This window comes from Nocardia sp. NPDC059177 (assembly GCF_042755165.1).
Taxonomy (GTDB): Bacteria; Actinomycetota; Actinomycetes; order Mycobacteriales; family Mycobacteriaceae; genus Nocardia.
Genome location: NZ_JBHZBX010000013.1, coordinates 112,260 through 169,930 on the forward strand (window position 1 = coordinate 112,260; position 57,671 = coordinate 169,930).

Below are 57,671 nucleotides of genomic sequence, written 5' to 3' on the forward strand. Positions count from 1 at the left end.
CGAAGGCCAGCCGCGAGGGCACATTGGTCTTGATCAGGCCGGTGACCACGTCCACCGACGGGCGCTGGGTGGCCAGCACCAGGTGGATGCCCGCGGCGCGGGCCTTCTGGGTGATCCGCACGATGGCGTCCTCGACGTCACGCGGGGCGGTCATCATGAGGTCGGCGAGCTCGTCGACGATGGCCAGGATGTACGGGTAGGGCCGGTAGACGCGCTCGCTGCCCAGCGGCGCGGTGATCTGGCCCGACTTCACCTTCTTGTTGAAGTCGTCGATGTGGCGCACCTTGTTGGCCTGCATGTCCTGATAGCGCTGTTCCATCTCCTCCACCAGCCAGGCCAGCGCGGCGGCGGCCTTCTTGGGCTGGGTGATGATGGGCGTGATCAGGTGCGGAATGCCTTCGTAGGGGGTGAGTTCCACCATCTTCGGGTCGATCAGGATCATCCTGACCTCTTCCGGGGTGGCCCGGTGCAGCAGCGAGACCAGCATCGAGTTCACGAAGCTCGACTTACCCGAGCCGGTGGAGCCCGCCACCAGCAGGTGCGGCATCTTGGCCAGATTCGCCGAGACGAACTCGCCCTCGATGTTCTTGCCGAGGCCGATCACCAGCGGATGGTGGTCGTTGCGGGTGTGCGGCGACTTGAGCACGTCGGCCAGGCGCACCAGTTCACGGTCGGCGTTGGGCACCTCGATGCCGACGGCGGACTTGCCGGGGATCGGGGCGAGCAGGCGCACGTTCTCGGTCGCGACCGCGTAGGCCAGGTTGCGGGCCAGCGCGGTGATCTTCTCGACCTTGACGCCGGGGCCCAGCTCCACCTCGTAGCGGGTGACCGTCGGTCCGCGCACGAAACCGGTGACCGCGGCGTCGATCTTGAACTGCACCAGGACCTCGGTGATCGCCTCGATCATCGATTCGTTGGCGGCCGAACGCTTCTTGGGCGGATCACCGTCGAGCAGCAGGGTCAGCGGGGGCAGCGTGTAGTCGCCGTCGACCACCCGGTCGGTGACGAACTCCGGTTCCGGTGGGGCGGGCGGGGTCTGGTCGACGGCCTTGGCGGGCGGGCGTTTCCGGGCCGGCTTGGGCGCCGGAGCCGGGGCGGGCGGCTCGTCGGCAATGGGTTTGGCATCGCGCAGCGGCGGTTCGCCCAGTGCCTCGGTGATCGCGTCGGAGCCGCCGAACTCGTCGGGCGGGTAGTTGTCCTGCGGGTTCTTGCCGCGGCGGCGGGTGCGCGGGCGGTGCAGCGGGAAACCGTCGGCGTCGTAGTCGGCCGGGTCGTAACGGTCGGTGTCGTCGGCGAATTCGCCGAGGCCGAAGTATTCGCGCAACCGCTCGGGCGCCTCGCGCACGGTGGTGCCGGTGAGCAGCAGGACACCGAACATCATGGCCAGCAACAGGATCGGAAGTGCCAGCCACGGGGTCAGGCCCTGGCCGAGCGGGCCGCCGACGGCGTAGCCGAGAATGCCTGCCGCGGTGGCGCGTCCGCGCGCGTCGGTCGGCGAACCGGCCGCCAGATGCCAGATGCCCAGTGCGGGCCCGATGACCAGCATTCCGCCCAGGACCAGCCGGGGCCGGATCTCCGGATGCGGTTCGGTGCGCATGAGAATCACCGCCAGGCCGACCAGCAGGATCGGGGCCAGCACGGCGGCCGAGCCGGCGATAGCGCGCACGATGTCTTCGAGGAAGCGGCCGACCGGCCCGCCCGCCGAGAGCCACATGGCGGCGGCGATGATCACGCTCAGCGCGATGAGCGCCAGGCCGATGCCGTCGCGGCGGTGCCCGTGTTCCAGATCGCCCGCCCGGCTCAGCGTGCGGGTGGTGGCGCCGACCCCGCGGGCGAGCATGGTCCAGCCGTTGCGGATGCCACGCCCGATCACCGCGGGCGGTGCGGTGCTGGACGCGCGTTTGACCGGCCTGCGGGCGGCGGTGGTGCGCCCGCGCGCGGCCGACGACGCTCGCGGGGTCGCCGAACGAGAACGCGCCGGCGACGTCTGCCCCCGAGGCGATCCCGCCCGCGCGCGAGAGGTCGCGGTGCTGCGGGACTTACCTGCCATGACCATCAGGCTAGCCGCTCCGGCCCCGTCCGGACCATCCGCAACACTGGTCACACCCCGCTCCACCGAGGTATTCGCAGGTCGCGGGCCCCCGGTCAGGGCGGGGAAACGCCCCTCGCGACCGCGTTTCGCCGCTGCCCGCTTACGGAATCCTTACCGATCACCGATGATTCCGGCCTTTCGGCCCGCGACGGCTGGCGCGGGCACCGACCGGCTGGGTACCTTGACTGCGCTCCATCGGGCCGAGTCGGCCCGTGCTTACGAAGGGGAAGCATCACAGTGAAGAGAATGCTCACCAGTGCCGCCGTGCTGGCCACGACCACCGCGGCGCTGTTCGCCGGGCATATCGCTCCGGCGCAGGCGCAGTCGGGGAACTACTACGGCGCCATCGCCGCCAATGTGCGCGCGGGCGTCTACGGCTACGCCCAGGACTACGGCAGCTACGGTGACGCGCGTCAGGGCGCGATGAACGCGTGCCGGCGCGGCGGTGGCGGCGGCGGCTGCGAGGTGAAGGTGTCCTACCGCAACGGCTGTGGGGCGATCTCGATCTCGCGCGGCTGGTGGGGATTCGGTGCCGCGTCGACGGTCGGTGGCGCCAAGCGGGAGGCGCTCAACGCCAACCCGGGCAATGCTTACATCAAGCACTGGAACTGCACCAGCAACCACTCGATCTGACCGACGACGACCTGCCGGGCACTGGCCCGGTGCCGAGAGACTTAGGGAAATTCGTGCGTAACCGTTCCATCAAGACCGCAGTAGCCATGCTCGCCGCCGTCACCGCGCTCGGCTTCACCGCCTGCAGCTCGCAGGACGACACCAGCACCGGTGCCGCGGCCACGACCACCGCCGCCGGTGACGCCTTCGAGACCGGCGACACCGCGCCCGGCAAGGAGGAAGGCGTCGAGCCGACCACCACCACCCCGCCCAACCTGCCCAAGCCCACCGTCGAGGAGCTCAACGCCCGCCTGGACAAGGCGCTGGCCGGTCAGCTGACCAAGGACGAGAAGAAGACCTACATCGAGGATGCCGACCAGGATCCGATGCTGGTCGACAAGTTCGTGGACGCGGCGAAGAAGAACAACGTCACCGTCGTCATCACCGCCGTGGGCGACCCGGTCGACGGCAAGCTCAAGGCCGACGCCGATGTGACCATCGACGGCAACAAGGTGCAGGACGCCTTCGTCGAGTTCGTCGCCGAGGGCGACTCGTGGAAGGTCTCGCACACCTTCGCCTGCAACGTCGTCAAGTCGGCCGAGCTCGACACGGCGGCATGCCAGGCCTGATCGGCCACGCGAACGACAACCGCCGGGTGACATAGTCACCCGGCGGTTTCGTCGTGCTCGCTGCGGTCAGACCCCGATGACCGTCGGCACGATCATCGGACGACGGCGGTAGGTGTCGGCGACCCAGCGCCCGACCACCCGGCGCACGCCCTGGGCGATGCGATGGGTGTCGGTGATGCCCTCGCCGGCCAGGCGCAGCAGTTCGGCCTCGACCAGTTCGACGGCACCCTGGAGCGCGGCCGGGTCGTCGGAGAAGCCGCGGCCGTTGAGCTCGGTGCTGACCGCCTTGCCGGTGGTCGAGTCGATGACGACGGTGATCGAGATGAAACCGCCCTCGCCGAGCACCAGGCGATCCGACAGGGTCGACTCGCCGACGTCGCCGACCGAGAGCCCGTCGACGTAGACGTGCCCGACCGGTACCCGGCCGACGATGGAGGCGATGCCGTCGACCAGGTCGACCACCACGCCGTCCTCGGCCAGCACGACCCGCTCCTCGGGCACACCGGTCGCCACGGCCAGCGCGGCATTGGCCCGCAGATGCCGCCATTCGCCGTGCACCGGCATGGCATTGGTCGGGCGCACCGCGTTGTAGAGGTAGAGCAGCTCGCCTGCGGAGGCGTGCCCGGAGACGTGCACCTTCGCGTTCTGCTGGGTGATGACCGTGGCGCCGAGCCGGGCCAGGCCGTTGACCACCGCGAACACCGAGTTCTCGTTGCCGGGGATCAGCGAGGAGGCCAGCACGATCAGGTCGTCGGCGCGGATGTTGATCTGCCGGTGGTCGCCGCGGGCCATCCGCGCCAGTGCCGAGAGCGGCTCGCCCTGGGAGCCGGTGGAGATGAGCACCAGCCGGTCGCCGGGCAGCGTGGCGGCCTGGTCGAGTTCGACGACGACATTGTCGGGCACCGTCAGATAGCCCAGGTCCTGGGCGATCTGCATATTGCGCACCATCGAGCGGCCGACGAAGCAGACCTTGCGGTTGTACTTCTGCGCCACGTCGACGACCTGCTGGATGCGGTGCACGTGGCTGGCGAAGGAGGCGACGATGACGCGGTTGCGCGCCTTGCCGATCACATTGTCGAGCACGCCGCCGATCTCGCGCTCGGGGGTGACGAACCCGGGGACCTCGGCATTGGTGGAGTCGACCAGGAACAGGTCGACGCCCTCGTCGCCGAGGCGGGAGAAGCCGGCCAGGTCGGTGAGGCGGCCGTCGAGCGGCAGCTGATCGAGCTTGATGTCACCGGTGTGCAGCACCACGCCCGCACCGGTGCGGATGGCCACGGCCAGCGCGTCCGGGATCGAGTGGTTGACCGCGAAGTACTCGAGCTCGAAGGGCCCGTGCACGGTGGTCTCGCCCTCGGCGACCTCGCGCAGCTTGGGCTGCAACCGGTGCTCGCGCGCCTTGGCCGCGATCAGGGCGAGGGTGAACTTGGCGCCGATCACCGGGATGTCGGAACGCAGGCGCAGCAGGAACGGCACCGCGCCGATGTGGTCCTCGTGGCCGTGGGTGAGCACGATGGCCTCGATGTCGGCCATCCGGTCCTCGATCGGACCGAAGTCCGGCAGGATCAGGTCGACGCCGGGCTGCTGGTCCTCGGGGAACAGCACACCGCAGTCCACGATCAGCAGCTTGCCCTGGTACTCGAAAACCGTCATGTTACGGCCGATTTCGCCGATACCGCCGAGCGCGAACAGGCGCAGGCCGTTCTTCGGCAGCTTCGGCGGGGCGCCGAGCCGGTCCTGGGGTGCGGTGGTGCGCGGCTCGGCGGGGGCGTCACCGCGGCCGCGGCCGCCCTGCCTGCCACGGCCACCGCCGCCGCCGCGGCGGTTCTGGCCCTGCTGCTGCGGGGCGGCCTGTTCGGCGGGCTTGGCCTTGGCCCGGCGGGTGGACTTCTTGGCGGGCGGGCGGCCCTCGGCGACGCCGAGCGTGCCGACCTCGGCCGCACCGGCCAGGTCAGCGGTGGCGGCGATCTCGGCGACCGGCTCGGCGATGGCGGGCTGGGCCGCCGGTGCCTGCTCGACCGGCGGGGTCTGCACGGGGGTGGGTTCGGGTGCGCCCGCGGCGCGGGTGGCCGAACGGCGGCGGGGCTTGCGCCCGGTGGGCTCGGTCATGCCGTCACCCCCGCGGCCTGCAGGTCCATGGCCAGCTCGTCGAGCTGAGCCGGGGTCGGCATCAACTGCGGCAACCGGGGTTCACCCACATCGACACCGAGCAATCGGAGAGCTCCCTTGCACATCGCCACACCTCCCAGGCGGGTCATGGCCGCAAACAGCGGCAGCAGTGTCGCGTTGATCTCCCTGGCGGTGGCGACGTCACCGATGGCGTAGGCAGAATGGATGGCGCGCAGCTTCTCGGGCACGAGATGGCCGATGACGCTGATGAATCCGGTCGCGCCGACCGAGAGCCAGGGCAGGTTGAGCCCGTCGTCACCGGAATAGAAGGCCAGTCCGGTGGTGGCGATCAGGTCCGCGCCGGAGACGAGATCGCCCTTGGCGTCCTTGACCGCGACGATATTGGGGTGCTCGGCCAGGCGCCGGATGGTGTCGATGGCGATCGGCACGATCGAGCGGGGTGGAATGTCGTAGAGCGTGACCGGCAGCGAGGTGGCGTCGGCGACCGCGGTGAAGTGCGCGATCAGGCCTTCCTGCGTCGGGCGCGAGTAGTAGGGGGTCACCACGAGCAGGCCGTGCGCGCCGGCGTTCTCGGCCGAGCGGGCCAGTTCGATCGAGTGCGCGGTGTCGTAGGTGCCCGCGCCGGCGACCACGGTGGCGCGATCGCCGACGGCGTCGACCACGGCGCGCAGCAGGTCGGCTTTCTCGGTTTCGGCGGTGGTCGGCGATTCGCCGGTGGTCCCCGAGATGATCAGCAGGTCGACGCCGCGATCGACCAGGCGCGCCGCCAGCCCCACACCGGCATCGACGTCGAGCTTGCCCGCAGCGCTGAAGGGGGTCACCATCGCGACACCGACCGTGCCGGACGCGCGCAGCTCCGTTGGCGTCGATTCACCGTTCGTCATGGTCAGAAAGGCTACCCGGTCGCGAAGCGGCCCCGACACCCTAGCGCCCTCCGCAGCTACCGGTGAGCATTTCGTGACATCAGCTCGACCCTTGCATGATGTCAACTATGACGCCACACTGATGTCATGGATCTGAACGCGCACACCGCGCGGCTGCGCGAGGAACTGATCGCCGCCGCCGCCCTCGGCGACGAGAAAACGCAGGCCACCGCCGCCGCACTGGCGGCAGCGGTGGAGAGCTCGAGCCGCCTCGTGCTGCTGTCGGCGCTGTCGGAGCTGGCCGCCGAGATCAGCACCGAGCTCGGCGACCGCACCGTGCACGTGCGGCTCGACGGCACCGACGCGGTCGCCGACGTGCGCAAGAACACGCCGTCGGACCCGGCGGAACCGCCGACCATCGAGGAGATGACCGGGGACATCAGCCGGGTCACCCTGCGCCTGGTCGAGCAGCTCAAGTCGCGCGCCGAGGAGGCGGCCCAGCAGAACGGCCAGTCGCTGAATTCGTGGCTGTCCGGCGCGGTCACCGGCGCGTTGCGCGATCAGATGCGGGGGCAGGGCCCGAAGGGCTGGTGAGCCGCGCTCACAGCAGCGGCGCCAGCTCGCCGCGCTCGCCGATCACCACCTCGTCGAGCTCGAGCCAGTCGGCCATCTCCCGCAGCGCCGCCCGCAATGCGTGGGCGGTCCCGGGCGTGGCGTGGCCGGGCTCGGCGAAGGCGCCCGGCACCAGCAGCCGGCCGGATCCGCGCTCGGCGCGCAGGTCGACACGTGCGACGAGCTGACCGTCGAGCAGGAACGGGAAGACGTAATAGCCGTGTACCCGTTGCGGTTCCGGGGTGTAGATCTCGATCCGGTAGTGGAAGCCGAAGATCCGCTGGGTGCGCGGACGGAAGAAGATCAACGGGTCGAACGGGCACAGCAGCGCGGCGCCGGTGACGCGGCGCGGGGTGCTCGCCTCCGGGTGCAGGTAGGCGGGCGCGTCCCAGCCATCGACCTCGACCGGGATCAGTTCGCCCGCGTCGACGAGATCGGCGACCGCCGGGGCGCTGCGGCGCTTGTGCAGGCGGTAGTAGTCGCGCAGATCGGCCTCGGTGGCGATGCCCAGCGCCCGGCTCGCCCGGCGGACCAGCTCGCGCACGGCGTCGTCCTCGCCGACCTCGCGGGCCAGGATGTCGGCGGGCACGACCCGTTCGGTGAGGTCGTACTGGCGGGTGAAGCCGGCGCGGGTGGCGATGGACAGTTCTCCGGCGGCGAAGAGCTGCTCGCAGACGAGTTTGGTGTCGCTGAGGTTCCACCAGGTGCCCTTGGGCCGTGGTCTGTCCAGCTCCAGATGCTTTTCGATCTCCCCGGCACCGGCCGCGCCGACCTCGGTGACGACATCGAGGATGTCTTTGCCGAGGGTCGGATTGCGTTCGGCGGCCTTGCGCATGCCCGACCAGCGCCCGTGCCGGTATTCGGCCATCCGCCAGCGCAGCAGCGGCCAGTCGGCCACCGGGATCAGCGCGGCCTCGTGCGCCCAGTATTCGACCAGCCCGCGCCGGGCGCGCGGGCTGTCGCTCCACGCCGCGCGTTCGAGCAGGGTGCGGTCGTAGGGGCCGAGCCGGCTGAACACCGGCGCGTAGTGCGCGCGCACCACCGCCGACACCGAATCCAGTTGCAGCAGGCGGGTTCTGGCCACCACATCGAGCACAGCGCGCCGGTTCGGATTCGCTGGTCGCCGCTTACCGAAACCCTGTGCGGCCAGCGCCGTCCGCCGGGCCGTGGCCGCATTCATCCGCTGCATCCCCTCAGCCTGGCAGAGGGGTACGACAACTTTCCGGCTCAGGTGGAGACCCGGACCTCGCCCGCGGTGTCGATCTCGATGCGCCGGTCCCCGTCCGGCGCGGCGGCCAGCACGGTGGCCACCCAGCGCCGCCCGACCGGCAGCACCCGCACCGTGACAGTGCCCGCGGCGGCGGCGGCGAGTTCGTCGACGGCCGCGTCGATCACATTGCCGCGCACCCATTCCGGGACACCGCGGAACCCACCGTCGTCGAGCAAGGTCACCTCCACACCGCGGCCACGGGCGCCGCGGGCGGCGGCGCTGAGCCGTTCGGTCACCAGCTCGGGGGCACGCAGGCCGTCGCGCAGGTCGGCTTCCAGCAGCCGGCACTGTTCGCGTTCGGCGGCGGTGAGCTGGGCGCCCTCGGCGATGCGCGCGAGCATCGGCCGCGCCGCCTGGTCGAGGCGGGTCAGCTGCCGGTCACGTTCGGCGGTGGCCGCGGCCAGTGCCGCCTCGGTGGCGGCGCGACGGTTGGCCTGGCCGCGCAATTCGCGCAGTGAGCGCTGGGAGGGACGCACGATGGCCATGAACACCGTCACCGTGGCGACCGTGGCGACGGGGGTGAGCGCGCGCACCACCGTCTCCGGATGCCAGGTGGTGAACACACCGAAGGTCACCAGCACGGTGGCAGCCGCCGCCACACCCAGCCAGGCCGAGCCGATCCGCCCGCGCAGCACCAGCATGGCCAGCAGATACGAGGTCGGGTAGGCCGTCCACAGCTGGTGCGAGAAACCGGTCGGGTTCTCGATCCACGGCACGGTCACCGCCATCGCGACCGGCCCGGCGCAGGCCACGTAGGCGGTGGCGGGCCAGGGCAGCGGGTCGACCGGGAACACCAGCACGACCAGGGCGGCGACGGCCATCAGCAGCAGGGCGATCGCGGCCGGGATCGGCGGCGCGATATCGAAGTTCACCCGCAGGTACATGACGATGGTGGCTTCGAAGATGACCACGAACAGCCACGCGGTGCCGTCGCTGAGGCCGAACAGGTCACGCATGCCGAACGGCAGGTCACGGTCGATCATCGTGCCCCCACACCAGTGTCACCACAGTGCCCGCGCCGGGCGCCGATTCCACGAAAGCCGTTCCGCCGCCGAGGGTGTGCATACGGCCCAGGATGCTGCCCGCGATCCCCATCCGGTCGGCGGGGACCCGGGCGGGGTCGAATCCGGCGCCGTCGTCGGACAGCACCACCCGGATGCCGCCGGTCGCGACGGTGATCGACACACCACGGCGCACCCGCCTGCCCGGGATATCGGCGTGGCGCAGGCTGTTGCGCACCGCTTCGGTGAGGGCGGCGCCGAGTACCTGGGCGGCCTCCATCGGCAGGCGCAGCACGGCGGCGCGCCGGGTGGTCACCTGGATGGGGATGTCGGGGTCGGCATCGCGGACGGCATCGCGCAGGAACACGACCGCGGCGTCGGCGTCGAGGTGCGCGGCCTCGGGTGCGCCACGGGCCTGCTCGAGCTGTTCGAGGGTCTTGGCGGCCTGGCTGCGCAGCACCGGCGAGGACTGCTCGGTCCGGGAGGCTTCCAGCAGGGTCGACAGCACGGCGTCGTGGATGAGCGCGGCGAAGCGGGCGCTCTCGCGTTCGCGGGCCGCGGTCGCGGCGACCGTCGCGGCCCTGGTGCGCTGGCGGACGGCTTCCTGGTCGACGCGTTCGGCGGCCGCGCGCGCGTAGACCACGCACCACAGGAACAGCGCCGCCACCCCGAGTGCCCGGGTGATGTCACCCATCAGCGCCCACAGCGAACTCCCCGGCACCACGAACACGTTCGACACACTGGTCGCGACGGCGAGCAGCCCGGCGAAACCGGCGGCGACCCGCACCGGCCAGGCCAGGCCGGCGGCCATCACACCCAGCACGAGCCCGCGGTAGGGCCAGGAGGCGAACGACCCGATGTGGATCACCGAGTACACGAACGGCGTCGCCACGGTGGCCGCGAAGTAGCACACCGCGGCGGCCCCGGCGACGCGCTCGAGCGCGGTGGCAGCGCCGCGGGCGGACACGATCGCCAACGGCGGGAACAGCGCGTACGCGGCCACCAGATGCACTTCCGGCCAGATCGACTGGTTGACCGGCTGCACCAGCACCGCGGGCAGTTCGAGCACCATCACCAGCGTCGCGCCGATGCCGACCACCAGGCCGAGCCTGCGCCGGATCTGCTCGGTCGCGGCCCGCTCGAGCTCGAGCTCGGCGACCGGCGCGGGCACCGGCTGGACCGCGGTGGTCACGTGCGCTGCTGCCGTTCCGGCACCGGTAGCCAGCCGTCTTCGACGGCGCGTTTGTACAGGTCGGTCTTGGTCGGCGCGGGACGGCCCGCGTCGGCGTACTTCTGCCGGATCCGGCCGAGGTAGTCGTTGACGGTCTGTTCGGACAGCCCGGTCAGCCGGGCCACCCGCGACGCCTTCTCCCCCGAGGCGTAGAGCATCAGCACTTCTTCCTGGCGGGGACTGAGCCCCACATCGGACAGCTGCGGGTCGCCGTCGATCGCGGCGGCCCAGTCGGTGGTGACGACCTGCTCCCCCGAGGCCGCCCGGCGCACCGCTTCGACCACGGTCGCGACGCTCTCGGATTTGCGCAGCACCCCGAGCACACCCGCCTTGGCGGCCGAGCGGACCAGGAAGGCGTTGTCGGCGCCGGTGAACACCAGCACCTCGATGCCGCGTTCGCGCAGCGCGGTCACATTGTCCTCGGGCGTGGAGCCGTCGGGCAGCCGCAGATCCAGCACCACCAGGTCCAGGTCGCCGTCGACGGCGAGCAGTCCGGTCACCGTCTGCGCGGTCGCCACCAGTTCCAGGTCGGGTTCGGGCCCGAGCATGGCCGCGAGCCCGATGGCCACCGATTCGTGGTCCTCCACCAGCCCGATCCGCCGCACTGCCCCGGACTGCGCATTCTCGCTCACCGACCACTCCCCATCCTCGAACACCCACCGCGGACAGCGGCGCGACACGTCGGTGTCGAGTAATACCGCATCCACCACCTCCCTGTCAGCCCACCAGAATTCGGGGCCGCCCCGGCGGTGGGGTCAGTCCATCAGGCTCGCGGCGAGGGTGGCGCCGAGTTCCCAGCAGCGTTCCAGGTCGGCCTTGATGGGTGGGCCCGAGACCACGACGGGCGCGGCGGCGCGCTGCCAGCCGAGCCCGGTGGTGATCCGGTCGACGGCCCCCTCAGCGCCTTCGGTCCCCTCGTTGCCGTGCAGATACAGCGCGTAGGGCCGGCCGCGCGTGGAGTCCAGGCAGGGGTAGTAGATGGTGTCGAAGGCGTGTTTGAGGGCGCCGCTCATATAGCCGAGGTTGGCGGGGGTGCCGAGCAGGTAGCCGTCGGCATCGAGGACGTCGACGGCGGTGACGGCGAGTGCGGCCCGGCGGATCACCTCGACGCCCTCGATCTCCGGGTCGCTCGCACCGGCGAGGACCGCTTCGAACATCGCCTGGGTGTGCGGCGACGGGGTGTGGTGGATGATCAGCAACCGGGCCATGGCTCGCTATTCTCCGCTGTCGCGTTCCAGCTTTTCCAGGGCGACCGCGTGGCGCATGGTCGCGCGGGCGCGGCCGCGGTCACCGGCGTAGTCGTAGGCGCGGGCCAGCCGGTAATAGGAGCGCCAGTTGTCCGGGTCGGCTTCGCATTCGGTCTTGATCTGGGCGAACAGCGCGTCGGCCGCGTCGCGTTCGATCCGCCCGGAGGGGCGCCGGGGCAGCTGCGAGGTGTCGACCTCGAGCCCTTCTTCGTCGATGCGCCGGGCCAGACGCTGATGCGCGAAGGCCGCCTGCAGGGTGGCCCACAGAATCCACGCACCGACGACGGGCAGCAGCAGCATGCCGATCCCCAACACGATTCCGGCGAAGCCCTCGCCGAGATAGGTGATGGCCAGCCCGCCGAGCCGCACGAAGTAGAAGATCAGCGCCACGACCAGGAAGGCCACCACCGCGAGGATCTTCACGACCTGCCGGTCGGGCCCCGTACCGGCGGATTCGGCGCTCACAGATCCAGGAACGGGTCGAGCCCGACGGTCAGTCCGGGGCGGCCGGCGATCTCGCGGACCCCGAGCAGCACGCCGGGCGCGAAGGAGTTGCGGTCGATGGAGTCGTGGCGGATGGTCAGCGTCTCGCCCTGGGTGCCGAAGAGCACCTCCTGGTGCGCGACCAGCCCGGCCAGCCGCACCGAGTGCACCCGCACCCCGTCGACGTCGGCGCCGCGGGCACCCTCGAGTTCGGTGGTGGTGGCGTCCGGGCTCGCGCCGACCCCGGCCTCCGCGCGCGCCGCGGCGATCAGCGCGGCGGTGCGGTAGGCGGTGCCCGACGGCGCGTCGGCCTTGTTCGGGTGGTGCAGCTCGATGACCTCGACCGAATCGAAGAAGCGCGCCGCCTGCTCGGCGAAGCGCATCGACAGCACGGCGCCGATGGCGAAGTTCGGCGCGATCAGCACGCCGACCTCGGGCCGCTGGTCGAGCCACGACCGCACCTCGGCCAGGCGGGCCTGGTCGAAGCCGGTGGTGCCGACGACCGCGTGGATACCGTTCTCGACCAGGAACTTCAGATTGCCCATCACCACATCGGGGTGGGTGAAGTCGACCACGACCTGGGTACCCGACTCGGTGAAGGCGGTGAGCGCGTCGTCCTTGTCGACCCGCGCGACCAGCTCCAGATCGTCCGCCGCTTCCACGGCGGCGCAGATCGCCTGCCCGACCTTGCCGTGTGCACCGAGCACTCCGACCCGAATGGTCACCGGTTTCTCCTCGTCGTCTCGCGTCCGCTTGGCTGTCAGCCTATCGAGCAGCGGCGGGCGCGCGGGCGCCGAGGTCAGTCGAACACGATCACCTGGCGCAGCGCGGCGCCTGCGGCGAGGTCGTCCATGGCCGCGTTCACCTGGTCGAGGCCGATGCGCGCGGAGACGAGCCGTTCCAGCGGCAGGGTGCCCGCGCGCCAGCGCCGGACGTACTCGGGGATGTCGCGGGCCGGGACGGCGGAGCCGAGGTAGCTGCCGATGATGGTGCGGCCCTGCGCGACCAGGCTCAGCGGCGAGATCGTCGCGGTGGCATCCGGGGCGGGCAGCCCGACTGTCACGGTGACGCCACCGGGAGCTGTTGCGGCGACCGCGGTTTCGAAGGCGCGGACATTGCCCGCCGCCTCCACCACCACCTCCGCGGTCTCCCCCTTGGCCGCGATCTCGGCGGGCGTGAAGGCTGCGGTCGCGCCGAATTCCCGCGCCAGCGCGAGCTTTTCGGGCACCGTATCGACGGCGATCACCTCGCCACCGAGGCCGAGCGAGACCGCGACGAGCACCGCCGCCATCCCGACACCGCCGAGCCCGACCACCATGATCCGGTCGCCCGCACCGGGTTTCGCGGCATTGAGCAGGGCACCGCCGCCGGTCAGCACCGCGCAGCCGAGGACCGCGGCGACCTCGGGCGGCACGTCGGCGTCGACCGGGACCACCGAGCGCCGGTCGACCACGGCATGGGTCGCGAATCCGGAAACCCCCAGGTGGTGGTGGACGTCCGCGCCGTCGCGGCGCAACCGGCGGCCACCGCCGAGCAGTTCCCCCGCGTTGTTGGCGACGCTGCCCGGCCCGCACGGGGTGCGGCCGTTGCTAGCACAGCCGGCGCAGTCGCCGCAGCGCGGCAGGAAGGTCATGACGACGCGCTGCCCGACAGTCACGTCGTCGACGCCCGCGCCGACGGATTCGACGATGCCGGCCGCCTCGTGACCGAGCAGCATCGGCACCGGCCGCACCCGGTTCCCGTCGACCACCGACAGATCCGAATGGCACAGTCCCGCCGCCTCGATCCGTACCAGCAGCTCACCGGGACCGGGTTCGGCCAGTTCCAGCTCGCAGACGGTGATCGGCCGCGAATCGGCGAACGGCGCCGGATCGGCGATGCGTTCCAGGACGGCTCCACGAATCCTCATGGCGCGAACCTACCGCGAAACGGCCGTTGCACGGTCCGGGATCGGCGGCTAATCTCGGTCGCGGTGATGGTGCTCCTGTCGGCCGCCTCGTACCGTGCCCAGGGTCGGCGCCATCACGAACCAAGGAGAAATCCCCTGTCAGTACAGTTCAATCACACCATTGTCGGATGTCGCGATAATAGGGAAACCGCCGAATTCTGGGCGGACATCCTCGGGTTGGACGTAGGAAAAGAGTGGGGTCCGTTCATCCCGCTCCCGCTCGCGCACGGCGCCGCCTTCGATTTCGCGAAGGTGCCGCCGCACGTATCCGAAATCCAGCCGCAGCATTACGCGTTCCTCGTCTCCGAGGCCGAGTTCGACGCCGCCTACGCCAAGATCCAGCGCTACCAGCTGGAGCACTGGGCCGATCCGCAGCAGCACGGGGTCAACGAGATCAATCACAACGACGGCGGCCGGGGCGTGTACTTCCTCGACCCCAACGGTCACTTCCTGGAACTGATCACCGTTCCGTACGGCGGCTGGCCGCAGTAGTCACCCCATCCGGCCGGTCCGCACCTCGCGGACCGGCCGGATCCGGTTACGCCGCAGCGCGATTGCCGCGCAGACCGATCAGCGCGGCCAGCACACAGGCCACCGCGACGATCGCGATGAACCACGGGAAGATAGTGGCGATACCCCAGGTGGTGGCGGCCCAGCCGGCAGCCAGGGTGGGCAGGGCCATCGCGGAGTAGGCCAGCAGGTAGTAGGCCGACATGGTCTCGCCCCGGCGATGCGACGGCACGACCTCCGACAGATGCCGCAGCGAACCACCGAAACCGAGGCCGAAGGTGGCGCCCAGCGCCAGACCCGCGATCAGCACCGCGGCCGGTTGCGCGGTGGCCAGCGCCGGAATGGTCGCCAGCAGCGCGGCCGCCATGCCGAGGTCGCCGATGATGGCGGCGCGGCGGGCCGGGATGCGGGTGGCGAAGAGCTGGACCAGCGCGGCGGCGAGCGCGGTACTCGCGACGACCACCCCGCCGAAGACCAGGTTGTGCACGCCGGTCTTGGCCGCGGCCAGCGACGGATACAGCGACAGCAGCACACCGAGCACCGACCAGGCGGCCATCACGCCGATGGCGGAGAACCAGAAATCGGACCGGATCTCGCGCGGCACCGCGGGCTTGGCGATGGTGATGCGGGCCCGCACGCGGGCGGTGTGCGGCTCGCGCAGGGCCAGCATGCCCCCACCGGCGGCCAGGCACACCACCGCGATCACCACGTACGGCGTGCGCAACGGCGAGGGCGCGTACTGCGCGAGCACGGCGGTGCCGAGCACCGCGACGGCGATGCCGACATTGAAGGCCACGCCGCTGAGCTGCCCGGAACGCGCGCCACGGTCGGGTCGCAGGTCCAGCAGGGCCGCCGCGCCCGCGACCACCGTGGCGCCGACCGCCGCGCCGTGCAGCGCCCTGGCGAGCAGCAGCATGGGCATGGAATCGGCGAGCAGGAAGGCGACCAGGCCCAGGATCATGGTGGCGAAGGCACCGACCATCACCGGCTTGCGGCCGACCACATCGGAGATCCGCCCGGAGACCAGGACCGCGCCGAGGGCGGCGATGGCGTAGACGGCGAAGACCATCGTGGTGGCGAGCGGGGTGAGGTGCCACTGCGTCTCGTAGATGCCGTAGAGCGGCGCGGGCGCACCGGACACTCCGAGCGCCACCGCGGTCGCCGCGAGGACGAGCCCGTACGCCCAGCGCTGTCCGGTGTGGACCGGCGCCATCGTTGTCGCAGCCATAGCGGCCCCCATCAGCAGAGTTTGATCACCATCGAACGGCTCGACCCTACGCCGAGTATGATGACTATCAAACCCCCGAGTGAGGTAGATCATGACACAGGCTAAAGATCTTCCGCCGGCGCCGACCATACCGGTCGCCGGACTGCCTGCCGTGCTCGGCGCGTTGCACGATCCGGTCCGGCTGGAGATGGTCCGGCGCCTGAGCAACGCGGGCGAGCCGATGCGCTGCGCGGCCCTCTACGAAGCGATCAACAAGTCCACCGCCACCCACCACTTCAAGATCCTGCGCGAGGCGGGCCTGATCGAGCGGCTGACCATCGACGGCCAGACCTATCAGCGGCTGCGCGCCGACGAGGTCGAAGACGCGATCCCCGGCCTGCTGCCCGCGATCGTCGAGGCGGCCGACCGCGCACAGCACTGAGCGACCGGCAGGTGCGAACCGCTCAGCGCTCCACCAGTTTTCGCACCGAGGCGGGCACATCGCGGGTGCGCTGGTAGGGCCCGGCCACGCAGGCGCCGTAGGGGCGCGCGAGCAGGGTGCGGGCGATCTCGCTGACCTCGTCGGTGGTGACGGCGTCGATGCGCGCCAGCGTGGCCGAGACGCTGCGATGGTTGCCGTAGCTGAGTTCGCTGCGTCCGATGCGGTTCATCCGCGAGGCCGAATCCTCGAGCCCGAGCACCAGTCCGCCACGCAAAGAGCCCTTGGCTCTGGCACATTCGGCGTCGGTGACACCGTTGGTCGCGACCTCGTCGAGCACGTCGCGGGCCAGCACCGCCACCTGGGCGAGGTTCTCCGGCTGGCAGCCCAGCGCGACCGAGAACGCGCCGGTGTCGGCGAAGGTGTCCACGCTCGAGTACACCGAGTACGCGAGCCCGCGTTCCTCCCGGATGCGCTGGAACAGCCGCGAACTCAGCCCGCCGCCGACGATGGTGTTGAGGACCGACAGCGGCCAGCGCTGCTGGCCTTCGTGCCTGCCGAAGGCGCGCACGCCGAAGACCAGGTGCGCCTGTTCGCTGTCCCGGTTGATCCGGACCAGTCCGGGCGCGGCCTGAGCCCGGAACTTGCCCTCCCGGCGCGGCGCCGGTTCGGCGGCGCTGTCCAGGTGCGCTTCGAAGGCACGATGCACGAGTTCCACGACCCGGTCGTGGTCCACATTGCCCGCCACCGCGACGACCATCCGCTCGGGACGGTAGCGGCGCTGATGGAACCCGCGCAGCTGCCCGGCCTGCATGCCCTCGATGGATTCGACGGTGCCGATCACCGGGCGCCCGATCGGGTGGTCGCCGAACATGGCGGTGAGGAAGGAGTCGGCGACCAGGTCTTCGGGGTCGTCGTCGCGCATGGCGATCTCCTCGAGCACCACCTGTCGCTCGACGTCGACGTCGACGGCCCGGCACAGCCCGTTGAGCACCACGTCGGAGACGAGTTCGACCGCCAGCGGCAGGTCCTCGTCGATGACGTGGGCGTAGTAGCAGGTCTGTTCCTTGGCGGTGAAGGCGTTGAGTTCGCCGCCGACCGCGTCCATGGCCTGCGCGATGTCGAGCGCGGACCGGCTGGGTGTCGCCTTGAACAGCAGGTGTTCGAGGAAGTGCGCCGCGCCGGCCACGGTGGGGCCCTCGTCGCGGGAGCCGACGCCGACCCAGACCCCGACCGAGGCCGAGCGCACGCCGGGGACGTGTTCGGTGACCACGCGCAGCCCGCCGGGCAGCACGGTCCGGCGGACGCCACCGTCGGTGGAGACGTCGGCGGCGGAGGTGGTGGTCGGCTCGCTCAACTGTGGCTCTGTCACCCGATCCCACCGCAGGGCTGTACTGACATGGGCGTTCTCAACCTCTCGAAACGGGAGCCGGTGACATGCGGGGATACCTCCACGAAGCAAGGCAGCAGGCACGACGGCCGGCTCCGCGATTCTATGCGCCCATCGCCCCCGCCCGTGCGGCGGCCCCGGCGGGTTCGGTGGTGGTGACCTGGCCGGCCCGTGGCGTTCCGGCTCCGGTGCCGTCGAGTACCGCCGCGATTCTGGCCAGTGCGGTCTCCCCCGTCATCGCCCAGTGCGTGGCGTCGATGCCGTGCCGGTGCACGGTGCCGCCGATCGCGCCGGTCCAGCTCGCCGCGCCGCGCGCGCCGGTGGGGTCGTCGACGGTGGCGGCGAAATACACCAGGTCACCGTCGTAGCGGCGGGGCCGGTAGTCCTCGGCCATCCGCATCGAGGCCGTGGCGGCGTCCATGATGCGGCGGACGCGAGACCGGTCGAGCGCGGCCAGCGGCCCGCCGAGCTCCGCGGCGGCGGCCAGCAGGCCATCGACGTCGAAGCGCACGTCCTCGCCCGCCAGCCCGCCGAGCAGATCACCGACGGTGGGTGCGGCGGTGTCCTCGGGTCCGTCGCCGAGCCAGCTGTCCATCATGGCCAGCTGGGCCACGCTCGCGCCCTCGGCCTGCAGCCGGGTGGCGACCGCGTGGGCGAGCAGCCCGCCCAGCGACCAGCCGAGCAGGTGATAGGGCCCGGTGGGCTGGACCGACCGGATGGCGGTGACGTAGCGCTGCGCCCACTCCTCGATGGTGGCGGGCAGTGGTTCGTCGGCGCCGAGCGCGGGCGATTGCAGGCCGTAGACCGGGCGCTCGGGGTCGAGGTGGCGGGTGATCCCGGCGAACGACCAGGACACCCCGCCGACCGGATGGATGCAGAACAGTGGTTCACGACTGCCGGTGGTGCGCAGCGGCAGCAGCACTGCGAACGCGTCGTCGGCCGAATCCCGCTGCCCGGCAACACGTTCGGCGATCACCGCCGGGGTCGGCTCGGCGAAGAACCAGGCCACCGGCACCACGACGTCGAGGGCTTCGCTCAATCGCGCGGACAGCTGGACCGCGCTCAGGGAGTTGCCGCCGAGGTCGAAGAAGTTGTCGTCCATGCCGATCCGGTCCAGGTCGAGCACCCGGGCGAACTCGGCAGCGACGCGCTGTTCGGTGGCGGTGACCGGGGCACGGTAGGCGGCTTGGCGCAGTTGCGGGCGCGGCAGGGCGGCCCGGTCGAGCTTGCCGGAGGTGTTGACCGGGAACTCGTCGAGGGTGACGATCACCGCGGGCACCAGGTAGCCGGGCAGTTCCGCGGCCAGCGCGGCGCGCAGCGCACCCGTTCCGCCGTCGCGATCGCGTCCGACGATGTAGCCGACGAGCCGGTCGGCACCCACACCGGACACCACCGCGGCCGCGGCCTGCGCGACGCCCGGTTGCCTGCGCAGGGCGTCTTCCACCTCGCCGAGCTCGATGCGCTGACCGTTGAGCTTCACCTGCAGATCGGCTCGCCCGACGTAATCCAGTGCGGCTGCGGCGTTTTCCGGTGCGCGCAGGCGGACCAGGTCACCGGTGCGGTACATCCGGGTGCCGGGCGCGCCGAACGGATCGGGCACGAACCGTTCGGCGGTGAGCCCGGCCGCGCCGAGATAGCCGTGCGCGAGCTGCGCACCGCCGACGTAGAGCTCACCGGTCACGCCCGCGGGCACCGGCCGCAGCCGCGCGTCGAGCACGTACAGCCCGGTCGCCTGGACCGGGGCGCCGATCGGCACGGTCGTGGTGTCGGCGTCGGTCACCACGTGGGTGCTCACCTGGACCGTGGTCTCGGTGGGGCCGTACAGGTTCACCACCTGCGCGCCGGTGCGTTCGCGCACCCGCTGGGCGAGCGCGGCCGGCAGTTCCTCGCCACCGGCGAAGACTCGCCGCAGCGAACCCTGGTGTTGCGCACCGCGTTCCAGCTCGGCCAGGTAGGCGGCCAGCAGGGTCGGCGCGAATTGCACGGTGTCGATGCCGTATTCGGCGATGAGCGCGGCCAGGTAGGCCGGGTCGCCGTGGCCGCCGGGACGGGCGACGACGGTGCAGGCGCCGGTGCGGTGCGGGAGCAGCAGCTCCCAGATCGAGGCGTCGAAGGTCACCGGGGTCTTGTGCAGGACGGTGTCGCCGACGGCGAAACCGAACCGCGCGGCCAGCCAGTCGAGCTGGCCGGTGATCGCCCGGTGCGGCACCCCGACGCCCTTGGGCAGGCCGGTGGAGCCGGAGGTGAAGATCACATACGCGGTGTGCTCGGGCCGCAGCGGCCGTTTCCGTTCCGCGTCGTCGATCGGGCCGTCCGGGTAGGCGGTGAGATCGGCGGTGTCGAGCAGCACCGTGTCGAGGTCACCGGGCAGGACGACGCTGTCCTCGGTGGTGGTGAGCGCGCACACCGGCTGGGCGATCCGCAGGATCCGGGCGATCCGCTCGGCCGGGTGGTCGGGGTCGACCGGCACATAGGTGCCGCCCGCGGCGAGCACCGCGTGCACGGCGACGAGCAGGTCCGCCGAGCGCCGCACGGCCACCGCGACCGCGGTGTCCGGGCCGACGCCGTGGGCGATCAGGTGGCGGGCCAGCCGATGCACCCTGGCCGCGAATTCGGCGTAGGTGAGCCAGGTGTCGCCGTCGACGACCGCGATGGCGTCGGGGGTGAAGGCGACCTGTCGTTCGAAGGCGACCGGCAGTACCTCGGCGGCGGCCGGGGCGACGGGGGCGCGCCAGCGGTCGAACAGCGCACGGTCGTCGGCGGTGCGCAGGTCGACGTCACCGACGGCGCCGTCCGGGTGCGCGGTCACCGCGTCGAGGATCCGCACGTAGCCGTCGGCGAGGCGGGTCGCGGTGGCGGTGTCGAACAGGTCGGTGGCGTAGGTGAGGCTCACCGCGCAGCCGCCGTCGGCGGTTCCGGCCAGGACCAGGTCCAGGTCGAACCGGGCGATGCCGGCGGGGGCGTCCAGGCCGGTGACGGTCAGCTCGGGCAGCACCACCTCGGCCGGGGCGGTGTCGAGGTTCTGGAAGGCGAGCATCACCTGGAACAGCGGGCTGTGCGCGGTCGAGCGGACCGGGTCGAGCACGTCGACGAGTCGTTCGAACGGCACGTCCGCGTGTTCGAAGGCGTCCAGGTCGACCCGCCTGGCCTGGCGCAGCAGGGCGGTGAAGGATTCGGCGGGATCGACCGCGGTGCGCAGCACCAGGGTGTTGACGAACATGCCGACGAGCGCGTCGAGGGCCTGCTCACCGCGACCGGCGACCGGCGTTCCGACGGCGATGTCACCGTGCCCGCTCCACCGCGCCAGCAGTACCGCCAGCGCGGCGTGGGCCACCATGAACTCGCTGGCCTCCGCACGCCGGGCGAGCTGCCCGACCCGCTCCCAGATCCGCTGCGGCACAACGATATCCACACTGGCTCCGCGCTGGGAGGCGACCGCCGGACGGGGCCGGTCGGTGGGTAGTTCGAGCAGCCCGGGCAGGCCGGTCAGTTCCTCCCGCCAGAACCGCAGCTGCCGGGCGGCGAGCGAGTCGGCGTCGTCCTCGCTGCCGAGGACGGCCCGCTGCCACAGCGTGTAGTCGGCGTACTGGACTTCCAGTGGCGCCCAGCCGGGTTCGGTGCCTGCCCGGCGGGCGAGGTAGGCGGCGGTGGTGTCGCGCAGCAGCGGCCCGGCGGAGAAGCCGTCGGCGCTGATGTGGTGCACGACCACGACCAGGACCACCTCGTCCGGCGCGGTTCGCAGCACCCTGGCTCGCACCGGCGGCGCGACGGTGACGTCGAAACCACGACCGATCTCGGCGGCCACCAGCGCGGGGACCGCGATCGGGTCGACGGTCTCCACCACCGGGGTCGGCACGAACTCCCACACCACCTGGTGTCCGATGCCGTCGATCGCCGGGTACGCGGTGCGCAGCACCTCGTGGCGGTCGAGCACATCGGTGACGGCGGCGGCCAGCGCGACGGCGTCGATATCGCCGGTGAGCCGTACCGCGATCGGGATGTTGTAGGCGGCCGAGGCCGGGTCGAGCCGGTTCAGCAGCCACATCCGCTGCTGGGCGGCCGAGAGCGGAATCCGCTGGGGCCGTTGGCCTGCCACGAGCGTCAGCCCGGCACCGGTGCCGGCGTGCGCGGCCAGCGCGGCGGCCAGGCCGGCGACGGTGGTCGCCTCGAACAGGATCCGCACCGGCACCCGGGCGGACAGGGCAGCCCCGAGCCGGGCGGCCACCCGGGTGGCGACGAGGGAGTTGCCGCCGAGTTCGAAGAAGTCGTCGTCGAGGCCGACCTGTTCGCGTCCGAGGACCGCGCCGAACACCTCGGCCACGGCCCGCTGCACCGGGGTGACGGGTGCGCGGAAGGGCCGGGCCACGAATTCCGGGGTGGGCAGGGCCTTGCGGTCGAGCTTGCCGGAGGTGTTGAGCGGGAAGGCGTCGAGCACCACGATGACCGCGGGCACCATGTAGGAGGGCAGCAGCGCGCCGAGGGCCGTGCGCAGCAGCGCCGGATCGGGTGCGCTGCCGGGCACCGGGACCGCGTACCCGACGAGCCGGTCGCCGGTATCGCTCGGCGAGACCACCGCGGCGGCCTGGCTGATCTCGGGCAGCGAGCCCAGCGCGGTCTCGATCTCGCCGAGTTCGATGCGCTGGCCACGGAACTTCACCTGGAAGTCGATGCGCGCCTGGTAGCTCAGCACGCCGTCGCGGGTCCACCGCACCAGGTCACCGGTCCGGTACATCCGCTCCCCCGGCCCGCCGAACGGGTCGGCGACGAACCGGTCGGCGGACAGGTCAGCGCGCCCGAGATACCCGCGCGCCAGCTGCGCGCCGGCCAGGTACAGCTCACCGGCGACACCCGGTGCGACAGGCCGCAACCGGTCGTCGAGGACATAGACGCGGGTGTTCCACGCGGGCACCCCGATCGGCACGCTCTGCCCGGCCGCGCCGGTGGCTGGCCAGGCGGTGACCGACACGGCGGCCTCGGTGGGCCCGTACAGGTTGTGTACCGGCGCGGCGGTTTTCGCGCCGACGGCGGCGACCACGTCCGGGGTCAGCGCCTCGCCGATGGCGAGCAGCAGGCGCAGGCTCGCCAGCTGCGCCGGTGCGGCGTGGGCGGCGAACACGGCCAGCATCGACGGCACGAAGTCGGCGACGGTGATCCCTCGCGCGGCGACGAGTTCGGCCAGGTACTGCGGGTCGCGGTGTCCGTCGGGGGTGGCGAGCACCAGGCTCGCGCCCGCGGCGAGCGGCGCGAAGAAGCCCCATACCGACAGGTCGAACCCGGCGGCCGACTTCTGGAGGTACACGTCGTGGTCGTCGAGCCCGAACCGGTCGATCAGCCAGGAGAGCTGGTTGCGGATACCGGCATGGCTCATCGCCACACCCTTGGGCCTACCGGTGGATCCGGAGGTGAACAGGACATAGGCGAGGTTCGAATCATGCATCGGCGCACGGAGTTCGGTGAGGTCGAGCGGGTGTGCGGGGTAACGATCGATGTCGATGTCATCGAGCGCGACAACCCGAACAGCCGAAGCGGCGGCGGTCGGAGTCTCCCCGACCGATCGGTCGATCGACGGCAGTGCCGAATGCTCTTCGGCTACTGGCGCCGAAGTACCCGAGTCTGCGGCAGCCGGCACAGCGTCAGTCGAGACAACGCCGCGCACAGACGCTGGGGGCGCGGTGAATTCGTCGCGGCGGGTGGTGAGAATCAGGTGTGGCCGGGCGGTGTCGAGGACCAGGGCGATGCGGTCGGTGGGGTGGTCGGGGTCGATCGGGACGTAGGCGCCGCCCGCGGTGAGCACCGCGTAGATGGCGACCACCAGGTCGATCGAGCGGCGCATCGCCAGCGCGACGAGCACGTCGGGGCCGACGCCGTCGGCGACGAGGTGGCGGGCGAGCCGGTTGACCCTGGCGTCGAAGGCGGCGTAGGTCAGCGCGGTGTCCTCGAAGACGAGCGCGGTCGCGTCCGGCCGGGTTCGCACCTGCGCGCGGTAGGGCGTGAGCAGTGTTGTGGCGCGGTCGATCTCGTGGGTGGTGGCGTTCCACTCGGCGAGGATGCGGGTCCGTTCGGCGGGCTCGAGCACATCGACCGTGTCCAGTGGCGCGTGCGGTGCGGCGGCCACGGCGGTGAGCAGCCGTTCGAGGCGGGCGCCGATGGCGGCGGCGGTGTCGGTGTCGAACACGTCGTGGGCGTAGGTGAGTACGCCGGTGACGCCCGCGGCCGTGCCGTCGGCGGTGTAGTCGTCGCTGACGATCAGGTGCAGGTCGAACTGGGACAGCTCGGTGTCGGTGTCGATGCCGGACACGGTGATGCCGGGCAGGGCCAGTTCGGCGCGTTCGAAGTTCTGGAAGGAGAATCCGACCTGGAACAGCGGGTGCCGGGCCGTCGAGCGGGCCGGGTCGAGCACCTCGACCAGACGCTCGAACGGGACATCGGCATTGGCGTAGACCGCGAGGTCGGTGGCCCGCTGCCGGGTCAGCAGCTGCCGGAAGGTTTCGCCGGTCGCCAGCCTGGTCCGGAAGACCAGTGTGTTGACGAACATGCCGATCAGGTCCTCGAGGGCGGCTTCGCCACGACCGGCGACCGGTGTGCCGACGGTGATGTCGGCACTGCCCGACAGGCGGCCCAGCAGGGCGGCGAACGCGGTGTGCACCACCATGAACAAGGTCGCGCCGGTGTCCTTGGCGAGTTCGGCGAGCCGGGCATGGGTGGCGGCGTCGACGGTCACCGGTACGGTGCCGCCGGCGAGGGTGCGCACCGCCGGGCGCGGACGGTCCAGCGGCAGGGCCAGTTCGTCGGGCAGATCGGCGAGTTCGGTGCGCCAGAAGTCGAGCTGGCGGGCGGCGACCGAACCGGGATCGGTCTCCTCGCCGAGGACCGCACGCTGCCACAGCGCGTAGTCGGCGTACTGCACCGGCAGCGGCGTCCACACCGGTGCCGTACCGTCGCGGCGGGCCAGGTAGGCGGTCATCAGGTCACGCACCAGCGGCGGCATCGATGAACCGTCGGCGCTGATGTGGTGCACGACCAGCGCCAGCACGGCCTCCTCGGCGCCGATCCGGTACAGCACCACCTGCCACGGCACACCCGTGGTGACATCGAAGGTGGTGGCGGCCAGTGCGGTCACCGCGTCGACGACATCGGCGGCCGGGAGTTCGCGAACCTGTAGTGCGACACCGGCTTCGGCGGCCGGGACGATCTGCTGCACCGGTCCGTCGGCGGTTTCCGGGTAGTAGGTGCGCAGCACTTCGTGCCGTTCGACGAGGTCGTCGACGGCGGCGCCGAGCGCCGCGAGATCGAGGACGCCGCCCAGCCGCACCGCGATCGGCACGTTGTAGCCCGCCGAGTCGGGATCGAACCGGTTCAGGAACCACATGCGCTGCTGCGCGGGCGAGAGCGGAATCGCCGCGGGCCGCTCGCCCGCCACCAGCGCCACCCGCGCGACACCGCCGGTGGCATCGAGCGCGGCGGCCAGTTCGGCCACCACCGGCGTCTCGAAGATCCGCGCGACCGGCACCTGCCGGTCCAGCGCCGCCCCGAGCCGCGCCGCGACCCGCGTGGCGATGAGCGAATTGCCGCCGAGATCGAAGAAATCGTCCTCGGCACCGACCGTCTCGACCCCGAGCACCTCGGCGACCACCTCGGCCACCAACCGTTCCGTGGGTGTCACCGGCGCCCGGAACTCCCGGGCGACCAGCTCCGGCGCGGGCAGCGCCCGCCGATCGAGCTTGCCGGACGCGTTCACCGGGAACTCGTCGAGCACCACGAACGCATTCGGCACCATGTAGGCCGGAAGTGCCTCCCGCAGTGCGGATTTCACTCCGTCCAGATCCAGCCCGGTCCCGGCGTCGTCCCGGCCACTCCTCGAGCCGGCTCCGCCATCTCCTGCGGCGGCGACCTCCACGGCAGCCGCGACCGGAGCTGTGGCAGCGGCGACCGCTGATACGGCGGTGACGACCGGGGCTTCGGAGTGCGCGGTCGGCGGACTCGCCTCGGTGGGGACCAGGTAGGCCGTGAGGTAGTCGCCGGTGCCGTCGTCGCGGACCGCGACCACGGCGCGTTCGACGGTGTCGAGGGCGGTGAGGACCGCTTCGATTTCGCCGAGTTCGATGCGCAGGCCGCGTAGTTTCACCTGGAAGTCGGTGCGGCCCAGGTATTCCAGTTCGCCGGTGCGGGTGCGGACGACGAGGTCGCCGGTGCGGTACATGCGTTCGCCGGGCTGCCCGTAGGGGTTGGCGACGAAGCGGTCGGCGGACAGGTCGGGGCGGGCCAGATAGCCGCGGGCCAGCTGGACACCGGCCAGGTACAGCTCACCCGGGGTGCCGACGGGGACCTGACGCAGGCGCGCGTCGAGGACGTGCAGTGCGGTATTGGCGACGGGGGCGCCGATCGGGACGGTGACGGTGTCGTCGTCGGTGACCTCGTGGAAACTGACGTCGACCGCCGCCTCGGTCGGCCCGTACAGGTTGTGCACCGTGACGCCGGGCAGCAGTGCGCGCAGGCGCTGGGCGTCGGCGGCGGGCAGCGCCTCACCGGAGGCGAACACCTGCCGCAGCGACACGCATTCCGCCGCACGGGGTTCGGCGAGGAAGGCAGCCAGCATCGACGCCACGAAGTGCGCGACACCGGTACCGGTGCGGGTGATCACCTCGGCCAGGTAGGCGGGATCGCGGTGCCCGTCGGGGCGGGCGATCACCAAGGTGGCGCCGATCTGCAAGGGCCAGAACAGTTCCCACACCGAGACGTCGAAGGTGATCGGCGTCTTCTGCAACACGTTGTCCCCGGTGGCGAGCCGGTAGGTGTCCTGCATCCAGACCAGGCGGTTGACGATGGCGGCGTGGCTCACCGCGACGCCCTTGGGCTTGCCGGTCGAACCGGAGGTGAACAGGACGTAGGCCAGGTCGGCGGCGCGCAGCGGCCGGATCCGGTCGGCGTCGGTGACGGGTTCACCGGCGTAGCCGGCCAGGTCGAGCGCGGCAGGGTCGACGGTGCGGGTCCCGGTGGCGGGGAAGCCGGCGGCGGCGAGCACGCAGACCGGTGCCGCGGTGGCCAGCACGTCGGCGATGCGGTCGGCCGGATGATCGGGGTCCAGCGGCAGGTAGGCCGCACCGGCGGCCTGCACCGCGTACAGGGCGACCAGCAGGTCGATGCCGCGCCGCAGCCCGACACCGACGATCGCCCCTGGCCCGACCTGTTCGGCGATCAGCCGGCGCGCCAGCCGCGCCACGCGAACAGCGAACTCGCCGTAGGTGATCCGCTCGCCCTCGAAGTCGAGCGCGACGGCCTGCGGCGTGCGCAGCGCCTGCTCGGCGAACAGCGACACCAGTGTCGCGGTGCTGTCGAGGGGTGCGGCGGTGTCGTTCCAGGCCGCCAGCTGGGCGGTCTCCCCCGCGTCGAGGAGGTCGATCTCGCCTACCGGCGTGCTGTCGTCGGCGACGACGGCGGCCAGCACCCGCACGAAACGAGCACCGAGCGCCGTGACGGTGCCCGCGTCGAACAGATCGGTGGCGTAGCGCAGCCAGCCCCGCATTCCGGGTTCGCCTGCCGCGCCGGTGATCTCGTTGACGGCCAGGGACAGATCGAACTGGGTGGTGGCCGCGGGCATCGCGAATTCGGCGATGCGCAGGCCGGGCAGTTCGATGGTGGTGTCCTCGCGGTGTTCGAAGGCGAGCATCACCTGCACGATCGGCGAATAGGCCGTCGACCGGACCGGATTCAGTTCGTCGACGAGCCGTTCGAACGGCAGGTCGGCCTGGGCGAAGGCCCGCAGGTCGGCCGCGCGCACCTCGGCGAGGAGTTCGGCGAAACCGGCGCCCGCGTCGACCGAGGTCCGCAGTACCAGGGTGTTGACGAACATGCCGACCAGGTCGTCGAGCGCGGCATCGGCCCGCCCGGCGACCGGCGTCCCGACCGCGATATCGGTCCCCGCGCCCTGCCGCGCCAGCAGTACCGCGAAGGCCGCGTGCACCACCATGAACGTGGATACACCGTGCCTGCGAGCCAGCGCCTCGATCCCGGCGACCACCTCGGCGGGCACATCGAACCCGACCGCCGCACCCGCCCCGGAGCGCACCACCGGCCGCGGCCGATCGGTCGCCAATTCGAGAACCGGTGCGAGCCCGGCCAATTCGTCCCGCCAGTGGGTCAACTGCCGGGCCAGACGCGACCCCGGATCGGCGGCGTCACCGAGCACGGCCCGCTGCCACAGCGTGAAGTCCGGATACTGCACCGGCAACGGCTCCCACGCCGGCGCACTCCCCGCCGCCCGCGCGGCGTAGGCGGTGACGAGATCACGTGCCAGCGGTGTGGTGGACACACCGTCGGCGGCGATGTGATGCACAGCGAGCACCAGCACATGCTCGATCTCGTCCGCCGTCGCTTCGCGCGAAGCCCCGGTCGCGGCGTCCGTCGACCGGGTGTCGCGGCGGAAGAGTGCGGCGCGCAGCGGGGGCTGGGTGGTCAGGTCGTAGGCCGCGCCGACGACGGCGCGCACGGCCTCGGCCAGTTCGGCCTCGGCGATCTCGCGGACGACAGGTTCCGGTAGTACCTGGTCGACGGGCAGCACGATCTGGGTCGGGCCGTCGGCGTCCTCGGGGAAGACGGTGCGCAGTGATTCGTGGCGGCCGAGTACGTCGCCCAGGGCGGCCCACAGCGCGTGGGTGTCCAGGTCGCCGGTCAGGCGCAGGGCGATGGGCAGGGTGTAGACGGCCGAGCCGGGTTCGATGCGGTTGAGCAGCCAGAGGCGGGTCTGGGCCAGCGACAACGGAATCCGGTCCGGGCGCGGTGCGGCGACGGTCAGCGCGGGCAGCTGTTCGCGCCGGGTCGCGGCGCGTTCGACGAGGGCGGCGACGGTGGGGGCGTCGAAGACATCGCGTACGTCCAGCGCGCTGCCCAGGGCGGCGTTGGCGCGCGCGACCAGGCGCATGGCCAGCAGCGAGTTGCCGCCGACGGCGAAGAAGTCGTCGTCGGCACCCACCCGGGTGACGCCGAGCAGATCGGCGATCACGCCCGCGAGCGCGGTCTGTGCACCGGGTCGCGGCGCCACGTAGGCGGTGGTGGTCGACAGGTCGGGGGCGGGCAGCGCGGAGCGGTCGAGTTTGCCCGCGGAGTTCAGCGGCACGGTGTCGAGGACCATCAGGTGCGCGGGCACCATGTACGCGGGCACCCGGCTCGCCACGTGCGCGCGCACGGCGCCGGGGTCGGCCTCGCCCGCCACGTAGGCGACCAGGCATTGCCGTCCGGCGTCGTCGGTGGCGGGCAGCACGGTCGCGTGGGTGACGCCGGGTGCGTCGCCGAGCGCGGCCTCGATCTCGCCGAGCTCGATCCGCAGGCCGCGGATCTTCACCTGGAAATCGTTGCGGCCCAGGTAGATCAGCGCACCGGACCGGTCGCGGCGGACCAGGTCACCGGTGCGGTACATCCGCGAACCGTCGGCGCCGTGGGGATCGGCGACGAACCGGTCGGCGGTCAGGTCCGGCTTGCCCAGGTAGCCGCGGGCCAGCTGGGCGCCGGCGAGATACAGCTCGCCCGCGACACCGGCGGGCACCGGGTGCAGTCGCTCGTCGAGCACATAGGCCCGCACATTCCAGGTGGGCCTGCCGATGGGCAGTTCGGTCTGCTCGACCGGGGCGGTGATCTGTTCGAAGGTGCTGGTGATCGCCACTTCGGTCGGGCCGTAGGTGTTGTGCAGTTCGCCGGGAATGGCGTCGAGCAGCGCGGCGGCCAGCGGCGCGGGCAGTTCCTCACCGCCCGCGTGCAGCATCCGCAGCCCGCCCAGCGCGTCGCCGAGGCCCTCGGCGAGCAGCGCGGCCAGGACCGAGGGCACGAATTCCGCGATGGTGATCCGCTGTTCCCGCAGGACCTGTGCCTGGCAGGCCAGGTCGAGGTGGCCGCCGGGGCGCAGCAGTACCAGCGTGGCGCCGAGCAGCGCGGGCGCGAGCAGTTCCCAGATCGAGACGTCGAAGGTCAGCGGCGCGCGCTGCAGGAACCGGTCGCCGGAGGTCATCGCGTATTCGCCACGCAGCCAGCACAATTCGTTGACCACCGCGCGATGCGACACCATCACCCCCTTGGGGGTTCCGGTCGAGCCGGAGGTGAACAGCACATACGCCGGATGTTCCGGGCGCAGCGGCGCGAGCCGTTCGGCATCGGTGACGGGCGTGCCGGGCACCGGCGGCTGGGCCGGATCCTCGACCTGGGCGACGGTCAGCACCGGGAAGCCGGAGCGCGACGCGGCCGCGAAATGCACCGAGGCCGTGGCGGATCGGATACCCGAGTCGACGTGGTCCAGGTCGGCGGCCGCGGCGGCCACCACCAGACGCGGGGCGGCCGTCTCGAGCACGTATCCGATGCGGTCGGCGGGTTGTGCCGGGTCGATCGGCACGTACACCCCACCCGCGGCGAGCACACCGTGCAGCACGACCAGCAGGTCGATGCCGCGCGGAACAGCTACGGCCACCGGGGTTTCCGGGCCGACACCGCAGTCGATCAGCCTGCGCGCGAACCGGTTGGCGCGGGCCGCGAGCGCACCGTAGGTGATCTCGGCGCCCTCGAACACCGCCGCCACCGCGCGCGGGTCGCGGGCGGCCGCGGCGTCGAGCAGATGCGCGGCCAGCGGGGCGGGCACGCCCAGTTCGGCGAGGGCGCGGTCGAGGGGTACCTCGTCACCGTGCGGGCCGGCCAGCAGGGTGGCGCGCTCGGTGTCGTCGTGCAGGGCGAGATCGCCGACCGCGGTACCCGGGGCGGCGACGGCGGCGCGCAGCACCCGTTCGAGCATGCCGACCAGGGCGGCGACGGTGCCGGGGTCGAACAGGTCGGTGGCGTAGCGCAGTTCGAGGTCGAATCCGTCGGCCGCGCCGTCGGCGGTGAACCGGTCGACGAAGGTGAAGTCGAGGTCCACCTCGATCGGCGCGTCGGGCAGGGTCAGGCCGGACAGGGTCAGGCCGGGCAGTTCGAAGGCGGTGCGGCGCTGGTTCTGCAACGCCAGCGACACCTGGTAGAGCGGCGAATAGCCCTGGGAGCGTGCCGGATTCAGCGCGTCGACAAGGCTTTCGAACGGCACATCGGCATGGTCGAAGGCGTCCAGGTCACCGGCGCGGACCTCGGCGAGCAGGTCGCTGAAACGGGCGTTCGAGCGCACCTCGGCGCGCAGCACCAGGGTGTTGACGAACATGCCGACGATATCGTCGAGCTCGCGGTGACCACGGCCGGCGACCGGGGTACCGACCACGATGTCGGTACCCGCGCAGAGCCGGGCCAGCAGGACCGCGAGTCCGGCGTGCAGCACCATGAACGGGGTGGCGCGCTGGGCGCGGGCCAGCTCGTCGATGCCGCGGTGCAGCTCGGCGTCCAGGGTCGCGGTGAAGGTGGCGCCCCGGTTGGTGGCGACGAGCGGCCTGCGCCGGTCGGCGGGCAGGGTCAGCACGTCGGGCAGACCGGCGAGGCGGTGCGTCCAGTAGTCGAGCTGGCGGGCCAGCGGCGCATCCGGGTCGTCGGTGCTGCCCAGGCCCTCGACCTGCCACAGCGAGTAGTCGGCGTAGTGCACGGCGGGCGCGGGCAGCTGCGGGGTGGCGCCCGCGGCGCGGGCGGCGTAGGCGGTGACCAGGTCACGGGTCAGCGGGCCCATCGACCAGCCGTCGGCCGCGATGTGGTGCACGACCAGGACCAGCACGTGCTCGGTGGGCGCGACCCGCAGCAGCTCGGCGCGCACCGGCGCTTCGGTGGTGATGTCGAAGCCGCCCGCGAGCGCGGCCACGACGGCGGCGGGTACCTCGGTGGCGGCCGTCTCGGTGACGGCCAGCTCGGGCACGAACGGCGCGCCGACGAGCTGGGTCGCCTGCCCGTCGAATTCGGGATAGGTGGTCCGCAGGGTCTCGTGCCGGGCGATCAGGTCGCCGAGCGCCCCGCGCAGCGCGGCGATGTCGAGTTCGCCGCTGAGCCGCAGCGCGACCGGGATGTGATAGCCCGCCGAATCCGGATCGAACCGGTGCAGGAACCACATCCGCTGCTGCGCGGGTGAGAGCGGAATCCGTTGCGGGCGTTGCCCCGCCACCGGTCCGCGCCTGCTGCCGGTACCGCGCAGAGCGTCCAGGCGCACCGCGAGCCCGCTCACGCTGCTCGCCTCGAACAGCTCACGCACCGGCACCCTGGCATCGAGAGCGGCGCCGAGCCGCGCGGCCACCTGGGTCGCCAACAGCGAGTTGCCGCCGAGCGCGAAGAAGTCGTCGTCGGCGCCCACCCGTTCGAGGTCGAGAACCCCGGCGAAGGTGGCGGCGACGATCCGCTCGGTCGCGGTCGCCGGTTCGCGATAGTCGAGGGTGCGCGCCTGCGGTGCGGGCAGCGCACGGCGATCCAGCTTGCCGGAACTGTTCACGGGCAGGTCGTCCAGGAAGACGTAGGCGCCCGGAACCATGTACGACGGCAGCACCGCGGCGACCGCGGCATCGAGGTCGGCGACGACGGCCGCAGCCGAGCCTCCCGGAACGTGCTCGTCGCCGGCGGCCGACACGACTGCGTCCGGCTCCACCGCGACGCTCGCAGCAGAATCCACACCAGGCACCTGCGCGACACCCGCAGCCGAAACCACACCGGACACCGACGCGGGCAGTGCGGCTCGACCAGACGGTGCCGTCACCGCCGGATTCGAGCCGACCAGCGTGACCGCCGGGGTGCCCGGACCACTCGTGTCGTTCGCAGTGTGCGCCGCATCGCTTCGGGTGTCCCGGACGATGTACGCGACGAGCTGGTCGGGTCGGCCCTCGTCGGAGCGGACCAAGACCGCGACGCGGCGCACCCCCGGCACCGAGTTCAGGGCGGCCTCGATCTCGGCGGGTTCGATGCGCAGGCCGCGCAGCTTCACCTGGAAGTCGGTGCGGCCCAGGTAGTGCAGGGCCGGGCCGTCACTGCCCCGGCCGGTCCCGGCGCGCCAGGTGACGAGGTCGCCGGTGCGGTAGAGGCGTTCGCCGGTGCCGAAGGGGTCGGCGACGAATCGTTCGGCGGTCAGGTCCGGGCGGCCGTGGTAGCCGTCGGCGAGCTGGGTGCCCGCGATGTACAGCTCACCGGGCACCCCGGCGGGGACCGGGCGCAGGCGCGCGTCCAGCACGTACACGCGGGTGCCGGCGACCGGTGTGCCGATCGGCACCGCCGCGCCGTGCTCGTCGCCGACCCGGTGGGTGGTGACCTGGATGGCGGTCTCGGTGGGGCCGTACAGGTTGACCACCCTCGCCCCGGTGCGCTCCCGCACCCGGCGGGCCAGGTCGGTGGTCAGCGCCTCGCCGCCGGCGAACACCAGGCGCAGCGAATTCGCCTGCGCTGTAGCCTCTTCGGTGAGCACTGCCGCGAGCACCGACGGCACGTACTGGACGACGCTCACCCCGTGCCGCACCGTGGCCTCGGCCAGATACGCCGGGTCGCGATGCCCGTCGGCGGTGGCCAGCACCAGCCGCGCACCGGTCTGCAAGGGCCACAACAGTTCCCACACCGACGCGTCGAAGGTGAAGGGGGTCTTCTGCAGCACCACGTCCGCAGCGCCCAGGGCGTATTCACGCTGTAGCCACAGCAACTGGTTCACCACGGCCCGATGCGGCACCGCCACACCCTTGGGCTTTCCGGTGGAACCGGACGTGAACAGCACGTAGGCGAGATGTTCGGGCCGCAACGGAGCGAGCCGCTCCGCGTCGTCCACCGGTTCCCCGGAGAACTCAGACAGGTCGAGCGTGTCGATCGCGACGACCGAATCACCCTCCGCCACACCACTTCCGGTGACGGTCAGCACGCGGACCGGTGCCGTCTGCGCGAGCAGATCCGTGGTCCGCTCGACCGGATGCTCCGGGTCCACCGGCACATACGCGGCACCGGCCACCAGCACCGCGTGCACGGCGACCAGCTGGTCGATCCCCCGCCGCATCGCCACGGCAACCGTTGTTCCGGGCCGGGCTCCGGCCCCGATCAGGTAGCGCGCCAGACGAGCGACCCGGCTCCCGAACTCCGCGTACGACACCACGCCCTCAGCGCTTTCGCCGCCCTCAGCGTCGACGACGACCGCGATCGCGTCTCCGCCGGCCGCCACTTGATCGGCGAACAGGTCGGCGAGGGTGGTGGCGGCGTCTAGAGGGCTGGTGGTGTTCCAGGTCGACAGCAGGTCGGTGCGTTCGGCGGGGTCGAGGAGGTCGATGTCGCCGATCGGGCGGGTGGGGTCGGTGAGGACGGTGGTGAGAATCCGGTTCAGGCGGGTCGCGAAACCGGCGACGGTGGTGGCGTCGAACAGGTCGGTGGCGTAGACGAACGCACCGGACAGACCGGCGGGGCCGCCGTGTTCGTCGCGGTGTTCGGTGAGGGTGAGTTCGAGGTCGAATTTGGCGACGGCGGTGGGCAGCTCGACGCCGCCGACGGTCAGGCCGGGCAGGGCGAGGACGCGGGGCGTGTCCTCGTTGAGCGACAGCATCACCTGGAACAGCGGATTGCGGGCGGTGGAGCGGACCGGGTCGAGGACCTCGACGAGCCGCTCGAACGGGATGTCGGCGTGACCGAAGGCGGCGAGGTCGATCTCGCGCACCTGGGCGATCAGCTCGGTGAACGGCGTGGCAGGCTCGACCTGGGTGCGCAACACCAGGGTGTTGACGAACATGCCGACGAGGTCGTCGAGCGCGCGCTCACCGCGACCCGACACCGGGGTACCGATGGCGATATCGGTGGTCGCCGACAGGCGTGCCAGCAGGGCGGCGAGCACCGCGTGCGCGGCCATGAACACCGTGACCCCGTGTGCGCGAGCGAATTCCGCCAACGCTCTGTGTGTGTCGGCGTCGATCTCGACACCGTGGGTGGCCCCGCGTCGCGAGGCGACAGCGGGCCGGGTCCGGTCGGCGGGCAGTTCCAGCTGCTCGGGCACACCGTTCAGCGTGTCGCGCCAGTACGAGAGCTGCTCGGCGGCAACAGATTCCGGATCGTTCGCGTCACCGAGCACCGCGTGCTGCCACACCGCGTAGTCGGCGTACTGCACCTCCAGCGGCGCCCACTGCGGCGCGTCACCGGCGGCGCGCGCGCCGTAGGCGGTGAGCACATCCCTGATCAGCGGCCCGAACGAGAAGCCGTCCGCCGCAATGTGATGCAGCACGATGACCAGCACGTACTCCGGTCCGGCAGGCTCCGTCACGCCGTCGCCAGAATCTGCACTGTTCGCGACCCGGAACAGGGCTGCGCGCAGTGGGGCGTCGAGGGTGAGGTCGAAGCCGGTCGCGGAGAAGGTCCGGATCGCGTCGGCGAGGTCGGCGGCGGGAACGAGGTGCGCAAGGATCTCGGGGACCAGGCCGGTGGCGGACAGGATCTCGGCGACCGCGTGACCGTCGCGCTCCGGGTAGCGGGTGCGCAGGACCTCGTGCCGGTCCAGCACGTCCACGACCGCGAGTCGCAGGGCGGCGACATCGAGGTCGCCGGTCAGGCGCACAGCCAGAGGGATGTTGTCGGTGGCCGAACCGGGGTCGAACCGGTTGAGGAACCACATGCGCTGCTGGGCGGGCGAGAGCGGCAGCGGGTCGGGACGGGCGCCCGCGACGAGCGCCGGGCCGGTGCCGGTGCCGCGCAGGGCGTCGGCGGCCGCGGCGAGCGTGCGGACGACGGCGGTGTCGAAGAGCTGCCGGACCGGGAGACGGATAGCGAGATCGGTGCCGATGCGGGCCATCAGCCGAGTGGCGAGCAGCGAATTGCCGCCCAGCTCGAAGAAGTCGTCGTCGCGGCCGACCCGGTCCAGGCCGAGGACCTCGGCGAACGCGGCGGCGATCACCTGCTCGGCGGGCGTTTCCGGGGCACGGTAGACCGCGGCCTCGAACACCGGCGCGGGCAGCGCCGCCCGGTCGAGCTTGCCGACCGGCGTCAGCGGCACCGCGTCCAGGGCGATGATCGCGGCGGGCACCATGTGCGCGGGCAGCCGGTCACCGGCGTGCGCGAGGAGAGTGGCCGCGTCGACAGTGGCACCGGCCACGGGGACGACATAGGACACCAGCAGTGTCGCGCCGGCGTCGGTGCGGTGGCCGATGGTCGCCGCGAAGTCCACCGAGGCGTGCCGGGACAGGACGGCGTCGATCTCGCCGAGCTCGATCCGGAAACCACGGACCTTCACCTGGAAGTCGTTGCGGCCCAGGTATTCCAGATCGTAGGAGTCCGCGCGCCGCGTCCAGCGCACGGTGTCGCCGGTGCGGTACATCCGCTCACCGGGCGCACCGTAGGGGTTGGTGACGAACCGGCCCGCGGTCAGCGACGGTCTGCGATGGTAGCCGCGCGCCAGCTGCGGGCCCGCGATGTACAGCTCACCGACCACCCCGGCCGGCACCGGCCGCAACCGATCGTCGAGCACGAGTTCGGTGGTGCCCTCCACCGGGGCACCGAGCGTGATCGGCGTGGTGGCGTCGAGTGGTTCGCTGATATTGGTGACGATGGTGGTCTCGGTCGGCCCGTAGGCGTTGCGGAACACCAGCCCCGGGATCGCGGCGGTCCAGCGTGCCACCAGCTCCGGCGGGCACGCTTCACCACCGACCACGACCAGCCGCAGGTCGACGAGGCCGGCCGGGTTCACCGTCGCCAGTGCCGACGGCGTGATGGCCACATGGGTCACCCGCTCGGCCCGCAGCAACTCACCCAGCTCCGCCCCACCGAACACCCCGGCGGGCGCGATCACCATGGTCGCGCCCTCGGTCACCGTCAGCAACAGCTCGGCCACCGAGATGTCGAACGACGGCGAGGCCACATGCAGCACCCGCGCATCCGCCGCCGCCAGATACCGCCCCGCCTGCACCGGCAGATACGCCGCCACCGCACCGTGCGGAATCACCACGCCCTTGGGCAGACCGGTGGTGCCGGAGGTGTAGATGGCATAGGCGGGATCGAGCGGATCCAGCGTCCGCCCCGCACTCTCGGCCACGGTCGAAGCCGAGGTTGCGGCGTCGAGCACCAGCCAGTGCACGGTGGTGGGCAGGTCCGGGTGGACGGCGGTGGTCGTGATGCCCGCTGCCGCACCGGAATCGGCGAGCATGTGGGTGATGCGGTCGGCAGGGTAGTTCGGGTCGACGGGCAGGAAACCGGCGCCGGACTTGACCACGGCCCAGACAGCGGTGATCGACTCGGCGGAGCGGGGGATGCCGACGGCGACGAGATCGCCGGGGCCGATACCGAGCGCGGTCAGGCGGGCGGCCAGCGCGGTGGAGGTGGCGTCGAGTTCGCCGTAGGTGAGGGTGCGCGCGCCGTCGCGGATCGCGAGGGCGGCCGGGTCGGCGGCGGCGCGGGCGAGGACCTCGGGCAGCAGCGGCGCCGGCGTGGACGGGCCGCCGGTGCGGGTGGTGAGGTCGGTGAGTTCGCTGCCGATCAGCAGCGGCAGGTCGGCGACCTGGGTGTGCGGTGCGGCGGCGATCGCGGCGAGCAGACCGGTGAAACGGCCCACCATGGCCGCGACCGTCGGCTCGTCGAACAGGTCGGTGGCGTAGGAGAATTCGCCGGACAGACCGGTGGCGCCGGATTCCCGCAGCGTCACCGAGAGATCGAACTTCTCGATGTCGTAGGGCAGGTCGACGGCGGCGGCACGCAGGCCGGGCAGCTCGACGGCGGTGGGCGGCAGGTTCTGCAACGACAGCGCCACCTGAAACAGGGGATGCCTGCCCGCCGAGCGCGGCGGCGCGAGTACCTCGACCAGCCGCTCGAACGGCAGGGTGGTGTGGTCGAACGCGGCCAGGTCGGCGGCGCGCACCCGGCCGAGCAGTTCGGCGAACGGCTCCCCCGCCCGCACTTGGGTCCGCAGGACGGCGGTATTGACGAACATGCCGATCACATCGTCGAGTTCGGCGGCGCCGCGGCCGGCGACCGGGCTGCCGATCACCACATCGTCCGTACCCGACAGGCGCGCGATCAGCACCGACAGCGCGGCGTGCAGCACCATGAACAGGGTCGCACCCTGCTCTGCCGCAACGGCATTCAAGGTCGCGACCAGGTCGGCGTCGAGTTCGAAGCCGACCCGGCGCCCGCGCATCGACGCCGTCGCCGGACGCGGCCGATCCGACGGCAGACCCACCTCGTCCGGCACCCCGGCCAGCGCCGAGCGCCAGAACGCGATCTCGCGTCCCGCCTGCGCCGTCTCGTCGTCCTCGGCGCCGAGCACCGCGCGCTGCCACAGCGTGTAATCCGCGTACTGCACGGGCAGCGGCGCCCACTCCGGCGCGGCCCCTGCGGTCCGCGCGTAGTACGCGGTCATGGTGTCACGCACCAGCGGACCGGCCGACCACCCGTCGGCGGCGATGTGGTGCACGACGAGCACCAGCACATGATCACCGTCGACCTCGAACAGCCGCACCCGCACCGGCGGCGCCACTGTCACATCGAAGCCCCGCAGAATCACCTCACCCAGCACACCCGGAAGTTCCCGCGCCGCAACCCTGATCGGCTCCAGCAACCCCGATCCCGACCCGAGGCCACCGGACACAGACACACTCGTCTCGCCCGCCCCGACACCAGCACCAGCAACGTCGGCAGCGGCACCAGCGCCAGCAGTGCCAGCAACACCACCAGCACTGGCAGCGCCACCAGCCGCAGCGGCAGCGCCAGCAACGCCAGCAGAACCAGCAGAACCAGCAGAACCAGCAGAACCAGCAGAACCAGCAGCGAGGATCGCCGATCCTGCTTCGGCGACAAGCAATTCGAGTGCCTCGTCCGGGGTCAGCACATCCTGGGTGCCGACGCCGTCGACCTCCGGGTAGGCCGTGCGCAGGACCTCGTGGCGGGCGATCAGGTCGCCGACCGCGGCGCGCAGGGCGGGCAGGTCGAGCGTGCCGGACAAGCGGACCGCGATCGGGATGTTGTAGGCGCCGGTGGCCGGATCGAACCGGTTCAGGAACCACATGCGCTGCTGGGCGGGTGAGAGCGGCAGCACCTCGGGGCGGGGCCCGGCGAGCAGGGCGGGTCGCGCGTCGACCACGCCGCCGTCGACCAGGGCGGCCAGCACCGCGACGGTGGGGTTGTCGAAGAAGTCGCGAACATCCACGCGGACACCGGAGTTCGCCTGGAGCCGGGCGATGGCGCGGGTGGCAACCAGGGAATTGCCGCCGAGCCGGAAGAAGTCGTCGTCGAGACCGACCTCGGCGACGTCGAGCAGTTCGGCGAACAGCGCGGCGACGGCCCGCTCGGTCGCGGTCCGCGGGGCGCGGAACTCCGCCGCCGCGACCCGGAAGTCCGGTTCCGGCAGTGCTTTACGGTCCAGCTTGCCGCTGGCGTTGATCGGCATGGCGGGCAGCTGCACCAGCAGCGCGGGCACCATGTACTCCGGCATCGACGCCTTCGCGTGCACTGCCAGTTCGGCCTGGTCCAGCGGCGCACCGTCGACGCTCACCACATAGCCGACCAGCGCCTCCCCGGCCGTGTGCCGATGCAGCACCACCGCGGCATTGCCGACGCGTGGATGCGCGGCCAGCACCGCCTCGATCTCGCCGAGCTCGATCCGCAGCCCGCGCAGTTTCACCTGGAAATCGGTGCGCCCCAGGTATTCCAGCTCGTCCCCGCCGGGCAGCTGCCGCACGAGGTCACCGGTGCGGTACATCCGCTCGCCGGGCGCGCCGTACGGATCGGCCACGAACCGGTCGGCGGTCAGTCCCGGTCGCGCGACATAGCCGCGCGCGAGCTGGACACCGGACAGATACAGTTCGCCGACGGCGCCGGCGGGCACCTGGTCGAGGTTCTCGTCGAGCACCAGCAGACCGGTGTCGTCGGCCGGGCCACCGATCGGCACCGACACCTCGTCGGCCGCGGTCACCTCGTGCGCGGTGACGTCGACCGCGGCCTCGGTGGGCCCGTACAGGTTGTGCAGCGCGGCGCCGGACAGCTTGCGCAGCCGCGCGGCGGTCGCGGCGGGCAGCGCCTCGCCGGAGGCGAACACCATCCGCAGCGACGACAGCTCGACCTCGGCGCCGGATTCGGCCAGCTCACCGGCGAACGCGGCCAGCATCGAGGGCACGAAGTGGGTGACGGTCACGCCGTGCTCGGCGATCACCGCGGCCAGATATCCGGGATGACCGTGGCGGCCGGGCTCGGCCACCACCAGCTCGGCGCCGATCTGCAACGGCCAGAACAGTTCCCACACCGACACGTCGAAGGTGTACGGCGTCTTCTGCAGCACCACATCGGTCTCGGTCATGCCGTAGCGGCGCTGCCGCCAGTCCAGGTTCGCCACGATCGCGCCGTGGGTGACCGCCACGCCCTTGGGTCTGCCGGTGGATCCGGAGGTGAAGATGACATACGCGGTATTGCCCGCCTGTGCCCGCGGCTCGACCGGGCCGGGCGTGACCGTCCAGTCGATGTCGTCGGTCCGCAGCACCGGGGCGCCGGCCAGGTCGGGTGCGTCGCAGGCGCGGGTCACCACCACGACCGGACGCGCCACCTCGAGCACATAGCGCAGCCGATCCACCGGGTGATCCGGATCCAGCGGCACATACGCGCCACCGGCCCGCACCACGGCGTGCACCGCGACGATCAGTTCGACACCGCGCCGCAGCGACACACCCACCAGTGTTTCCGGGCCGGCCCCGAGCTCCACCAGCCGCGCGGCCAGCACCCGCACCCTGGCATCGAACTGCGCGTAGGTCAGCGTCTCGGCGCCGAACCGCACGGCGATCCGGTCGGGCGTGCGCGCGAGCTGATCGGTGAACCGGTCGACCAGCGTCGGCGCCGCGGCTGCCGGTGCCTGCTCGATCCCCAGTACGGCCAGGGTGTCGGCGACGAGGGTGTCCAGCAGCAGCCCGAAGGTGCCTTCGGCCGCGTCGACCACCCCGGGGAACAGCTCGGCGAGCACCACCTGCACGAGCGATTCGGGGTCGAGGGCGCCGCCGGTGAGCTCGGCCATCAGTGTGAGCTGGGCATCGAGGTCGGTGTAGGACACCGCACTGCCACCGAACTCGACCGCGATCCGCGCCGGATCCATCGCCGCGACCGTCGCCACCAGCGCTGCCAGCTGCTCGGTTCCCGCGCGCGCCGGAGTGGGGTTGGTCATCGCACACTGCCTTCCATCTACCGGCCGCAGGTGACATCACGCGGCCGCAAAAACTCTCGGAACTCCCGGGTCCACCGGGTGACGGGATCGGCGGTGGGCGGCCAGCCCCGGGCACCCTGCCCGAAATCCGCCCACTGGCACCAGGATTCAGTGCGATCGGCTATGACACGATCGTCACGCTCCGGCGTGCCGCCATGCAACCGGGCACCAGCTCGTCCGTCTCCGCCGGGCCCACGATCCAGGGGTTGCATCCCTTGCAGCTATGACTCGGCTATCTCCGAACCTCCATCGTCAACCCCGACACCTGAAACACACGCCCGCGGACGAAGGGAAGCGTATTCGGTTCGACAATAAACCGGACCAGATTCAGTCAAAATACTGGTACTCGTGAGTCACTTTCCGGCGCTGAGAACGGTCCAGCAATCCGACCGCATACGCCGAGCAGCCGCACCCACCCCACAGGCGGCACGACGCTGTCTGCACAGACTCGATCTGTGTCGGGCAACACTATGTGAAACAAGGTTGCATCAACGTTGCAAGGGCGTGATTCACACCACGTGGTCCCGCCCGGTCCCATGACGAGACGACGAAACCCCCCGCCGTGCGATACGGCGAGGGGTTTCGGCAGCAGCTGAGCTACCGCGCTGCCTACTCGGCGGCGACGGTTTCCTCGGCGGCCGGTTCGGCGGCCGGGGCCTCTTCCTCGACCGGGATCAGCGAGATCTTGCCGCGGTTGTCGATATCGGCGATCTCCACGCGCAGCTTGTCGCCGACGTTGACCACGTCCTCGACCTTGGCCACGCGCTTGCCGCTGCCCAGCTTGGAGATGTGCACCAGGCCGTCACGGCCCGGCAGCAGCGAGACGAACGCGCCGAAGGCGGTGGTCTTGACGACCGTGCCCAGGAAACGCTCGCCGACCTTCGGCAGCTGCGGGTTGGCGATCGCGTTGATCGCGTCGATCGCGGCCTGCGCCGACGGGCCGTCGGTCGCACCGACGAACACGGTGCCGTCATCCTCGATGGAGATGTTGGCGCCGGTGTCCTCGGTGATCTGGTTGATCATCTTGCCCTTGGGCCCGATGACCTCGCCGATCTTGTCGACCGGGATCTTGATCGCGGTGACGCGCGGGGCGTACGGGCTCATCTCGTCCGGGGTGGCGATGGCCTCGGCCATCACGTCCAGGATGGTGGTGCGGGCGTCGTGCGCCTGGTTCAGCGCACCGGCCAGCACCTGCGAGGGAATACCGTCGAGCTTGGTGTCCAGCTGCAGGGCGGTGACGAACTCACGGGTACCGGCGACCTTGAAGTCCATGTCGCCGAAGGCATCCTCGGCGCCGAGGATGTCGGTCAGCGCGACGTAGCGGACCTCGTCCTCACCCTTGTCGTTGGTGACGGTGTCCGACACCAGGCCCATGGCGATACCGGCGACCGGCGCCTTCAGCGGCACACCGGCGTTGAGCAGCGACAGGGTCGAGGCACAGACCGAACCCATCGAGGTGGAGCCGTTGGAGCTCAGCGCCTCCGAGACCTGACGGATGGCGTAGGGGAACTCCTCCTGCGAGGGCAGCACCGGCATCAGCGCACGCTCGGCGAGCGCGCCGTGGCCGATCTCGCGGCGCTTCGGCGAACCGACGCGGCCGGTCTCACCGGTGGAGAACGGCGGGAAGTTGTAGTGGTGCATGTAGCGCTTGGTGGTCTCCGGGCCGAGCGAGTCGACCTGCTGGGCCATCTTCACCATGTCCAGGGTGGTGACGCCCATGATCTGGGTCTCGCCACGCTCGAAGATCGCCGAACCGTGGGCGCGCGGGATCACGTCGACCTCGGCGGAGAGCTGACGGATGTCGGCCAGACCGCGACCGTCGATGCGGAAACCGTCGGTGAGGATGCGCTGGCGCACCAGCTTCTTGGTGACCGAGCGGAACGCCGCGCCCAGCTCCTTCTCGCGACCGGCGAAGTCGTCACCGAGGCGACCGAGCACCTCGGCCTTGATCTCGTCGATCTTGGCCTCGCGGGCCTGCTTGTCGGCGATGCTCAGCGCCTGGTTCAGCTCCACCTTCGCGGTGCCCTCGACGGTCTCGAACACATCGGGACCGTACGGCGGGAACAGCGGGAACTCTTCGGTCGGCTTGGCGGCCAGCGCGGCCAGGTCCGACTGCGCGCGGCACAGCCGGGCGATGAACGGCTTGGCGGCCTCGAGGCCCTCGGCCACCACGGCCTCGGTCGGCGCCTGCGCGCCACCCTCGATCAGCGCGATGACCTTGTCGGTGGCCTCGGCCTCGACCATCATGATGGCGACGTCACCGGTCTCGGTGACCCGGCCGGCCACGACCATGTCGAAGACCGCGTCCTCGAGCTGCTCCACGGTCGGGAACGCGACCCACTGGCCACCGATCAGGGCGACGCGCACGCCGCCGACCGGGCCGGAGAACGGCAGGCCGGAGATCTGGGTGGACGCCGAGGCGGCGTTGATGGCCACCACGTCGTAGAGATCCTGCGGGTCCAGGCTCAGCACGGTGACCACGACCTGGATCTCGTTGCGCAGGCCGTCGACGAACGACGGGCGCAGCGGACGGTCGATCAGGCGGCAGGTCAGGATCGCGTCGGTGGAGGGGCGGCCCTCGCGACGGAAGAACGAGCCCGGGATGCGGCCCGCGGCGTACATGCGCTCTTCGACGTCGACGGTCAGCGGGAAGAAGTCGAACTGGTCCTTGGGGTGCTTACCGGCGGTGGTCGCCGACAGCAGCATGGTCTCGTCGTCCAGGTAGGCGACCACCGAGCCGGCGGCCTGCTTGGCCAGACGGCCGGTCTCGAAGCGGATGGTGCGGGTGCCGAAGCTGCCGTTGTCGATCAGCGCGACCGATTCGAAAACACCGGGCTCGACCTCGACCGCGGTCGAAGTACGTTCAGTTGTCTGCGTCATTTTTTCTTCTCTCGACCTCTCGTCTCGCCGGAGCGCAGCACCGTTGCGGGCGCGAACCGGCTGTTCGTCAGCCGTACCGGACACGGACACGTGGAAACCCTCCTGGTCACCCACGCGCAGCACCCGGCCGGATCCCCTTGGAAGCGGCGACGCGGAGGCGGTCATCGATCGAAGCCCGCCGGCGGCGGAGAATATCGCCGGCCGAAAGGCCACTACCGAAGACCGACGCCACGCGGACGGATGCACACGGCTGTCACATGTTGTAGTGCACGCGGAAACCCCATGGTCTCCGAATACACGAATAGCCAACGAGAAGAAGTGTACTTCTTCCCATTGGCTACTCGCCGACCGCCTCAGCGCGGAGGCGTGTCGAAGCAGATCAGCGACGCAGGCCGAGACGCTCGATGAGCGAACGGTAGCGGTTGATGTCCTTGGCCTGCAGGTACTTCGACAGGCGGCGACGACGACCGATCAGGGCCAGCAGGCCGTGCCGGGTGTGGTGATCGTGCTTGTGCTGCTTGAGGTGCTCGGTCAGGTCCGAGATCCGCTTCGACAGCAGCGCGATCTGCGCCTCCGGCGAGCCGGTGTCCTTCTCGTGCAGGCCGTACTCGGCCAGGATGGCCGACTTCTGCTCAGTGGTCAGCGCCATGCGGCATCGACTCCTCTTTCTCAGGGCTCATCCCCGCTCGCGCGGGGAAACACCGTTGGACTGCGCTCGAAGCCCGGACATACACCGGGTGGGCGCCACCGCAGACCGCAGCAAACCCGAGGAGCTACTTTACGCCACCGCCGGCGGTAGGTTGAACCAGCCCTCAGGCGTCGGCGGCGGTGAGCACCTTGCGCGCGTTCTCCACGTCCCGGCCCATCGCCTCGACCAGGTCGTCGATGGAGTCGAACTTGCGCATCCCGCGCAGCTGCTCGACGAAGTCGACGGCGACGTGCTGGCCGTACAGGTCGGCCTCGCCGTCGAGGACGAAGGCCTCCACGGTGCGCGAACGCCCCGAGAACGTCGGATTAGTGCCGACCGAGATCGCCGCCATCGCCCGCTGCCCGGCCTCGACCGCGCCGATCGTCGGCCCCTGCCCGAGCACGGTGAACCAGCCCGCGTACACCCCGTCGGCGGGGATGGCGGCGTGCATGGGCGGCGCGACGTTCGCGGTGGGGAAGCCGAGTCCACGGCCGCGACCGTCACCGTGCACCACGACGCCCTCGATGCGGTGCGGGCGGCCCAGCGCCTCCGCGGCGGCGGCCATGTCGCCCGCGTCGACGCAGGCGCGGATGTAGGTGGAGGAGAAGGTGACGGCGTGCTCACCGAGCAGGGTCACCCCGTCGACCTCGAAGCCGAACCGATGGCCGAGTTCACGCATGGTGTCGACGGTGCCCGCAGCCTTCTTGCCGAAGGTGAAATTGTCACCGACCACGACCTCGCTGACGTGCAACCGTTCGACCAGCAGGTCGTGCACGTAACCGGCGGGGGTGAGCTTCATGAATTCCTGGGTGAACGGCATCACGCAGAACACGTCGATACCGAGTTCCTCGGCCAGCTCGGCGCGGCGGCTCAGGGTGGTCAGCTGCGCGGGATGCGAACCGGCCCGCACCACCTCCATGGGGTGCGGATCGAAGGTCATCAGGACCGCGGGCACACCACGTTTGTGCGCCGCCGCCACCGCCCGGCTGATCAGCTGCGCGTGCCCGCGGTGCACGCCGTCGAACACGCCGATCGTGAGGACGCAGCGCCCCCAGTCCGCGGGCACCTCGTCGAGGCTTCGCCATCTCTGCACACAGCGAAGCCTACGCAAGGCCGCACGGGAACAGAATTCCGCCTCTGACCGGAATGTCGTGCTGCGGCGTACCGGTTCGTCGATGTGTCATTCCGGCCAGGGATGCCTAACATCAAGAAGGTGCCAGGTAAACGAGATGTCGCGACCCGCCGTGCGTCGAACCCGCCCGGTGAGCCGGCCGAACTCACCGCCGCCGCGACGGTCGCACCCGAGTTGTCCGCGGTGGCACAGGACTATCTGAAGGTCATCTGGACCGCGCAGGAGTGGTCGCAGGAGAAGGTGTCGACCAAGCTGCTGGCCGAACGCATCGGGGTGTCGGCCTCGACGGTGTCCGAGGCGGTACGCAAACTCGCTGATCAGGGCCTGGTCGAGCACGCCCGCTACGGCGCGATCACACTCACCGAGCACGGCCGCGACGCCGCGATCGCGATGGTGCGCAGACACCGGCTGCTCGAGACCTTCCTGGTCAACGAACTCGGCTACGGCTGGGACGAGGTGCACGACGAGGCCGAGGTACTCGAGCACGCCGTCTCCGACCTGCTGATGTCGCGGATCGACGCGAAACTCGGTCACCCCGACCGTGATCCGCACGGCGACCCGATCCCCTCGGTCGACGGCGCGGTCCCCACGCCGCCCGCCCGCCGCCTCAGCGATTTCGCGGCGGGCGAATCCGGCCGGGTCGCCCGCATCTCCGATTCCGACCCCGCGATGCTGCGCTACTTCGACTCGGTCGGCATCGCCCTCGACACCACCATCGCCGTGGAGGAACGCCGCGATTTCGCCGGCACCATCGCCGTGCGGATCGCCGCCGCCGACTCCCCCACCGAACTGGGAACCCTGGCCGCCGAAGCCATCTGGCTCACGACCTGATCAGCAGTTGAAGTACTGCCGCAGACGGTCGGGCACACCGTCGGCGGCGGCGGTGTCCCAGCAGGTGGTGTGCGGGAACAGCACGTAGGTGGTCCAGGTCCCCGAGGCGCGGGTGATGATTCGCTGATTGTCGCCGGGGGACGCCCAGCGCACCACGGCCCACTGCCCGTCGCACCCGGAGATGTCGGCGACCGGTGCCGGGTCGACGCCGAGTTCGGTCTCGATGGTGGATTCGGCGCAGGCCGGGGCCGGTTCGGGTGCGGTGTCCTGGAAGCGGAGCTGTCCGGTGACGGTGGCGCCCGCGTCGACCAGGAACAGGGTGTGCATACCTTCGGGGACCGGGTTCGTTCCCGCGGGCGCCGTCATGCCGAAGCGGTAGCAGCCTGTCGCGGCGGTGAACGTGGCCAGGCCGGACGAATCGGTGACCCCGGTCAGGCGCTGGGTTTCGGTGGTCTCGCCGACCGGGATGTCGTGGCTCGCCGGATCGCACGGCTGCTGGAGCGAAAGGTACACGGGCACAGCGGGAACCGGAACGCCCGACAGCGTCGCGGTCCGCAGCACGACGGTGCCTGTCGCCGGTGTCGGCGGCGGGCCGGGCCGCGCCGGTGTGGTGGGCGCACCGGTTGCCCCGGGGGCGGTGTCGATCGGTGCTGCGGTGACCGGGCCGCCGGTCGGCGCGATGACGACCGGCTGTGACGAGGTGGTCGTAGTGGTCGGCCGGACCGAGCTCGACGTACCCGGCGCCTGCGGGTCACCGCCTGCACAGCCGGCCAGCACCAGTGCGGTCACACCGGCGACGACGCCGATCCAGGTTTTCCGTATCGCAGCCATGACTCACCCTCCGCACCGCCGGATATACATATTGGCTATCGCCGGGCGCGGTAGGCACGTTAACGACACGTCCAGTGGCACTGACACGATGGCACGCTCGCCGTCGACGTCGAAGACGCGGAAGACGGCGAAAACCGTTGCGCCGACCGTCATCGCCACGCTACGGATCCGGCCGGTCTCCCGATGCGCCGGTCGCCGCGCGAGGACCGGCATTTTCGTGCAATCCGGGGCTCAGCAGTCAGTATTCTGACTGCAGAGAGCCAGATTGCACGAAAATGCCGGGGGCCGGCCAGCCGATGGGTTCAGTCACCGATCCCCTGCGGCCGAACCACCATCACCGAGGCCGCGCGTTTACCGCTCTCCTCCAGCAGCGCGATGGCCCGGCCCGCCGGATCGATGGCCGCGTAGACACCCTCGAGACCGATCGGTTCCAGCCAACGGCCGTTGCGCAGGTCGTTCGCCTGGGATTCGTCGATATCGCGATGCGGGAAGGCGGTGCGCACGGCGGTGTCGATGTCGAGGCTCAGCAGTGGCTGTCCGGCCTCGGCGGCGGTCGCCAATTGCGCCAGGGTGCGGGCGTGTTCGAGGGTGAACGGACCGACCCTGGTGCGGCGCAACGCGGTCAGGTGACCGCCGACACCGAGGGCGGCGCCGAGATCGCGGGCGAGGGCGCGGATGTAGGTGCCCGAGGAGCACTCGACCTCCACATCCAGGTCGACGAACGCGCCGTCGGCGATATCGCGGCGGGCCAGGACCTCGAAGCGCGACACCGTCACCGGACGCGCCGCGAGCTGGACGTCCTCGCCGGCGCGCGCACGGGCGTAGGCGCGTTCGCCGTCGACCTTGATGGCGCTCACCGTCGCCGGGACCTGCTCGATGTCACCGGTGAGCGCGGCGACTCCGGCGGCGATCCCGGCATCGGTGACGTGCAGCGCCGACGTGGTCGCGGTGACCTCGCCCTCGGCGTCGTCGGTGATCGTGGCCTGACCGAGGCGGATCGTCGCGGTGTAGGCCTTGGTGGTGAGGATCAGCTGACCGAGCAGCTTCGTCGCCCGTTCCACGCCGAGGACCAGGACGCCGGTCGCCATCGGGTCCAGCGTGCCCGCATGCCCGACCTTCTTGGTACGCAACAGCTTCCGGCTGCGGGCCACCACGTCGTGGCTGGTCCAGCCGCCGTCCTTGTCGACGATCAGCAGTCCGCCCAGCGGGTCGGCCGGGGGCGTGCGCGCCGCCATCAGCCGTGCGCGATCGCGGTCAGGATCAGCCCGTCGGCGATCAGCCAGTGTCCGTCGAACTCCGCGAGCGGGGCGCCGCCGTCGTTGGTCGTGCCGGGGACCAGCAGCTTCGTGTGGAAGGTGCCTGCGGCGGTGTCGGCGGTGCGGGAATCGATCTCGAAACTGATGTGCGCGTCCTCGAAGCCGAGCCAGCGCAAGGTCAGCGGGAACCAGGCCTTGTAGGTGGCCTCCTTGGCGCAGAACAGCAGCCGGTCCAGGTGCAGGCCGTCGCTCGGCGCACCGGCGAGCCAGTCGCGTTCGGCGGGCAGGCTGACCGAGTCGAGCACGCCGTCGGGCAGCGGGCCGTGCGGTTCGGCGTCGATGCCCACCGAACGGAACCGCAGCGCGTGCGCCATCGCGGCGGCACGGTAGCCGTCGCAGTGGGTCAGGCTGCCGACGACGCCGCGCGGGAACAGCGGCATGCCGCGCTCCCCCTTGCCGATGGCGACCGGCGGCTCACCGAGCTGTTCGAGGGCCAGCCGCGCGCAGTGCCTGGCGCCGATGAAATCGCGGCGGCGCTTCTCGACCGACTTGGCGATGAGGTGTTCCTCGGCCGGGTGCGCGGTCAGATCCTCCGGATAGGCCAGCAGCTCCGCGGTCGCCACCCCGGACGGCAGGATCTGGCGCAGCAGTCCCGATGAGTTACCCATGGTCATCACCAAATCAGTGGGCGGGTCGCGAAGCAAATCCCGCCCTCACACGCCACGGCGGCGATCGGCTTTCGCGCGCATCTCCTCGGCGGCGGCTTCCATTTCCGGGGTGACGGTGAAGTGGCCGCCCCAGGAGTTCAGCGCGCCCTCGGCGTACACCGGTTCCGGCAGGATCTGGCGCAGCAGCGGTTCGGGCATGCCGCGGCGCTTCCATTCGCGCGGGTAGCCGAGGGAGACCTCCTCGAAGCGGACACCGTCGTAGTAGGTGGTGCGCGGGATGTGCAGGTGGCCGTAGACCGAGCACACGACGTTGTAGGTGGTGTGCCAGTCGGCGGTGAGGTCGGTGCCGCACCACAGCGAGAACTCGGGGTAGAACAGGATGTCGGTGGGCTGGCGGACCAGCGGGAAGTGGTTGACCATCACCACCGGGGTGTCGGGGGCCAGCGCGTCGAGGCGGCGCTGGGTGTACTGCACGCGGGCGTGGCACCAGGCGTCGCGGGTGAGGTACGGCTCGGGGGTGAGCAGGAACTCGTCGGTCGCCACCACATTGCGCTCGCGGGCCACGGCGAGGCCCTGTGCCTTGGTGGTGGTCCCCTCGGGCAGCCACGAGTAGTCGTAGAGCAGGAACATCGGCGCGATGGTGACGCGGCCGCCGTACTTCTCGGCGCCGGAGCCCGTCCACACCGGGAACGGGTCCTCGGGCGTGACGACATCGAGGTCGCGGCACATCGCGACGAGGTAGTCGTAGCGGGCCGCGCCGTGCATCTGGACCGGGTCCTTCGGGGTGGTCCACAGCTCGTGGTTGCCGGGCACCCAGATGACCTTCGCGAACCGGCGGCGCAGCAGTTCCAGCGCCCACCGGACCTCGTCGGCCTTCTCGCCCACATCGCCCGCGACGATCAGCCAGTCCTCGGGCGAGTCCGGCCGGATCTGCTCCACGACCGGCTTGTTGCCCTGGTGCCCGACATGGACATCGCTGACCGCCATCAACTTGGGTATCACTTGTCCACAGTCGCACATCAGGTCGCGGTGGCCTCGGCTGGTTCCCGCTGTACGGGCCCGCCACGCCCCGGCGACCAGCAATCCGAACACCCTGGGCGTCGTCTTCTTCGCGGTGTGGCGACCGTCAGCCGAACTGGACGGGCGTTTCGCGCCGGGTGCTCACGCGACTCCACTGGGGATCTCGGCGCCGACCCTGGCCCACCGTCCCGATCGGGCCCGGCCGACGACCGCGACCAGGCGCAGCAGCATGAAGACGACCAAGCCGGTCCAGATACCGGCGACACCCCAGTCGAAGACCAGCGAGAGCCAGATCAGCGGCAGGAAACCGGTCAGCGCGGCGGCGAGGGTGGCGGTGCGCAGGAAGGCCGCGTCGCCCGCGCCGAGCAGGACGCCGTCGAGCGCGAAGACCACACCGGCGACGGGGATCATGGCGACGAAGAACCACCAGATGACCTGCACGCGATCGAGCACCTGGGGGTCGTCGGTGAACAGCAGCGGCACCACGCCGTAGCCCGCGGCGAAGCCCGCGGCCAGCACCAGCGCGAAGACCCCCGACCAGCCGGTGACCCGGCGCGCGATGCCCTTGGCGCCGCGCGCGTTGCCCGCGCCGAGGGCGGCACCGACCAGCGTCTGCGCGGCGATGGCCAGCGAGTCCAGGGTCAGCGCCAGGAAATTCCAGAGCTGCAGGACGACCTGGTGGGCGGCGACCGAGGCGGCGCCGAAGCGGGCGGCGACCGCGGCGGCGGAGATGAAGCATGCCTGGAACGACAGGCTGCGCACGATGAGGTCGCGCCCGAGGACGAGCTGGGCGCGCATGACCGCCGGATGTGGTCGCAGCGAATCCCGTTCGCGCAGCAGGGCATAGACGAACAGCGCGCCGGAGACCAGTTGGCCGGCGAGGTTGGCCACCGCCGAGCCGGCCAGCTCCAGCCGGGGCGCGCCGAGTAAGCCGTAGACGAGAATCGGGCACAGTACCGCCGAGAGTGCCAGTCCCGCAACCACATACAGCAATGGACGGCGTACGTCCTGCACCCCGCGCATCCATCCGTTACCCGCCATCGACAGCAGGATCAGCGGCACGCCACACAGGGCGATGCGCACCCAGATCAGCGCCTCGCCGGCGATCTCCCCGCCGCCGGCGATCACCGAACACAGGGGCGCCGCGAACACCTGGATCACCAGGACGATCAGCAGCCCGATCGCCAGCCCGACCCAGCTCGCCTGCACCCCCTCGGCCACCGCACCGGCTCGGTCTCCCGCCCCGTGCCGCCGCGCCGCCCGCGCGGTCGTGCCGTAGGACAGGAACGTCAGCTGGGTACTGACCGACCCCACGATCACCGCGCCGACCGCCAGCCCGGCCAGCGCCAGCGCACCCAGCCGCCCGACCACCGCCATATCGAACAGCAGATACAACGGCTCGGCCACCAGCACCCCGAGCGTGGGCAACGCGATCCCCAGAATCCGCCGCGGCCCGGCCTGAGCCGCCGCCACTCCCGCAGAACTCACGCCGGACCTCCCCGAACCGAAGGCGCCACTGCGGCGCGACTGTGTGCACTACGTCGACGCCGATCCTGACACAGCCCACCGACACCGACGCCACACCCGCAGACCCGACGTGCCACATCAGCGTCCGTGTCTGGGTGAGATACCACCATGCGCAGGTCGGCGATCGGGCCGGCAATGCCTGCGCGGCCGTTCCCCGGCGGAGAACGTCAACCGACGGCCGCCGGGAACGACCACGCACTCCGGCAGCCACCGTCGACCGGTCCCGGCGACGCCGAGGCCGACCACCCGGCGGCCCACGCACAGTGTCGCGGCACTGCACCGAGGCCGACCACCGGCCGGCCCACGCACAGTGTCGCGGCATCCGGCCCCGGGACAACTCGACGGTCCGAAACGAGGACGGCGCGCACCACGACCCGCGATACTGGTCACCTGCCCAGCTCGGCGGTACCACCTCGCGGACACCCGTTCGCCCGATGAACTCAGGACGATGATCGACATGGCGTGTGTGCAGCGGTGGCGGGTGATCACGGCTTTCGCCCTGGTCGGGGCGGCGACGCAGCTCGTGTGGCTGACCTACGCGCCGGTGACGACGGTGGCGGCCGGGCATTTCGGCGTCTCCGAGTCTGCGATCGGCTGGCTGGCCAATATGTTCCCGCTGCTCTACGTGGTGCTCGCGATTCCCGCCGGCATCCTGCTCGACCGGTGGTTCCGTCCCAGCCTGATCGCCGGTGCGGTCCTCACCGCGATCGGCGCCGATCTGCGGCTGCTGCACGACGGGTTCGCCATGGTGCTGCTGGGCCAGACCGTTGTGGCGGTGGCGCAGCCGCTGGTGCTCAATGCGATCACCGGCATCGCGGGGCACTATCTCGACGCGAAGGACCGCGCGACCGGGATCGCCGTCGGGACGGCCAGTACCTTCGCCGGGATGGCGGCCGCCTTCGTGCTCGGCGCCGCCCTGCCCGCCGCGGATCAGCTCACGACCCTCACCGCGATCGGCGCCGTCTTCGCCAGTCTGGCCGCGGTGCTGCTCACCGTGGAACTGCGGCGAGCCGGTCGGGGGCCGGTGGCCAGCACCGCGACCTCCCTGGCCGCACTGCGGGCCACGCTCGGTGACAGCTATGTGCGCAGGCTGTGCGCGGCGGTGTTCTTCCCGTTCGGCACCTTCGTCGCGCTGGCGACCTTCGGGCAGGCGCTGCTGGAACCGGCCGGTGTGAGCGCCGACGCCGCCAGCGTGGTGCTGCTGGTCAATGTGGTGGCCGGGGTCGTCGGCTGCGCGGTCGTGCCGGTCGCGGTGTTGCGCCGCGGTGTCGAACTGCCCGCCGTCATGGTCGGCCTGACCGCCAGCGCGCTGGCCTGCCTGCTCGTCGCGGCGGCGCCGGGCCTGGCCACCGGTTTCCTGGCCTTCGTCCTGATCGGCCTCACCCTGCTGCCCGCGCTCCCGATCGTGCTGGCCATGGCCGAACGTCACACCGGCGCCGCCGAAGGCACCGCCGCCGGCCTGATCTGGATGACCGGCAATCTCGGCGGCCTGCTCGTCGCCGGCTCAACCGGCCTGCTCGTCGACCACCCCGCCCTCGCCTTCGGATTGTGCGCGGCGACAACCTTCCTCGGCGTCCCCCTCGTCCTGCGCCTCCGCCGCGAACCACTCCCCGTCAGCTGACCTCCCCCAGCGCCACCGACCGCCCCCTGCCCCGATGCCGGATGCGGCGTGCGGGAAGACCGGGCACACCCCGACCCCGACGATTCGCAGGCGGACGCCGTTCAGCCCAGTGCGGCGATCAACGCGCGCACGACACTCTCGGCGGTGCCGTAGGTCGTGTATCCGGCCGCGAACCGGTGCCCGCCGCCACCGAATCCACTGGCGACCGCGGCGACGTCCACCCCGTCCGACCGGCCGGGCGCCGAGTCGCGGGAGCGCAGTGAGACCGTCCAGCGGTCGTTCTGGCCGCGGGCTTCCTTGAAGACCGCCGCGATCCCGGCCTCGGCCGTGGTCCGGACGACATCGATGACGCTCTCGACCTCTTCGGGCCCGACATCGTGGGTGTCGGCGGCGCGCACCAGCGCGTAGACCATGCCGACTCCGGCGGCCTCGGGCACGACAACCGCGGTCGAGAGCACTGTCGCCAGCATGGGCAGCCAGCTGAACGGGTGGGTGTCGAGCAGCACGCGGGTGATCTCGGTGCCGTCGATGCCGGTGGCGAGCAGCCGCTCGGCGAGTTCGTGGCTGCCTGCCCGCGCCCAGCGGAACGAGCCGGTGTCGGTGACCAGGCCGGCGAACAGGCAGTGCGCGATCTCGGCGTCGATCGGGACGCCCCAGGCGTCGAGCAGGCGGGTGACCAGCTCGGTGGTCGACGCCGCGGTTTCGTCGATCAGGTCGACGGTGCCGAATCCGTCATTGGCGCGATGGTGGTCGATCACCACCGTCGTCGCGGCCCCGGGTAATCGGTCGGCGAGCGCACCGAGCCGGCTGCGCGCCCCGCAGTCGACCACGATCAGCAGGTCGACCTCCTGGGGCACCTCCGCGGGCGCCACCACGTGCCGCACGCCGGGCAGGGTACGCAGGGACGTGGGCAGTTCGGCGGGCTCGGCGAACGACACGCGAACCGGTACCCCGCGCCGATCCAGGGCCAGCGCCAGTGCCAGTCCGCTGCCGATCGTGTCGGCATCGGGCTGCACGTGGCACAGCACGGTCACCGAACGCGCCGCCGCCAGTGCGGCGACGGCAGCGTCCAGCTGGGTTCCGTCGAGTACCCCGGTCATCCGAGGGTGTCCCGGGGGCATGGGCGGGCGGCCCGCGTGCGCACGCGGGTCACCCTCCTGGGACGCCTGCCCGACATCGGGTTACTCGGTGTCTTCGTCGTCGCGGTCGGACTTGTACGGGTCCGCCTCGCCGGCGTGCGTGGCGTTGGCGGCCACCTTGGCCACCTCGTCATCGATGGCGCGCGCCCTGGCCAGCAGCTCTTCCATCTCGCGCGCCGCGTCGGGCACCTTGTCGAGGGTGAACGACAGGATCGGGGTGAACTTCACCCCGGTACCGGCGCCGACCTTGGAGCGCAGCACACCCTTGGCCGCGTCCAGGCCAGCGGCCGCGGCCGCGTAGTCGGGTTCGGCGTCGAGCGTCTCGCCCATCACCGTGTAGAACACCGTCGCCTCGCGCAGATCGCCGGTCACCTTGGCATCGGTGACGGTGACGAACCGCAGCCGCGGATCCTTGATCTCGTATTCGATCGCGGTGGCCACGATCGCGGAAATCCGCTTGGCGAGTCGGCGTGCCCTGGCTTGATCCACCATGGGTCGGCCCTCCTCTGGTTAGTCTTCGGGTCCGAAGATCCGGCGGCGTACTGCCAGCAACTCTATCTCCGGACGGGCGGCGACGTGCCGCTCACACTTGTCGAGCACCTCGTTCAGGTGCCCGATTTCCGCACTGACCATGGCCACCCCGAGCAGCGCCCGGCGGTGCAGGTCCTGATCTCCGGCCTCGGCGGCGTTCACGGCGAAACGTTTCTGCAGCTCGGCGAGAATCGGGCGGATCACCGACCGCTTCTCTTTGAGCGAATGCACGTCACCGAGCAGTAGATCGAATTCGAGCGCACCGATGTACAGCGGTGCTCACCTCCTGGTAGATGGAATCGCCCGCATGACCACACGCCGCACCCGAAGCTCGGATGCGGCGTGTGGAACGGTCTGCGATATCAGTCGCGCGGCTTCTCGCGCAGCTCGTAGGCCTCGATGATGTCGCCGTCCTTGATGTCGTTGTAGGTCACGGTCATACCGCACTCGAAACCTTCACGAACCTCGGGAGCGTCGTCCTTCTCCCGCTTCAGCGAGGAGATGGTCATCGTTTCCGCGATCACCCGGCCGTCGCGGATCAGGCGCGCCTTGGCGTTGCGCTTGACCGAGCCCGACAGGACCATGCAGCCGGCGATGTTGCCGACCTTCGACGAACGGAAGATCGCGCGGATCTCCGCCCGGCCCAGCTCGACCTCTTCGTAGATCGGCTTGAGCATGCCCTTGAGGGCCTTCTCGATCTCGTCGATGGCCTGGTAGATCACCGAGTAGTACCGGATGTCGACGCCCTCGCGGTTGGCCAGCTCGGTGGCCTTGCCCTCCGCGCGGACGTTGAAGCCGATGATGATCGCGTTCGAGGCCGACGCCAGGTTGACGTTGGTCTCGGTGACGCCACCGACACCACGGTCGATGACGCGCAGGCGCACCTCGTCGTCGATCTCGATGCCGAGCAGGGCCTCTTCGAGGGCCTCGACGGTACCGGAGTTGTCGCCCTTGAGGATCAGGTTGAGCTCCGAAGTCTCCTTCAGGGCGGCATCCAGATCTTCCAGGCTGATCCGCTTGCGGCTGCGTGCGGCCAGCGCGTTGCGCTTGCGCGCGTTGCGGCGGTCGGCGATCTGGCGGGCGATGCGGTCTTCCTCGACCACGATCAGGTTGTCACCGGCGCCGGGCACCGAGGTGAAACCGATGACCTGCACCGGGCGCGACGGCGACGCCGCGTGGACGTCCTCGCCGTGCTCGTCGACCATGCGGCGCACGCGACCGTAGGCGTCGCCCGCCACGATCGAGTCGCCGACGTGCAGCGTGCCGCGCTGGATGAGCACGGTGGCCACCGGGCCACGGCCGCGGTCGAGGTGCGCCTCGATGGCGACACCCTGGGCGTCCATGTCCGGGTTGGCCCGCAGGTCCAGCGAGGCATCCGCGGTCAGCAGCACCGCTTCGAGCAGCGCGTCGATGTTGGTGCCCTGCTTGGCCGAGATGTCGACGAACATGGTGTCGCCACCGTATTCCTCGGTCACCAGGCCGTATTCGGTCAGCTGCTGCCGGATCTTGTCCGGGTTCGCGCCTTCCTTGTCGATCTTGTTGACCGCCACCACGATCGGCACGTCGGCCGCCTGGGCGTGGTTGATCGCTTCCACCGTCTGCGGCATGACGCCGTCGTCGGCCGCGACCACGAGGATCGCGATGTCGGTGGCCTTCGCACCACGGGCACGCATGGCGGTGAACGCCTCGTGACCCGGGGTGTCGATGAAGGTGATCAGGCGCTCTTCGTCGTTGAGGTTGGTCAGCACCTGGTAGGCACCGATGTGCTGGGTGATGCCACCGGCCTCGCCCTCACGGACGTTGGCCTTGCGGATGGTGTCCAGCAGTCGGGTCTTACCGTGGTCGACGTGACCCATGACGGTCACGACCGGCGGACGCTGCTCGAGGTCTTCCTCGGTGCCCGCGTCCTCGCCGTAGGTGAGGTCGAAGGACTCCAGCAGCTCGCGGTCCTCGTCCTCGGGGCTGACGACGTGGACGACGTAGTTCATCTCGCTGCCGAGCAGCTCGAGGGTCTCGTCGTTCACCGACTGGGTCGCGGTGACCATCTCGCCGAGGTTGAACAGCGCCTGCACGAGGGCAGCCGGGTTCGCGTCGATCTTCTCGGCGAAGTCCGACAGCGAGGCGCCACGGGCGAGCCGGATGATCTCGCCGTTGCCGCGCGGCAGCCGCACGCCACCGACGGCGGGCGCCTGCATGTTCTCGTATTCGGCGCGCTTCGCCCGCTTCGACTTACGGCCACGACGCGGAGCTCCACCGGGACGGCCGAACGCACCCGCGGCACCGCCACGGCCACCGGGACCACCCGGGCGACCGCCGCCGCCACCGGGACGACCACGGAAACCACCGGCCGCGGGAGCACCCGCACCGGCACCGGCGCCGGGGGCACCGCCACCGCCACCGCGGTAACCGCCACCGCCGCCACCGGGACGACCGGCACCGCCGGGAGCGCCACCGGGACGACCCGGACGGCCACCGGCCGCCGGGCCCGGACGCGCCGAACGCGCGGGCATGGCACCGGGGTTCGGACGCGGAGGCATCGAACCCGGGGTCGGACGGGGACCGCCGGGACGCGGGGCACCGCCCTGCGCGGCGGCCGGACGCGGACCACCCTGGCCCTGACCGGGGCGGGGACCGCCCTGACCGGGCGCGGGACGCGGACCACCCTGACCGGGTGCCGGACGGGGACCGCCCTGACCCGGGGTCGGGCGCGGCCCACCCTGCGGGGCGGGACGCGGCGCCGGACGATCACGATCCGGTGCGGAGCTGAACGGGTTGTTGCCGACGCGCGGGGTCTTCGGGCCGGGCTTGGGGCCGGGACCGGCCGGACGCGGGGCCG

General features: G+C 71.2%; 33 protein-coding genes (2 of these 33 cut by a window edge). 7 read left to right on the forward strand and 26 right to left on the reverse strand.

Annotation, left to right across the window (positions count from 1 at the left end; translation table 11 throughout):
- Positions 1–2,050, reverse strand: the 5' portion of a protein-coding gene (locus ACFXK0_RS18120; RefSeq protein ID WP_379411542.1) for a DNA translocase FtsK 4TM domain-containing protein. It extends 506 nt beyond the left edge of the window; 2,050 of the gene's 2,556 nt are visible here — the first part of the coding sequence; its start codon is at positions 2,048–2,050; its stop codon lies off the left edge, out of view.
- Between the two features lie 288 nt (positions 2,051–2,338).
- On the opposite strand from ACFXK0_RS18120, the gene ACFXK0_RS18125 reads away from it, so the two are divergent.
- On the forward strand, positions 2,339–2,725 hold the full coding sequence (locus tag ACFXK0_RS18125; protein WP_379411543.1) for a DUF4189 domain-containing protein: 387 nt from the start codon (positions 2,339–2,341) through the stop codon (positions 2,723–2,725).
- A 53-nt stretch (positions 2,726–2,778) separates the two neighbouring features.
- A complete protein-coding gene (locus ACFXK0_RS18130) occupies positions 2,779–3,333 on the forward strand; it encodes a hypothetical protein (RefSeq protein ID WP_379411545.1) in 555 nt (184 codons plus the stop codon).
- A gap of 66 nt (positions 3,334–3,399) precedes the next feature.
- Here the strand turns inward: ACFXK0_RS18130 and ACFXK0_RS18135 are convergent, their stop codons facing one another.
- Positions 3,400–5,442: a ribonuclease J gene (locus ACFXK0_RS18135; protein WP_379411547.1), complete on the reverse strand. Its 2,043-nt coding sequence runs from the start codon at positions 5,440–5,442 to the stop codon at positions 3,400–3,402.
- Positions 5,439–6,347 carry a 4-hydroxy-tetrahydrodipicolinate synthase gene (gene dapA / locus ACFXK0_RS18140; protein ID WP_379411549.1) on the reverse strand — a complete coding sequence of 303 codons (909 nt, stop codon included), beginning with the start codon at positions 6,345–6,347 and terminating at the stop codon, positions 5,439–5,441. Before dapA ends, ACFXK0_RS18135 begins: the two co-directional genes overlap by 4 nt.
- A gap of 126 nt (positions 6,348–6,473) precedes the next feature.
- On the opposite strand from dapA, the gene ACFXK0_RS18145 reads away from it, so the two are divergent.
- The gene (locus ACFXK0_RS18145) at positions 6,474–6,920 is read left to right on the forward strand and encodes a hypothetical protein (RefSeq protein ID WP_379411550.1); all 447 of its coding nucleotides are present in this window, start codon (positions 6,474–6,476) and stop codon (positions 6,918–6,920) included.
- A gap of 7 nt (positions 6,921–6,927) precedes the next feature.
- On the opposite strand, the gene ACFXK0_RS18150 is transcribed toward ACFXK0_RS18145, so the two are convergent.
- From ACFXK0_RS18150 to ACFXK0_RS18185, 8 genes are all read right to left on the reverse strand, one after another.
- A complete protein-coding gene (locus ACFXK0_RS18150) occupies positions 6,928–8,127 on the reverse strand; it encodes a winged helix-turn-helix domain-containing protein (protein WP_379411551.1) in 1,200 nt (399 codons plus the stop codon).
- Between the two features lie 38 nt (positions 8,128–8,165).
- A complete protein-coding gene (locus ACFXK0_RS18155; RefSeq protein WP_379411553.1) occupies positions 8,166–9,191 on the reverse strand; it encodes a hypothetical protein in 1,026 nt (341 codons plus the stop codon).
- The gene (locus ACFXK0_RS18160) at positions 9,178–10,401 is read right to left on the reverse strand and encodes a sensor histidine kinase (RefSeq protein ID WP_379411554.1); all 1,224 of its coding nucleotides are present in this window, start codon (positions 10,399–10,401) and stop codon (positions 9,178–9,180) included. The genes ACFXK0_RS18155 and ACFXK0_RS18160 overlap by 14 nt, the downstream gene beginning before the upstream one ends.
- Positions 10,398–11,072, reverse strand: coding sequence for a response regulator (locus ACFXK0_RS18165; protein WP_379411555.1), 675 nt, complete (start codon positions 11,070–11,072; stop codon positions 10,398–10,400). Before ACFXK0_RS18165 ends, ACFXK0_RS18160 begins: the two co-directional genes overlap by 4 nt.
- A 123-nt stretch (positions 11,073–11,195) precedes the next feature.
- A complete protein-coding gene (locus ACFXK0_RS18170; protein ID WP_379411557.1) occupies positions 11,196–11,648 on the reverse strand; it encodes a flavodoxin family protein in 453 nt (150 codons plus the stop codon).
- 6 nt (positions 11,649–11,654) lie between these two features.
- Positions 11,655–12,152 (reverse strand): hypothetical protein, encoded by a 498-nt coding sequence (locus ACFXK0_RS18175; protein WP_379411558.1) that lies wholly within the window; start codon positions 12,150–12,152, stop codon positions 11,655–11,657.
- On the reverse strand, positions 12,149–12,895 hold the full coding sequence (dapB, locus tag ACFXK0_RS18180; RefSeq protein WP_379411560.1) for a 4-hydroxy-tetrahydrodipicolinate reductase: 747 nt from the start codon (positions 12,893–12,895) through the stop codon (positions 12,149–12,151). Before dapB ends, ACFXK0_RS18175 begins: the two co-directional genes overlap by 4 nt.
- A 74-nt stretch (positions 12,896–12,969) precedes the next feature.
- Positions 12,970–14,079 (reverse strand): alcohol dehydrogenase catalytic domain-containing protein, encoded by a 1,110-nt coding sequence (locus ACFXK0_RS18185; RefSeq protein WP_379411561.1) that lies wholly within the window; start codon positions 14,077–14,079, stop codon positions 12,970–12,972.
- A gap of 135 nt (positions 14,080–14,214) precedes the next feature.
- Between ACFXK0_RS18185 and ACFXK0_RS18190 the strand changes: the two genes are divergently transcribed.
- Entirely contained in the window at positions 14,215–14,610 is a 396-nt protein-coding gene (locus ACFXK0_RS18190; protein ID WP_379411607.1) for a VOC family protein, read from the forward strand.
- A gap of 46 nt (positions 14,611–14,656) precedes the next feature.
- On the opposite strand, the gene ACFXK0_RS18195 is transcribed toward ACFXK0_RS18190, so the two are convergent.
- Positions 14,657–15,856, reverse strand: a complete 1,200-nt coding sequence (locus tag ACFXK0_RS18195) for an MFS transporter (RefSeq protein WP_379411562.1) — start codon at positions 15,854–15,856, stop codon at positions 14,657–14,659.
- A gap of 91 nt (positions 15,857–15,947) precedes the next feature.
- Between ACFXK0_RS18195 and ACFXK0_RS18200 the strand changes: the two genes are divergently transcribed.
- Positions 15,948–16,277, forward strand: coding sequence for an ArsR/SmtB family transcription factor (locus ACFXK0_RS18200; RefSeq protein ID WP_379411564.1), 330 nt, complete (start codon positions 15,948–15,950; stop codon positions 16,275–16,277).
- Positions 16,278–16,299: 22 nt separating this feature from the next.
- Here the strand turns inward: ACFXK0_RS18200 and ACFXK0_RS18205 are convergent, their stop codons facing one another.
- From ACFXK0_RS18205 to ACFXK0_RS18225, 5 genes are all read right to left on the reverse strand, one after another.
- A complete protein-coding gene (locus ACFXK0_RS18205; protein WP_379411608.1) occupies positions 16,300–17,631 on the reverse strand; it encodes a M16 family metallopeptidase in 1,332 nt (443 codons plus the stop codon).
- Between the two features lie 136 nt (positions 17,632–17,767).
- Positions 17,768–40,672, reverse strand: a complete 22,905-nt coding sequence (locus tag ACFXK0_RS18210) for a non-ribosomal peptide synthase/polyketide synthase (protein WP_379411565.1) — start codon at positions 40,670–40,672, stop codon at positions 17,768–17,770.
- Positions 40,673–41,320: 648 nt separating this feature from the next.
- The gene (locus ACFXK0_RS18215; RefSeq protein WP_379411566.1) at positions 41,321–43,591 is read right to left on the reverse strand and encodes a polyribonucleotide nucleotidyltransferase; all 2,271 of its coding nucleotides are present in this window, start codon (positions 43,589–43,591) and stop codon (positions 41,321–41,323) included.
- 379 nt (positions 43,592–43,970) lie between these two features.
- Entirely contained in the window at positions 43,971–44,240 is a 270-nt protein-coding gene (gene rpsO / locus ACFXK0_RS18220; RefSeq protein WP_067492627.1) for a 30S ribosomal protein S15, read from the reverse strand.
- Between the two features lie 163 nt (positions 44,241–44,403).
- Entirely contained in the window at positions 44,404–45,372 is a 969-nt protein-coding gene (locus ACFXK0_RS18225; RefSeq protein WP_379411567.1) for a bifunctional riboflavin kinase/FAD synthetase, read from the reverse strand.
- Between the two features lie 120 nt (positions 45,373–45,492).
- Here ACFXK0_RS18225 and ACFXK0_RS18230 point away from each other — a divergent pair, with 120 nt between their 5' ends.
- Entirely contained in the window at positions 45,493–46,242 is a 750-nt protein-coding gene (locus ACFXK0_RS18230; RefSeq protein WP_379411568.1) for a metal-dependent transcriptional regulator, read from the forward strand.
- Here the strand turns inward: ACFXK0_RS18230 and ACFXK0_RS18235 are convergent, their stop codons facing one another.
- The 5 genes from ACFXK0_RS18235 to ACFXK0_RS18255 all read right to left on the reverse strand — a co-directional run bounded on the left by ACFXK0_RS18235 (position 46,243) and on the right by ACFXK0_RS18255 (position 51,505).
- On the reverse strand, positions 46,243–47,073 hold the full coding sequence (locus ACFXK0_RS18235) for a hypothetical protein (RefSeq protein WP_379411569.1): 831 nt from the start codon (positions 47,071–47,073) through the stop codon (positions 46,243–46,245).
- A gap of 302 nt (positions 47,074–47,375) precedes the next feature.
- Entirely contained in the window at positions 47,376–48,308 is a 933-nt protein-coding gene (gene truB / locus ACFXK0_RS18240; RefSeq protein ID WP_379411570.1) for a tRNA pseudouridine(55) synthase TruB, read from the reverse strand.
- On the reverse strand, positions 48,308–48,979 hold the full coding sequence (npt, locus tag ACFXK0_RS18245; protein WP_379411609.1) for a 4'-phosphopantetheinyl transferase Npt: 672 nt from the start codon (positions 48,977–48,979) through the stop codon (positions 48,308–48,310). Before npt ends, truB begins: the two co-directional genes overlap by 1 nt.
- 63 nt (positions 48,980–49,042) lie before the next feature.
- Entirely contained in the window at positions 49,043–50,017 is a 975-nt protein-coding gene (locus ACFXK0_RS18250; protein ID WP_379411571.1) for a metallophosphoesterase family protein, read from the reverse strand.
- 141 nt (positions 50,018–50,158) lie between these two features.
- Entirely contained in the window at positions 50,159–51,505 is a 1,347-nt protein-coding gene (locus ACFXK0_RS18255) for an MATE family efflux transporter (RefSeq protein ID WP_379411572.1), read from the reverse strand.
- Between the two features lie 487 nt (positions 51,506–51,992).
- Between ACFXK0_RS18255 and ACFXK0_RS18260 the strand changes: the two genes are divergently transcribed.
- Positions 51,993–53,165: an MFS transporter gene (locus ACFXK0_RS18260; RefSeq protein ID WP_379411573.1), complete on the forward strand. Its 1,173-nt coding sequence runs from the start codon at positions 51,993–51,995 to the stop codon at positions 53,163–53,165.
- 101 nt (positions 53,166–53,266) lie between these two features.
- On the opposite strand, the gene ACFXK0_RS18265 is transcribed toward ACFXK0_RS18260, so the two are convergent.
- The 4 genes from ACFXK0_RS18265 to infB all read right to left on the reverse strand — a co-directional run.
- Positions 53,267–54,265, reverse strand: coding sequence for a bifunctional oligoribonuclease/PAP phosphatase NrnA (locus ACFXK0_RS18265; RefSeq protein WP_379411574.1), 999 nt, complete (start codon positions 54,263–54,265; stop codon positions 53,267–53,269).
- Positions 54,266–54,346: 81 nt separating this feature from the next.
- Positions 54,347–54,796: a 30S ribosome-binding factor RbfA gene (gene rbfA, locus ACFXK0_RS18270; RefSeq protein ID WP_379411575.1), complete on the reverse strand. Its 450-nt coding sequence runs from the start codon at positions 54,794–54,796 to the stop codon at positions 54,347–54,349.
- Between the two features lie 18 nt (positions 54,797–54,814).
- Positions 54,815–55,108 (reverse strand): DUF503 domain-containing protein, encoded by a 294-nt coding sequence (locus ACFXK0_RS18275; RefSeq protein WP_379411610.1) that lies wholly within the window; start codon positions 55,106–55,108, stop codon positions 54,815–54,817.
- A gap of 89 nt (positions 55,109–55,197) precedes the next feature.
- Positions 55,198–57,671, reverse strand: partial view of a translation initiation factor IF-2 gene (gene infB, locus ACFXK0_RS18280; protein WP_379411576.1) — the 3' portion only. The gene runs 499 nt beyond the window's last position; only the last 2,474 of its 2,973 coding nucleotides appear in the window; the start codon falls outside the window, past its right edge — the gene reads right to left on this strand; its stop codon occupies positions 55,198–55,200.

Coding starts and splice junctions, on each gene's coding strand:
- ACFXK0_RS18125 (WP_379411543.1), top strand. CDS start 2,339: ATGCTCACCAGTGCCGCCGTGCTGGCCACGACCACCGCGGCGCTGTTC.
- ACFXK0_RS18135 (WP_379411547.1), bottom strand. CDS start 5,442: ATGACCGAGCCCACCGGGCGCAAGCCCCGCCGCCGTTCGGCCACCCGC.
- dapA (WP_379411549.1), bottom strand. CDS start 6,347: ATGACGAACGGTGAATCGACGCCAACGGAGCTGCGCGCGTCCGGCACG.
- ACFXK0_RS18145 (WP_379411550.1), top strand. CDS start 6,474: ATGGATCTGAACGCGCACACCGCGCGGCTGCGCGAGGAACTGATCGCC.
- ACFXK0_RS18150 (WP_379411551.1), bottom strand. CDS start 8,127: ATGCAGCGGATGAATGCGGCCACGGCCCGGCGGACGGCGCTGGCCGCA.
- ACFXK0_RS18155 (WP_379411553.1), bottom strand. CDS start 9,191: ATGATCGACCGTGACCTGCCGTTCGGCATGCGTGACCTGTTCGGCCTC.
- ACFXK0_RS18170 (WP_379411557.1), bottom strand. CDS start 11,648: ATGGCCCGGTTGCTGATCATCCACCACACCCCGTCGCCGCACACCCAG.
- ACFXK0_RS18185 (WP_379411561.1), bottom strand. CDS start 14,079: ATGAGGATTCGTGGAGCCGTCCTGGAACGCATCGCCGATCCGGCGCCG.
- ACFXK0_RS18195 (WP_379411562.1), bottom strand. CDS start 15,856: ATGGCTGCGACAACGATGGCGCCGGTCCACACCGGACAGCGCTGGGCG.
- ACFXK0_RS18200 (WP_379411564.1), top strand. CDS start 15,948: ATGACACAGGCTAAAGATCTTCCGCCGGCGCCGACCATACCGGTCGCC.
- ACFXK0_RS18210 (WP_379411565.1), bottom strand. CDS start 40,672: ATGACCAACCCCACTCCGGCGCGCGCGGGAACCGAGCAGCTGGCAGCG.
- ACFXK0_RS18215 (WP_379411566.1), bottom strand. CDS start 43,591: ATGACGCAGACAACTGAACGTACTTCGACCGCGGTCGAGGTCGAGCCC.
- rpsO (WP_067492627.1), bottom strand. CDS start 44,240: ATGGCGCTGACCACTGAGCAGAAGTCGGCCATCCTGGCCGAGTACGGC.
- ACFXK0_RS18235 (WP_379411569.1), bottom strand. CDS start 47,073: ATGGCTGCGATACGGAAAACCTGGATCGGCGTCGTCGCCGGTGTGACC.
- truB (WP_379411570.1), bottom strand. CDS start 48,308: ATGGCGGCGCGCACGCCCCCGGCCGACCCGCTGGGCGGACTGCTGATC.
- ACFXK0_RS18250 (WP_379411571.1), bottom strand. CDS start 50,017: ATGTGCGACTGTGGACAAGTGATACCCAAGTTGATGGCGGTCAGCGAT.
- ACFXK0_RS18260 (WP_379411573.1), top strand. CDS start 51,993: ATGATCGACATGGCGTGTGTGCAGCGGTGGCGGGTGATCACGGCTTTC.
- ACFXK0_RS18265 (WP_379411574.1), bottom strand. CDS start 54,265: ATGACCGGGGTACTCGACGGAACCCAGCTGGACGCTGCCGTCGCCGCA.
- rbfA (WP_379411575.1), bottom strand. CDS start 54,796: ATGGTGGATCAAGCCAGGGCACGCCGACTCGCCAAGCGGATTTCCGCG.